Annotated in this window: 53 protein-coding genes, 1 tRNA gene and 1 pseudogene (1 of these 55 only partly in view); 25 read left to right on the top strand and 30 right to left on the bottom strand. The window is 70.8% G+C overall.

Annotated elements, in window-relative coordinates:
• The 3 genes in view from dnaJ to dnaK are tightly spaced (at most 39 nt apart) and all read right to left on the bottom strand, a layout consistent with a single transcriptional unit that may run on beyond the window.
• Window positions 1-63, bottom strand: the beginning of a protein-coding gene (gene dnaJ / locus ACFXGI_RS27360; RefSeq protein ID WP_384711895.1) for a molecular chaperone DnaJ. It extends 1,125 nt beyond the left edge of the window; only the first 63 of its 1,188 coding nucleotides appear in the window; it begins with the start codon at window positions 61-63; the stop codon falls past the left edge of the window.
• 39 nt (window positions 64-102) lie between these two features.
• Entirely contained in the window at window positions 103-792 is a 690-nt protein-coding gene (gene grpE / locus ACFXGI_RS27355) for a nucleotide exchange factor GrpE (RefSeq protein WP_384711892.1), read from the bottom strand.
• Window positions 792-2,639: a molecular chaperone DnaK gene (dnaK, locus tag ACFXGI_RS27350; protein WP_384711889.1), complete on the bottom strand. Its 1,848-nt coding sequence runs from the start codon at window positions 2,637-2,639 to the stop codon at window positions 792-794. The genes grpE and dnaK overlap by 1 nt, the downstream gene beginning before the upstream one ends.
• A gap of 205 nt (window positions 2,640-2,844) precedes the next feature.
• On the opposite strand from dnaK, the gene ACFXGI_RS27345 reads away from it, so the two are divergent.
• Both ACFXGI_RS27345 and ACFXGI_RS27340 read left to right on the top strand, forming a co-directional pair.
• Window positions 2,845-3,447, top strand: coding sequence for a sugar transferase (locus ACFXGI_RS27345; protein ID WP_384711886.1), 603 nt, complete (start codon window positions 2,845-2,847; stop codon window positions 3,445-3,447).
• Between the two features lie 121 nt (window positions 3,448-3,568).
• A pseudogene (locus ACFXGI_RS27340) lies at window positions 3,569-5,782 on the top strand ((Fe-S)-binding protein); the annotation flags it as partial.
• A gap of 524 nt (window positions 5,783-6,306) precedes the next feature.
• Here ACFXGI_RS27340 and ACFXGI_RS27335 read toward each other — a convergent pair.
• Complete coding sequence (locus ACFXGI_RS27335; RefSeq protein WP_384711884.1) at window positions 6,307-6,843, bottom strand: hypothetical protein; 537 nt, start codon at window positions 6,841-6,843, stop codon at window positions 6,307-6,309.
• Between the two features lie 611 nt (window positions 6,844-7,454).
• Between ACFXGI_RS27335 and ACFXGI_RS27330 the strand changes: the two genes are divergently transcribed.
• Entirely contained in the window at window positions 7,455-8,390 is a 936-nt protein-coding gene (locus tag ACFXGI_RS27330; protein ID WP_384711881.1) for a Yip1 family protein, read from the top strand.
• 91 nt (window positions 8,391-8,481) lie between these two features.
• Here ACFXGI_RS27330 and ACFXGI_RS27325 read toward each other — a convergent pair whose 3' ends face one another.
• Complete coding sequence (locus ACFXGI_RS27325) at window positions 8,482-8,982, bottom strand: phosphoribosyltransferase (protein WP_030870950.1); 501 nt, start codon at window positions 8,980-8,982, stop codon at window positions 8,482-8,484.
• Window positions 8,979-9,566, bottom strand: a complete 588-nt coding sequence (dcd, locus tag ACFXGI_RS27320) for a dCTP deaminase (RefSeq protein WP_384711878.1) — start codon at window positions 9,564-9,566, stop codon at window positions 8,979-8,981. The genes ACFXGI_RS27325 and dcd overlap by 4 nt, the downstream gene beginning before the upstream one ends.
• A gap of 484 nt (window positions 9,567-10,050) precedes the next feature.
• Here dcd and ACFXGI_RS27315 point away from each other — a divergent pair.
• Window positions 10,051-10,121, top strand: a tRNA-Gly gene (locus tag ACFXGI_RS27315).
• A 54-nt stretch (window positions 10,122-10,175) separates the two neighbouring features.
• Here ACFXGI_RS27315 and ACFXGI_RS27310 read toward each other — a convergent pair.
• The 14 genes from ACFXGI_RS27310 to ACFXGI_RS27245 all read right to left on the bottom strand — a co-directional run bounded on the left by ACFXGI_RS27310 (window position 10,176) and on the right by ACFXGI_RS27245 (window position 21,634).
• Window positions 10,176-11,357: a tyrosine-type recombinase/integrase gene (locus ACFXGI_RS27310; protein ID WP_384711875.1), complete on the bottom strand. Its 1,182-nt coding sequence runs from the start codon at window positions 11,355-11,357 to the stop codon at window positions 10,176-10,178.
• Window positions 11,357-11,629, bottom strand: a complete 273-nt coding sequence (locus tag ACFXGI_RS27305) for a helix-turn-helix domain-containing protein (protein WP_384711872.1) — start codon at window positions 11,627-11,629, stop codon at window positions 11,357-11,359. Before ACFXGI_RS27305 ends, ACFXGI_RS27310 begins: the two co-directional genes overlap by 1 nt.
• 170 nt (window positions 11,630-11,799) lie before the next feature.
• Window positions 11,800-13,035: a DUF3631 domain-containing protein gene (locus tag ACFXGI_RS27300; RefSeq protein ID WP_384711908.1), complete on the bottom strand. Its 1,236-nt coding sequence runs from the start codon at window positions 13,033-13,035 to the stop codon at window positions 11,800-11,802.
• Window positions 13,036-13,211: 176 nt separating this feature from the next.
• On the bottom strand, window positions 13,212-14,138 hold the full coding sequence (locus ACFXGI_RS27295) for a bifunctional DNA primase/polymerase (RefSeq protein ID WP_384711869.1): 927 nt from the start codon (window positions 14,136-14,138) through the stop codon (window positions 13,212-13,214).
• The gene (locus tag ACFXGI_RS27290) at window positions 14,135-14,818 is read right to left on the bottom strand and encodes an SAM-dependent methyltransferase (RefSeq protein ID WP_384711867.1); all 684 of its coding nucleotides are present in this window, start codon (window positions 14,816-14,818) and stop codon (window positions 14,135-14,137) included. The genes ACFXGI_RS27295 and ACFXGI_RS27290 overlap by 4 nt, the downstream gene beginning before the upstream one ends.
• A gap of 82 nt (window positions 14,819-14,900) precedes the next feature.
• Entirely contained in the window at window positions 14,901-15,059 is a 159-nt protein-coding gene (locus ACFXGI_RS27285; protein ID WP_384711864.1) for a hypothetical protein, read from the bottom strand.
• Window positions 15,060-15,104: 45 nt separating this feature from the next.
• On the bottom strand, window positions 15,105-15,434 hold the full coding sequence (locus ACFXGI_RS27280; protein ID WP_384711861.1) for a hypothetical protein: 330 nt from the start codon (window positions 15,432-15,434) through the stop codon (window positions 15,105-15,107).
• A gap of 6 nt (window positions 15,435-15,440) precedes the next feature.
• On the bottom strand, window positions 15,441-15,926 hold the full coding sequence (locus ACFXGI_RS27275; RefSeq protein WP_384711859.1) for a hypothetical protein: 486 nt from the start codon (window positions 15,924-15,926) through the stop codon (window positions 15,441-15,443).
• Between the two features lie 223 nt (window positions 15,927-16,149).
• Window positions 16,150-18,243, bottom strand: coding sequence for a hypothetical protein (locus ACFXGI_RS27270; protein WP_384711856.1), 2,094 nt, complete (start codon window positions 18,241-18,243; stop codon window positions 16,150-16,152).
• Window position 18,244: 1 nt separating this feature from the next.
• Window positions 18,245-19,225 (bottom strand): hypothetical protein, encoded by a 981-nt coding sequence (locus ACFXGI_RS27265; RefSeq protein WP_384711853.1) that lies wholly within the window; start codon window positions 19,223-19,225, stop codon window positions 18,245-18,247.
• A 669-nt stretch (window positions 19,226-19,894) separates the two neighbouring features.
• Window positions 19,895-20,233: an RRQRL motif-containing zinc-binding protein gene (locus ACFXGI_RS27260; protein ID WP_384711850.1), complete on the bottom strand. Its 339-nt coding sequence runs from the start codon at window positions 20,231-20,233 to the stop codon at window positions 19,895-19,897.
• On the bottom strand, window positions 20,230-21,093 hold the full coding sequence (locus ACFXGI_RS27255) for a hypothetical protein (protein ID WP_384711847.1): 864 nt from the start codon (window positions 21,091-21,093) through the stop codon (window positions 20,230-20,232). The genes ACFXGI_RS27260 and ACFXGI_RS27255 overlap by 4 nt, the downstream gene beginning before the upstream one ends.
• Window positions 21,090-21,371 carry a DUF6303 family protein gene (locus ACFXGI_RS27250; protein ID WP_384711845.1) on the bottom strand — a complete coding sequence of 94 codons (282 nt, stop codon included), beginning with the start codon at window positions 21,369-21,371 and terminating at the stop codon, window positions 21,090-21,092. The genes ACFXGI_RS27255 and ACFXGI_RS27250 overlap by 4 nt, the downstream gene beginning before the upstream one ends.
• Entirely contained in the window at window positions 21,368-21,634 is a 267-nt protein-coding gene (locus tag ACFXGI_RS27245; protein WP_384711842.1) for a DUF6284 family protein, read from the bottom strand. The genes ACFXGI_RS27250 and ACFXGI_RS27245 overlap by 4 nt, the downstream gene beginning before the upstream one ends.
• 473 nt (window positions 21,635-22,107) lie before the next feature.
• Here ACFXGI_RS27245 and ACFXGI_RS27240 point away from each other — a divergent pair, with 473 nt between their 5' ends.
• The 3 genes from ACFXGI_RS27240 (at window position 22,108) to ACFXGI_RS27230 (ending at window position 24,243) form a co-directional block, all read left to right on the top strand.
• Window positions 22,108-22,974, top strand: coding sequence for a winged helix-turn-helix domain-containing protein (locus tag ACFXGI_RS27240; protein ID WP_384711839.1), 867 nt, complete (start codon window positions 22,108-22,110; stop codon window positions 22,972-22,974).
• A complete protein-coding gene (locus ACFXGI_RS27235; RefSeq protein WP_384711836.1) occupies window positions 22,964-23,653 on the top strand; it encodes an HAD family hydrolase in 690 nt (229 codons plus the stop codon). The genes ACFXGI_RS27240 and ACFXGI_RS27235 overlap by 11 nt, the downstream gene beginning before the upstream one ends.
• Before the next feature lie 131 nt (window positions 23,654-23,784).
• On the top strand, window positions 23,785-24,243 hold the full coding sequence (locus ACFXGI_RS27230) for a hypothetical protein (RefSeq protein WP_384711833.1): 459 nt from the start codon (window positions 23,785-23,787) through the stop codon (window positions 24,241-24,243).
• Between the two features lie 562 nt (window positions 24,244-24,805).
• Here ACFXGI_RS27230 and ACFXGI_RS27225 read toward each other — a convergent pair.
• Window positions 24,806-25,525, bottom strand: coding sequence for a DUF4232 domain-containing protein (locus tag ACFXGI_RS27225; protein ID WP_384711830.1), 720 nt, complete (start codon window positions 25,523-25,525; stop codon window positions 24,806-24,808).
• Window positions 25,526-25,855: 330 nt separating this feature from the next.
• On the opposite strand from ACFXGI_RS27225, the gene ACFXGI_RS27220 reads away from it, so the two are divergent.
• Complete coding sequence (locus tag ACFXGI_RS27220; RefSeq protein ID WP_384711827.1) at window positions 25,856-27,400, top strand: helix-turn-helix domain-containing protein; 1,545 nt, start codon at window positions 25,856-25,858, stop codon at window positions 27,398-27,400.
• A gap of 709 nt (window positions 27,401-28,109) precedes the next feature.
• On the opposite strand, the gene ACFXGI_RS27215 is transcribed toward ACFXGI_RS27220, so the two are convergent.
• The 3 genes from ACFXGI_RS27215 to ACFXGI_RS27205 form a co-directional block, all read right to left on the bottom strand.
• A complete protein-coding gene (locus tag ACFXGI_RS27215; RefSeq protein WP_384711824.1) occupies window positions 28,110-29,378 on the bottom strand; it encodes an ATP-binding protein in 1,269 nt (422 codons plus the stop codon).
• Between the two features lie 379 nt (window positions 29,379-29,757).
• On the bottom strand, window positions 29,758-30,171 hold the full coding sequence (locus tag ACFXGI_RS27210; protein ID WP_384711821.1) for a GNAT family N-acetyltransferase: 414 nt from the start codon (window positions 30,169-30,171) through the stop codon (window positions 29,758-29,760).
• A gap of 177 nt (window positions 30,172-30,348) precedes the next feature.
• Window positions 30,349-30,984 (bottom strand): TetR/AcrR family transcriptional regulator, encoded by a 636-nt coding sequence (locus tag ACFXGI_RS27205; RefSeq protein WP_384711819.1) that lies wholly within the window; start codon window positions 30,982-30,984, stop codon window positions 30,349-30,351.
• Between the two features lie 127 nt (window positions 30,985-31,111).
• Here ACFXGI_RS27205 and ACFXGI_RS27200 point away from each other — a divergent pair, with 127 nt between their 5' ends.
• Complete coding sequence (locus ACFXGI_RS27200) at window positions 31,112-32,050, top strand: alpha/beta fold hydrolase (protein ID WP_384711816.1); 939 nt, start codon at window positions 31,112-31,114, stop codon at window positions 32,048-32,050.
• 91 nt (window positions 32,051-32,141) lie between these two features.
• Here ACFXGI_RS27200 and ACFXGI_RS27195 read toward each other — a convergent pair whose 3' ends face one another.
• On the bottom strand, window positions 32,142-33,683 hold the full coding sequence (locus ACFXGI_RS27195; RefSeq protein WP_384711813.1) for an MFS transporter: 1,542 nt from the start codon (window positions 33,681-33,683) through the stop codon (window positions 32,142-32,144).
• A 107-nt stretch (window positions 33,684-33,790) separates the two neighbouring features.
• On the opposite strand from ACFXGI_RS27195, the gene ACFXGI_RS27190 reads away from it, so the two are divergent.
• Both ACFXGI_RS27190 and ACFXGI_RS27185 read left to right on the top strand, forming a co-directional pair.
• Window positions 33,791-34,510 carry a TetR/AcrR family transcriptional regulator gene (locus ACFXGI_RS27190; protein WP_384711810.1) on the top strand — a complete coding sequence of 240 codons (720 nt, stop codon included), beginning with the start codon at window positions 33,791-33,793 and terminating at the stop codon, window positions 34,508-34,510.
• Window positions 34,503-34,838: a DUF6204 family protein gene (locus ACFXGI_RS27185; protein WP_384711807.1), complete on the top strand. Its 336-nt coding sequence runs from the start codon at window positions 34,503-34,505 to the stop codon at window positions 34,836-34,838. Before ACFXGI_RS27190 ends, ACFXGI_RS27185 begins: the two co-directional genes overlap by 8 nt.
• A gap of 67 nt (window positions 34,839-34,905) precedes the next feature.
• Here ACFXGI_RS27185 and ACFXGI_RS27180 read toward each other — a convergent pair whose 3' ends face one another.
• Together ACFXGI_RS27180 and ACFXGI_RS27175 are read right to left on the bottom strand one after the other, a co-directional pair.
• Window positions 34,906-35,550, bottom strand: a complete 645-nt coding sequence (locus ACFXGI_RS27180; RefSeq protein WP_384711804.1) for a response regulator — start codon at window positions 35,548-35,550, stop codon at window positions 34,906-34,908.
• Window positions 35,544-36,629: a sensor histidine kinase gene (locus ACFXGI_RS27175; RefSeq protein ID WP_384711801.1), complete on the bottom strand. Its 1,086-nt coding sequence runs from the start codon at window positions 36,627-36,629 to the stop codon at window positions 35,544-35,546. The genes ACFXGI_RS27180 and ACFXGI_RS27175 overlap by 7 nt, the downstream gene beginning before the upstream one ends.
• Window positions 36,630-36,840: 211 nt before the next feature.
• Here ACFXGI_RS27175 and ACFXGI_RS27170 point away from each other — a divergent pair, with 211 nt between their 5' ends.
• Window positions 36,841-38,130 (top strand): tannase/feruloyl esterase family alpha/beta hydrolase, encoded by a 1,290-nt coding sequence (locus ACFXGI_RS27170; RefSeq protein ID WP_384711798.1) that lies wholly within the window; start codon window positions 36,841-36,843, stop codon window positions 38,128-38,130.
• Between the two features lie 15 nt (window positions 38,131-38,145).
• On the opposite strand, the gene ACFXGI_RS27165 is transcribed toward ACFXGI_RS27170, so the two are convergent.
• On the bottom strand, window positions 38,146-39,516 hold the full coding sequence (locus ACFXGI_RS27165) for an FAD-binding oxidoreductase (RefSeq protein ID WP_384711796.1): 1,371 nt from the start codon (window positions 39,514-39,516) through the stop codon (window positions 38,146-38,148).
• A gap of 270 nt (window positions 39,517-39,786) precedes the next feature.
• On the opposite strand from ACFXGI_RS27165, the gene ACFXGI_RS27160 reads away from it, so the two are divergent.
• The 4 genes from ACFXGI_RS27160 to pucL all read left to right on the top strand — a co-directional run bounded on the left by ACFXGI_RS27160 (window position 39,787) and on the right by pucL (window position 45,309).
• The gene (locus tag ACFXGI_RS27160; protein ID WP_384711793.1) at window positions 39,787-40,779 is read left to right on the top strand and encodes a sigma-70 family RNA polymerase sigma factor; all 993 of its coding nucleotides are present in this window, start codon (window positions 39,787-39,789) and stop codon (window positions 40,777-40,779) included.
• Window positions 40,780-40,864: 85 nt separating this feature from the next.
• On the top strand, window positions 40,865-42,097 hold the full coding sequence (locus ACFXGI_RS27155) for an NAD(P)/FAD-dependent oxidoreductase (protein ID WP_384711790.1): 1,233 nt from the start codon (window positions 40,865-40,867) through the stop codon (window positions 42,095-42,097).
• A gap of 711 nt (window positions 42,098-42,808) precedes the next feature.
• Window positions 42,809-44,161, top strand: a complete 1,353-nt coding sequence (locus tag ACFXGI_RS27150; RefSeq protein WP_384711787.1) for an aspartate aminotransferase family protein — start codon at window positions 42,809-42,811, stop codon at window positions 44,159-44,161.
• Window positions 44,162-44,391: 230 nt separating this feature from the next.
• A complete protein-coding gene (gene pucL / locus ACFXGI_RS27145; RefSeq protein WP_030857495.1) occupies window positions 44,392-45,309 on the top strand; it encodes a factor-independent urate hydroxylase in 918 nt (305 codons plus the stop codon).
• Between the two features lie 28 nt (window positions 45,310-45,337).
• Here the strand turns inward: pucL and ACFXGI_RS27140 are convergent, their stop codons facing one another.
• Window positions 45,338-45,790: a histidine phosphatase family protein gene (locus ACFXGI_RS27140; RefSeq protein WP_384711784.1), complete on the bottom strand. Its 453-nt coding sequence runs from the start codon at window positions 45,788-45,790 to the stop codon at window positions 45,338-45,340.
• 189 nt (window positions 45,791-45,979) lie between these two features.
• Here ACFXGI_RS27140 and ACFXGI_RS27135 point away from each other — a divergent pair, with 189 nt between their 5' ends.
• The 5 genes from ACFXGI_RS27135 to ACFXGI_RS27115 all read left to right on the top strand — a co-directional run bounded on the left by ACFXGI_RS27135 (window position 45,980) and on the right by ACFXGI_RS27115 (window position 48,614).
• Complete coding sequence (locus tag ACFXGI_RS27135) at window positions 45,980-46,192, top strand: CbtB-domain containing protein (protein WP_030857499.1); 213 nt, start codon at window positions 45,980-45,982, stop codon at window positions 46,190-46,192.
• A 30-nt stretch (window positions 46,193-46,222) separates the two neighbouring features.
• Entirely contained in the window at window positions 46,223-46,978 is a 756-nt protein-coding gene (locus tag ACFXGI_RS27130) for a CbtA family protein (RefSeq protein ID WP_229337735.1), read from the top strand.
• A 279-nt stretch (window positions 46,979-47,257) separates the two neighbouring features.
• Window positions 47,258-47,839, top strand: coding sequence for a hypothetical protein (locus ACFXGI_RS27125; protein WP_384711781.1), 582 nt, complete (start codon window positions 47,258-47,260; stop codon window positions 47,837-47,839).
• Window positions 47,840-47,989: 150 nt separating this feature from the next.
• A complete protein-coding gene (locus tag ACFXGI_RS27120; RefSeq protein WP_384711778.1) occupies window positions 47,990-48,364 on the top strand; it encodes a hypothetical protein in 375 nt (124 codons plus the stop codon).
• Window positions 48,365-48,425: 61 nt separating this feature from the next.
• A complete protein-coding gene (locus ACFXGI_RS27115; protein ID WP_384711776.1) occupies window positions 48,426-48,614 on the top strand; it encodes a hypothetical protein in 189 nt (62 codons plus the stop codon).
• 63 nt (window positions 48,615-48,677) lie between these two features.
• On the opposite strand, the gene ACFXGI_RS27110 is transcribed toward ACFXGI_RS27115, so the two are convergent.
• Window positions 48,678-49,094 (bottom strand): hypothetical protein, encoded by a 417-nt coding sequence (locus tag ACFXGI_RS27110; protein WP_384711773.1) that lies wholly within the window; start codon window positions 49,092-49,094, stop codon window positions 48,678-48,680.
• 139 nt (window positions 49,095-49,233) lie between these two features.
• Here ACFXGI_RS27110 and ACFXGI_RS27105 point away from each other — a divergent pair, with 139 nt between their 5' ends.
• The 4 genes from ACFXGI_RS27105 (at window position 49,234) to ACFXGI_RS27090 (ending at window position 54,336) form a co-directional block, all read left to right on the top strand.
• On the top strand, window positions 49,234-50,061 hold the full coding sequence (locus ACFXGI_RS27105) for a hypothetical protein (RefSeq protein WP_384711770.1): 828 nt from the start codon (window positions 49,234-49,236) through the stop codon (window positions 50,059-50,061).
• 120 nt (window positions 50,062-50,181) lie between these two features.
• Window positions 50,182-52,179 carry an FUSC family protein gene (locus ACFXGI_RS27100; RefSeq protein WP_384711767.1) on the top strand — a complete coding sequence of 666 codons (1,998 nt, stop codon included), beginning with the start codon at window positions 50,182-50,184 and terminating at the stop codon, window positions 52,177-52,179.
• Between the two features lie 92 nt (window positions 52,180-52,271).
• A complete protein-coding gene (locus ACFXGI_RS27095) occupies window positions 52,272-52,994 on the top strand; it encodes a hypothetical protein (RefSeq protein ID WP_384711764.1) in 723 nt (240 codons plus the stop codon).
• A 16-nt stretch (window positions 52,995-53,010) separates the two neighbouring features.
• On the top strand, window positions 53,011-54,336 hold the full coding sequence (locus tag ACFXGI_RS27090; RefSeq protein WP_384711761.1) for a sensor histidine kinase: 1,326 nt from the start codon (window positions 53,011-53,013) through the stop codon (window positions 54,334-54,336).
• Window positions 54,337-54,421: the final 85 nt, after the last annotated feature.

Below are 54,421 nucleotides of genomic sequence, written 5' to 3'. Positions count from 1 at the left end.
TGCGTCCTTCGGGACACCGAGGACCTTGTAGTAGTCCTTCTCGACGAAGTCCTTCGTGCTCATCCCCGGTGTCCCTCCTCTCGTACCGCTACTGGTTCAACGTCAGCCCTTGTCGGGGGCATCCGTGTCCTTGTCCGAAGGCGCGTCGGCCTCGGCCGACTCGGACTTGGGGGCCGCGCCCGGCTGGGGCTCGGCCACCGCGACCCGCGCGGGGCGGATCGTACGCTCGCCGATCCGGTACCCCGGCTGCAGGATCGCCACGCAGGTGTCCTCGGTGACGTCCGGCGCGTACGAGTGCATCAGGGCCTCGTGGATCGTCGGGTCGAAGGGCTCGCCCTCCTTGCCGAACTGCTGCAGCCCCATCTTGGCCGCGGCGGTCTCCAGCGATTCGGCCACCGACTTGAAGCCGCCGACCAGCTCGCCATGGTCCCGCGCCCGGCCGATGTCGTCCAGGGTCGGGAGCAGCTCCGTCAGGAGGGACGCGACCGCGATCTCCTTGACGGCGATCCGGTCCCGCTCGACCCGGCGGCGGTAGTTCTGGTACTCCGCCTGGAGCCGCTGGAGGTCCGCGGTGCGCTCACCGAGCGCGGTGCGGGCCTGGTCCAGCTGCGCCAGCAGAGCCGTACCGCTGTCCTGGGCGGACTGGGCGGACTGTGCTGCTGCGGAGTCCCCGGCCGGGGCCGCGGCCTCCTCCTTGGAGGAAGCTGCGGCCTTCGGCTCGGCGGCGTCGTCAGGCGTGCCGTCGGCGGGGACTTCGGGCTTCTCCTCGAAGCCCGGGGTCTCCTCCGACATCAGGCAGCGCCGCCCTTCGGCTTGTCCTCGTCCACGATCTCGGCGTCGACGACGTCGTCGTCGGCCTTGGCCTGGCCCGCGTCACCCGCGCCGCCGGCAGCGCCCTGGGCGGCCTGCGCGTCGGCGTAGATGGCCTGGCCGAGCTTCTGGCTGACCGCGGCGAGCTTCTCGGTCGCGGTGCGGATCTCGGTGGTGTCCTCGCCCTTGAGCTTTTCCTTCAGCTCGGCGACGGCGGCCTCGACCTCGGTCTTGACCTCGGCCGGGACCTTGTCCTCGTTGTCCTTGACGAACTTCTCCGTCTGGTAGACGAGCTGCTCGCCCTGGTTGCGGGACTCGGCCGCCTCCTTGCGGCGCAGGTCCTCGTCCGCGTACTGCTCCGCCTCCTGGCGCATGCGGTCGACCTCGTCCTTGCCGAGCGAGGAGCCGCCGGTGACGGTCATCTTCTGCTCCTTGCCCGTGCCGAGGTCCTTGGCCGTGACGTGCATGATGCCGTTCGCGTCGATGTCGAAGGAGACCTCGATCTGCGGGACGCCGCGCGGGGCCGGGGGCAGGCCCGTCAGCTCGAACATGCCGAGCTTCTTGTTGTACGCCGCGATCTCGCGCTCGCCCTGGTAGACCTGGATCTGCACGGACGGCTGGTTGTCCTCGGCCGTCGTGAAGATCTCGGAGCGCTTGGTCGGGATCGTGGTGTTGCGCTCGATCAGCTTGGTCATGATGCCGCCCTTGGTCTCGATGCCGAGGGACAGCGGGGTCACGTCGAGGAGCAGGACGTCCTTGACCTCACCCTTGAGGACACCGGCCTGGAGGGTGGCGCCGATGGCGACGACCTCGTCCGGGTTGACGCCCTTGTTGGCGTCCTGACCGCCGGTGAGCTCCTTGACGAGCTCGGCGACGGCCGGCATGCGGGTGGAGCCGCCGACCAGGACCACGTGGTCGATCTCGGACAGCGCGATGCCGGCGTCCTTGATGACGTTGTGGAACGGGGTCTTGCAGCGGTCCAGCAGGTCCGCGGTCAGCTGCTGGAACTGGGCGCGCGTGAGCTTCTCGTCCAGGTGCAGCGGGCCCTCGGCGGAAGCCGTGATGTAGGGCAGGTTGATCGTGGTCTCCGTGGAGGAGGACAGCTCGATCTTCGCCTTCTCGGCGGCCTCGCGCAGGCGCTGGAGCGCCATCTTGTCCTTGGAGAGGTCCACGCCGTGGCCGTTGGCGAACTGCTTCACCAGGTAGTCGACGACGCGCTGGTCCCAGTCGTCACCACCGAGGTGGTTGTCACCGTTGGTCGCCTTGACCTCGACGACGCCGTCGCCGATCTCGAGGAGCGACACGTCGAAGGTGCCGCCACCGAGGTCGAAGACGAGAATGGTCTGGTCGTCCTTGTCGAGGCCGTAGGCCAGGGCGGCGGCAGTCGGCTCGTTGACAATACGCAGGACGTTCAGGCCCGCGATCTCGCCGGCCTCCTTCGTCGCCTGGCGCTCGGAGTCGTTGAAGTAGGCCGGGACGGTGATGACCGCGTCCGTGACCTTCTCACCCAGGTACGCCTCGGCGTCGCGCTTCAGCTTCTGCAGGATGAAGGCGCTCATCTGCTGCGGGTTGAAGTCCTTGCCATCCAGGTTGATCTTCCAGTCAGTGCCCATGTGGCGCTTGACGGAGCGGATGGTGCGGTCCACGTTCGTGACCGCCTGGCGCTTGGCGACCTCGCCGACGAGGACCTCGCCGTTCTTGGCGAAGGCGACGACGGACGGCGTGGTCCTGGCGCCCTCGGCGTTGGTGATGACGGTGGGCTCGCCGCCTTCGAGAACGCTGACGACGGAGTTAGTGGTGCCCAGGTCGATGCCGACCGCACGTGCCATTTTGATTTCCTCCAGCTGACTTGAGTGGAACAGACTCAACCATGCCCCACCACCGCGCGAACGTCAACAGAGATGAGTGGAGGCGGCTCAACTTTTATCGCGGCCTTACGCTCACAGAAGCCTCCCGAGGGCCGAGCGGGCGATGCTGCGGCGGCCCACTGCGCGGCACCGCCGAAACCGCCGGAGGCGCATGCAGGGTGCCCCCATGCCGCTGCCGCCGCTCACGCTCCCCCCGATCCGGCACCTCGTACGACGGCGCCCCGCGAGCCCGCACCCCCTCGCGCGCCGGCGGAACCTGCCGGACCTGCCCGACCTGCCGGACCTGTCCGCCAAGCGGGTGGTCGACCTCCTCGGGGCCGCCGCGCTGACCGGGCTGCTCGCGCTGCCACTGCTGGCCGTCGCCGCCCTGCTGTACGCGGCCCAGGGCGGGCGGGCCTTCGTACGGGAACCGGCGGCGGGGCTCGCCGGGCGGCCTTTCCTGACCTGGCGGCTGCGCACGGACGGGGCGGGGCGGCTGGGGGCGGCACTGCGGCGGGGCGCCCTGGACGGGGTGCCGCAGCTGCTGAACGTGCTGCGCGGCGAGATGTCGCTGGTCGGGCCGCGCCCCGAACCGCGTACGGACCGGGCCGACCGGCTCCTCGTACGCCCTGGAATGACCGGTTTGTGGCAGGTCAGTGCGCGATCCGACCTCCCCTGGGAAGAGATGGCCCTGCTGGACCGGCACTATGTGGAGAGCCATTGGCTGGGGATGGATCTCGCGATCCTGGCTCAGACCCCTCGGGCGGCCTGTCGGCACAGGCGCTCCTGAGGCATGCCTGAGCGACACAGATCACCGCCCGCCCACCTACATTGCGGCGCGGGGAATGGGTACCCTCAAGCCTTGACTTCATAAGTTACCGCTTAGTAAGTGCCGCCCGAGGAGCCCTTCCATGCAACTCGCCGCGATCATCGTGTCGCTGGTCATCACGGTGGTGGCCGTCGCGCTGTTCGGCCGTGCCACCGTGCAGATCTACCGCTTCGTGCGGCTCGGCCAGCCAGTGCCCGCGGGCACCCGCACCGGCGATCCGACGCAGCGCACCATCACCCTGGTCAAGGAGTTCCTCGGCCACACCCGCATGAACCGCTGGGGCATCGTCGGCTTCGCGCACTGGTTCGTGGCGGTGGGCTTCTTCTCGCTGCTGCTGACGATCGTGAACGCCTTCGGTCAGCTCTTCCAGGCCGACTGGCTGATCCCGATCATCGGCGACTGGCTGCCGTACGAGATCTTCACCGAGTTCCTCGGCCTGATGACCGTCCTCGGCATCGTGACCCTGATCGTGATCCGGCAGCTGAGCCGGCCGGGCGCGGCGGGCCGCAAGTCCCGCTTCGCGGGTTCCAAGACCGGCCAGGCGTACTTCGTCGAGGCCGTCATCCTGATCGTCGGCGTCTGCATCATGACGCTGCGCGCGCTGGAGGGCGTCCAGCACGGCGTCGACGGCTGGGAGCCGGGCTTCTTCGCCTCGTACCCGATGATCGCCGCGTTCGACGGGCTGAGCCTGAGCACGATCCAGTACCTGACGTACTTCTTCGCCGCGCTCAAGATCGTCACCTCCTTCACCTGGATGATCACGGTCTCGCTCAACACGAACATGGGCGTCGCCTGGCACCGCTTCCTCGGCTTCCCGAACATCTGGTTCAAGCGGAACGCGGACGGTTCGACGGCTCTGGGCGCGCTGCAGCCCATGGCGAGCGGCGGCAAGGAGATCGACTTCGAGGAGCCGGGCGAGGACGACGTCTTCGGCGTCTCCCAGGTCGAACAGTTCTCCTGGAAGGGCATCCTCGACTTCTCCACGTGCACGGAGTGCGGCCGCTGCCAGTCGCAGTGCCCGGCGTGGAACACGGGCAAGCCGCTGTCCCCGAAGCTCCTGATCATGTCGCTGCGCGACCACGCCCACGCCAAGGCGCCGTACCTGCTCGCGGGTGGCGGCAAGACCATGGAGGGCGAGGAGAAGGCGACCGCGGAGCAGCTGAAGGACGTTCCGGCGGCGGCGCTGGCGGAGGCCGAGCGCCCGCTGATCGGCACCGCCGAGGAGAACGGCGTCATCGACCCGGACGTGCTGTGGTCCTGCACGACCTGCGGTGCGTGCGTCGAGCAGTGCCCGGTCGACATCGAGCACATCGACCACATCGTCGACATGCGCCGCTACCAGGTGATGATCGAGAGCGCGTTCCCGTCGGAGGCGGGCACGATGCTCAAGAACCTGGAGAAGAAGGGCAACCCCTGGGGTCTGGCCAAGAAGCAGCGCGTGGAGTGGACCAAGGAGGTCGACTTCGAGGTCCCGATCGTCGGCAAGGACGCCGAGGACCTCTCGGAGTACGACTACCTGTACTGGGTCGGCTGCGCGGGCGCTCTGGAAGACCGCGCGAAGAAGACCACGAAGGCCTTCGCCGAGCTGCTGAACATCGCGGGCGTCAAGTTCGCGATCATGGGCGGCGACGAGAAGTGCACCGGTGACTCCCCGCGCCGCCTGGGCAACGAGCCGCTGTTCCAGCAGCTGGCCCAGGAGAACGTGGCCATGCTGAACATGGCGTTCGGCGAGGACGACGACGACCCGGAGACGAAGAAGCCGAAGTCGGCGAAGCGGATCGTCTCCACCTGCCCGCACTGCTTCAACACCATCGCGAACGAGTACCCGCAGCTGGGCGGCGAGTACGAGGTCATCCACCACACGCAGCTGCTGCAGCACCTGATCGACGAGGGCCGGCTGCTGCCGGTGACGCCGGTGGACGGCCTGATCACGTACCACGACCCGTGCTACCTGGGCCGGCACAACAAGGTCTACACGCCGCCGCGCGAGATCATGTCGGCCGTGCCGGGCCTGCGGCAGCAGGAGATGCACCGCCACAAGGAGCGGGGCTTCTGCTGTGGCGCCGGTGGCGCGCGGATGTGGATGGAAGAGCGCATCGGCAAGCGCATCAACAACGAGCGCGTGGACGAGGCGCTGTCCCTGAACCCGGACATCGTCTCGACGGCCTGCCCGTTCTGCCTGGTCATGCTGACGGACTCGGTGAACGGCAAGAAGAACGACGGCCAGGCGAAGGAATCCATCCAGGTCGTGGACGTGGCCCAGCTCCTCCTGGAGTCGGTGAAGGCCCCGGCCCCGACGGAAGCCGAACTGGCGGCGGAGGCCTTGGCGGCGGAGGAGGCTGCGGCCGCCGAGGCCGAGGCGGCAGCGGCGGCGGCGGAAGCCGAGGCCAAGGCGAAGGCCGAGGCGGAAGCCGAGGCCAAGGCCGAGGCCGAAGCGGAGGCCGAGACCGAGGTCGAGCCCGCCGCAGAGGCGGAGGCGGAGACCGAGGCGGCCACGGACGCGGACACCAAGGTGGCCGCCGAGGCCGAGGCCGAGACTGCCGCCACGGCGGAAGCTGCGACCGAGGCGAAGGCGGAGCCCGAGGCCGCTGCCGAAGCCGAGGCCACGGCCACGGCCGAGCCGGAGGCCGCCTCGGCCGAGCCGGAGGCGGCGGCCGAGCCGGCCGTCGAGGCCGCGCCGGAGGCCGGGTCCGAGGCGAAGCCGGAGGCCAAGGCGTAGGTCTGCGGGCCCGGGCGGCAGCCCGACGAAACGCCGGTACGGCCGGTCCCCTCCTCAGGGGGCCGGCCGTACCGGCGTTTCGGGGACCCGCCCGTCAGGGCTCAGGACTGGTCGGCGCGCCCCTGCTTCAGCAGGGCGAAGCCCAGCCCCGCCGCCCCCACCGCAGCCGTGCCCCCGCCGGCCGCAACCAGCATCGGCGTGTCACCCTTCGAACTTCCGGTCGCGGTCCCGGCGCCCTCCGCCCCGGCCTTCACGCCGCCCTTCGGCACCACCTGCTCCACCCGGTCCCCCGCGGGCTTCGCGGGCTTCGCAGCCTTCGACCGTTCGGCCACGTACTTCTCGATCAGCTTCCCGTCGAACCCGTACACCCAGCTGCTTCCGCCGCCCTTCCCGTCGATGACGACGAACTTCACGCGCTTGCCGTCCTGGACGATCCGGTACGTCCAGCCGTTGTTCTGCCCGCCGGGGTGCTTCAGGTCGATCGTCCCGAGCCGGTTCCCGTTCGGCATGGAGATCTCGACGCGCTTGCCGTTCGGGCCGTCGACCAGCTTCGCGATCCGCCCGTCCGGCATGGCGATCCGGACCGAGCTCTCCTTCTTGCCTTCCCTGACCTCGTGCTTCGGCTTGGGCTTCGGCATCTGCTCGCCTCCACCCACGAGGTCACGGTCCCGTTCGGCCGGAGGACGACGCGCAGCCCGTTGTTCTGCCCGTACGCCGGCTTGCCGCCCTTGCCGACCAGCGTGTCCAGCTTCGTCGACCCGGAGAAGATCACGGCTTCGAAGTGGTCGTCACCGATCCTGTAGACCTTGGCGGTCGAGCCGTCGGCGAGCTTGACCGTGGTCACGAAGGCCCGCTTGACCGGCGGCGCGGTCGGGCCGACCTGCGGCACCGTCAGATCGACGGCCGGCTCCGTGACGGGCCTGTCCCCGCCCGGCTCCTCCCCAACAGGCTTGTCCTCCACCGGCTTCTCCCCGACCGGCTGCTCGACCCCCGGCCTCGTGGCTCATGGCTCATGGCTCGTAGTCGGTGGCGTCGGCGCCTCGGCGGCGACGCATACGAAGCTACGGACCCGATATCTACGTATTCCGTCGATGATGTAATGAACCACCGCAGACTCCCCACCAGCCAGATAAACCACCCAAAACCGCCTATTGGGGATCCCCTAGGGGATGTCACAGCTCAGCCGCAAAGGGCCCCTATTCCGGCAGCCCGCCCACCACGACTCCCGGGACCAGGTACGTTCGATCACGTGGCTGGATTCAGGATCGGACGCGGCCGGGACAACAACCGCGCTCCCCAACAACCCCCGCGGCAGCAGCCGTACGGTCAGCAGCAGCAGCAACCGCCGCAGGCACCGTACGGCCAGCAGCCCTACCCTCCGCAGCAGCAGTGGCCTCAGCAGCCCGCCGCCGGAGGCCACGGCGAGCCCGAGTACTTCGACCCGCACGAGCAGCAGCCGTACGGCCAGCAGCCCGGGCAGTCGTACGACCGGCAGCAGCAGCCCCCGCACGGCAACGGAGGCCGGGGCGGCGGCTCCTACGCGAACGACAACCCGGGGCACACCCAGGTCTTCGCGTACGGCGAGGACCCGTACAACCAGGGCGCGACGTACCACGCGGGCGCCGCGGCGGCCGCGCCGACAGGCCCTCGCCTGCCGTGGAAGGAACTCCTGCGCGGCATCGTGATGCAGCCGGGGCCGACGTTCCTGCAGATGCGCGACTATGCCGTCTGGGGCCCGGCGCTGATCGTGACCTTCCTGTACGGCCTGCTCGCGGTCTTCGGCCTCGACGACGCCCGCGAGGACGTCATGAAGGCCACCCTCCCCAACGCCGTCCCGATCGTCCTCAGCGCCGGCGTGGCCTTCGTCGTCTGCGGCCTGATCCTGGGCGGCGTCACGCACACCCTGGCCCGCCAGCTGGGCGGCGACGGCGCGTGGCAGCCGACCGTGGGCCTGTCGATGCTGGTCATGTCCATCACGGACGCACCGCGCCTGCTCTTCGCCGTGTTCCTGGGCGGGGACAACATGTTCGTGCAGGTGCTGGGCTGGGCCACCTGGGTGGCGGCCGGAGCCCTCTTCACGTCGCTCGTCAGCAAGTCGCACGACCTGCCGTGGCCGAAGGCACTGGGCGCGTCCGCGATCCAGCTGGTCGCGCTGCTGTCGATCATCAAGCTGGGCACGCTGTAGAGCACGCCGTAAAAGCCGGCGAGAACGAGGAAGGGCCCCGACGCGGAATGCGTCGGGGCCCTTCTCACAGAAACCGATGGGTTCCGGGCGATCAGGCGTCGAGGACCTGGCCCTCGCGCCTCACCACGGGCGGCTCGACCGACCAGGGGAAGTTGATCCACTCGTCGGTCTTCTTCCACACGTACTCGCACTTCACGAGCGAGTGGGACTTCTCGTAGATCACGGCGGAGCGGACCTCGGCGACGTGCCCCAGGCAGAAGTCGTGGACGAGCTTCAGCGTCTTCCCGGTGTCGGCCACGTCATCGGCGATGAGGACCTTCTTGTCGGTGAAGTCGATCGCCTCGGGCACGGGCGCCAGCATGACCGGCATCTCCAGCGTGGTCCCGACACCCGTGTAGAACTCGACATTCACCAGGTGGATGTTCTTGCAGTCGAGCGCGTACGCCAGACCGCCGGCGACGAAGACGCCGCCCCGGGCGATGCTCAGGATGATGTCGGGCTCGTAGCCGTCATCGGCGATGGTCTGCGCGAGCTCGCGCACAGCCCGCCCGAATCCCTCGTAGTTCAGGTTCTCTCGTACGACGTCGCTCATGCCTCGTGCCTCACCTGGGTGCGGTGGAAGCTCTGGAAGGAGCGCGAGGCCGTCGGGCCGCGCTGGCCCTGGTACCGCGACCCGTAGCGCTCGCTCCCGTACGGGAACTCGGCGGGCGAGCTGAGCCGGAACATGCACAGCTGCCCGATCTTCATCCCGGGCCACAGCTTGATGGGGAGGGTGGCGAGGTTCGACAGCTCGAGCGTGACGTGGCCCGAGAACCCGGGGTCGATGAACCCGGCGGTCGAATGCGTCACCAGCCCCAGGCGGCCCAGGCTGGACTTCCCCTCCAGTCTGGAGGCGATGTCGTCGGGCAGCGAGATGACCTCGTAGGTCGAGGCGAGGACGAACTCACCCGGGTGGAGGATGAAGGCCTCGTCACCCTCCGGCTCGACCATGCGGGTCAGGTCGGGCTGCTCGACGGCGGGGTCGATGTGGGCGTAGCGGTGGTTCTCGAACACCCGGAAAAACCGGTCGAGACGTACATCGATGCTGGAGGGCTGCACCATCGACTCCTCGAACGGGTCAATGCGAACCCGTCCGCTGTCGATCTCGGCCCGGATGTCTTTGTCTGAGAGAAGCACGTCCCGAGGATACGCAGTGCGCGCGGGCCACCCCCAATCGAGAGCGGCGCCGCGCGCCCCGGACCGTCTATCGCTTGACGGCCGCCGCGCCGACGGGGACGGCATGCCTCAGCCGCGCACACCGCGGGCACCGCAAGAGCCGCCCGGGCCCGATCCGGCCGGCACCGAGGTGCTGCAGCGGAAACGAAGCGGTACTGAAAACGTGCCCTTCGGCACAACGGACGACGGTGTTCTCCATCGAGTCCCTTTCCCCAACCTGCTGTACTGCGACGAATCGCCACATTAGGGGATGATCGCGACCTGCTCCAGCCGCCACTCCAACACCGCTCCGGAGCCACCGCGCACGGGTACGTTACGCCCCAACTCCCGCCCCCACGACCCTCGGTGCACCCCACAAACAACGACGACCCCGCGGCTGATTCACCGGGGGTCGATCATGGGGTAGAGTGTCCGAAGATACCGATCCAGAAAACTGGAACGCTATGCGGATGTAGTTTAATGGTAGAACATGAGCTTCCCAAGCTTATAGCGCGGGTTCGATTCCCGTCATCCGCTCTTGAACGAAGGCCCAGGTCACAGACCTGGGCCTTCGTCATTGTCTAGACCGGTTCAGGAGCCCCGCACCACTTGCGCACCACTTGACCCCTGGCGGGCCTGCTCCGCGGCCTTCTCCCGGGCGGCGCGCACCATCCCGTCCAGCCCGCCGGCCACCTCCTTCTGCCGCTCGTGATCAGAGTGTTGGTAGATCAACGCGGCCTTCTCCGAGGACTGGCCGGCCCGCACCATCGTGTCCTTCAGCGTGGCACCGGAGCGCGTCGCCAGGGTGTGGCCGGTGTGACGAAGGTCGTAGAACCTGAAGGACGCGGGCATGCCGACCTTCACTCGTGCCTTGCGCCATTTCCGCCCGAACGTCGTACGCCGGAACGGCGCCCCCTTCTCCCCCACGAAGAGGAGTCCCCCGGGCCCCTTCTCGGCGTACCACTCGACGTGGCGGCGCAGATCCTCGCGGAGGAACTCCGGCAGAACGATGATCCGCTTTCCTGCACCCGACTTGGTCGGGCCCTCGGCACGCTTGCCGGTGTTCAGCTCGGGCGCAGCGATCCTGACCCGGATCGTCATGGCGTCGACGTCCACGTCTTCCCGCCGCAGCCCGGCCTGCTCCTCCGGCCGCATCGGTCCGTACGCGCCGAGGTAGACCATCAACCGCCACCGAATCCCGATCGCTTCGGCGAGCGCGTCCACCTGCGCCACCGTCGCGATCTCCCGCTCGGCAGCAACTTCCCTGCCCGCCCCGCGGATCCGGCACGGGTTGCGGCGGATCAGCTCGTCGTCCTCGGCGGTCCCCATGATGGCGCTCAGCAGCCGGTACGACTTGGCGACGGTCGTCGCTCCGGTCACCGTGAGGCGATCGGCCCGCCAGGCGCGGACCCGGGGTGGGGTGATCTCGTCGAGGTCCATGTCCTCGAAGGCAGGCAGGATATGCAGGCGCAAGAGCCGCTGGTACAGCTCGTAAGTTAGGGCGCCGAGGCCCCGCTCCGCCACCCACGTCCGGGCGTACTCCTCGAAGTTGACCGCCCCGGCGTCGGGGTCCCGCCAAGCGCCGCGGGTGAGGTCGGCCTCTACCTGGGAGAGCCAGACCTCGGCGTCGGTCTCCGTCTCGAAGGTTTCGGGGGACCGCCGCCGTACTCCCGTCAGATCGAGGTAGGAGGCGGTCCAGGCCCCGGAACGGTACTGGCGGACCGCTCCGAACCTCCGCTTGCCCTTGCCCTTCTTGGTGCGCTTCGCTGCCACTACGCCGCCCTCCGCATCCGCCGGCGGACGGGAACGGCCGGCACTTCGCTGGCTCGCATGTACTCGTCCAGCACGCTCGCCTTGATGCGTACGTGCGTGCCGAACTTGCTGTAAGTGATCCGCCGTTCGGCAACGAGCCTCCGAACGAACCGCTCGTCCTTCATGCCCAGGTGCTTGGCCGCCTGCTTCACGTCCAGGAACTGCTCATCGAGGGGGGATGTCTGCACACTCGGTGCGGACGCCAAGTGCCGCATGCGGGCGGTGCTGCTCACGCTTCATGCCTCCTGGTAGAGCGGGGGCTTCTCGCCCCCTTCTGGGGAATCCGCAACAGCCGCCACGCCGCAACATCGCTGGTCAGCGACTTGGATCTGTGGCGGATCGGGATTTTGTGGCGGATCGGTGCCGCCACGCACAGGGGTGGCGGCACCGGGTGGTCGCGGGGCTATCCGGCGACGGGGAAGAGCGTTGTGGCGGTTTCCGCGTGCATGTGGCGGATGGCTGTGGCGGCTTCCGCCACAGATTCACCCCCGCTGACCTGCGGTGTGGCGGATGTGGCGGCTGTTGCGGACTTCTGGGGGTGCAGGGGGCAGTAGCGGGCCCAGGCGTCGGCGAGGTCCTCGGCGTAGTAGCCCTTAGGCGTGGTGGAGCCGACCCGGATCCCGCGGGGCTTGATGGGCTTGTTGGCCGCGGTGACGTACTGGCCGAGCATCTGGGAGAGCGTGCGGGAGGTGAGGGGCTTGCCGTCCATGTCGGCCCACGGGGCGTCGTCCATGCGCAGGAGGCATTCGAGGATGGCCGCGGTCGGCATCCGCTCCTCCCCGCGGAAGACCTGATCCCGCAGATCCGTCAGCAGGCGGATACCAAGGGAGGAAGCATCGTTCTCCTTCGCGGCGGAGACCAGCTCCAGGCACGCGGCGCGGGCCCGCTCGGGCCAGGTGCCCCCTGCGGCTTCAGCGACAGCGAGGAGGGGCTCCCACACATCGGCGGGCCGGTCGGTGATCCCGTCGGGCATGGTGGGCCAGGACTCGGTGACCTGCTTGCGTACGGAGTTGGCCCAGGCGGTGAGGCGGTCGCGCAGTGCGTGGCCCTGCTTCTTGTGGATGCGCTCGCGCCAGGGCTGGCACGTCTCGTTGGGGGCCTTCTTGCGCATGCGGATGATGACGGAGCGGGTGAAGACCGTGTCGGGCAGGGAGCCGAGGCCGGCGAGGGCGATGGCGCAGTAGGCGGGGAAGCCTTCGACGGTCTGGTTGGCGCCGTCCCCGACGCACCGGTACATCTTCCTGCCGCGGGTGTGTCCGGCGTTGAGGAACTTGCGCAGGTTTTCATCGCCTGCGGCCTTGGGTCCGAAGATGGTGTCGATCTCGTCGAAGAGGATCGTGGGCCTCTCCCCTTCAACGCCTGCGACGGACCGGAACAGCGCGGACTGCGAGGCGTCCACCGCCGCCATGGAGTTGGGCACCAGCGTCTCGATCACGTCCAGGGCCCGGGACTTGCCGGAGCCGGGCTCCGGGGAAAGGAACGCGATCCGCGGGGTGGCGTCGAAGGCGTCGAGCAGGTGCGCGTGCGCGTCCCACAAGACCACGGCGACGTACGCGGCTTCGAGCGGGAAGATGTTGAACCTGCGGTGGAAGGCTTCCACCTCGTCGAGCAGGGCGGCGCCGTCGATGGGCTCGGGCATGGGTGTTTCCCTCCGGGCGGGAACGGACGGGGTGGCCGGGTGCGGGTCAGAGCCGGAAGTGACGCCTTCGGCGACGCCCTCCGGGGGGCCCACCACCACCTGCCGGGGCGGCTGCTCGGCGTCCTCGGCGGCGCGGTGGCCGAGAGGGCTCTTAGAGGGAGCGGGGAGGTGATCGTTCATGCCGCGCTCCGGCCGCCGGCGGGGTTGTTGGCGATCGACCAGTTCAGACCCCGGGCGATGACGTCGTCGTAGTAGCGCTCCGACTCGGTGGCGTTGCCGGCTGCCGCGCTACTAAGAGCCTGCTCAACCTCCATGCGGGTCAGGTCGCCCGACGCGACGAACCGCCCCAGAGCCCTCGCGGCCCTGAGCAGGGTGTCGTTGCGGGTTCCATCCCCGGCATGAGCAACGTTGCGTACTTCGTTGTCCAGAGCCGCCGACGCGTACCGGGAGCCCTTCCCGGTCATCGGCATCGGCACTTCCCTGACCTGCCTGGGCCGGGCAGTGAGAGCGTCGGCGAGCCATCCAGGCAGTGGGATGGGGCTGATGTCGCCCAGCACCGTGTAGGCGCCGTCCGGGGTGCTGCTGCCTGGGGCGACGACGTACCCGCCCCAGCCCCGGGTGTCGATGTGCTTCCCCAGACGTCCAGCGGTGTTGCCGAGCCGGGTCCCGGCGGGCTGGGTGAAGTACAGGTGCATCCCGCCGCGCGCGGTCCGCACGCGGTAGGTGGTGGGGACGGCCTGTCCGGCGCGCTCGCAGAGCGCCTCAAAAGCAGTTACGCCGTCAGGCGTTCCTTCTACGTCTGTCGGCTTGAGCATGTCGAGATCGACGACCAGCAGCCCGGAGGGGCCGGTCGCGATCCCGATGTTGTACGGGCCGTGGGTCCACGCGGCCGCGATCAGATCCGGGTCGGTGGTTGCCCGCTGCTCCGGGGTGCGGTGGCCGTTCGCGCACCGGCCGGTGCGCGGGCAGTGGGCCTGTGCGTGGCCGGCGGGCCGCTTGTCGCGGGGCCGGAGAGGGAAGACGTACCAGCCGCGTTCTGCCGCCGTGACGGCGTGGGCGAGCAGGTCAAGACCGGAAAGGCCGATGCCGGGCAGGGCGCTCATGCTGCCACCGCCGGGGCGCCGAGCTGTGCGAGGGCCTGGTGGCCGATCCACTGGGTGTATGCCGGGGGGATGCATTCGCGGATGCCGTCGCGGTTCATCCACGGCACATCCATGACCTGCCGGGCCTGGTCGACGCCAGAGAAGTTGCCGACGTACTGCCCGTACGAGCCTTCTGGCACGGGACGGCCCATCTTGGCCTGCGGGGCGGTGTGGGCGGGGTGTTCCGGCTGGGTGAGAGTGAAGCCGCCGCCGGTCTCGAAGTACCGGTGCCGGTAGGTCTTCAGCCCGAACATAGACCCGCAGAGCATCACCGGGCGGTGGAGCTTGCGGGCGGCGCCGCGGACGTTCTCCATCACCCACGGGCGGCCCGTGGCGTTCAGCGCGTCGCGGGTGGGGCCGATCAGGTCGGGGTGGGTGTTGCCCTGGATGCGCTGACAGTCGGTGTCGTGCTGGCAGGGCGGGGAGGCGTGGATGAAGTCGAAGCCGGCGCCGAACTCGTGGGTGAAGTCGATGGCGTCGCCCTGGTGGAAGGCGAGCGGGTAGCGGGGCTGGGGATCCTTGTCGACGCCGGTTACGGCGAAGCCGGCGTAGTGGTAGCCCATGCCGGCGCCGCCCTGGCAGCAGAACGCATCCAGTAAGCGAGGCTGGTGCTCTCGCGGGATGTCGGTGGGTTGGGTCATGCTGGTGCTCTCCAGTTCTTGAGAGTGCTGGGAGACGAGGGCGGCCCCGCTTCATTGGCGTGAGGGGGCCGCCTTCGGCTTGTCAGTGGCGGGAGTGGTCGGTGGCCAGGTCCGTCAGGCGCTTGGCCTCGTCGGGGGTGACGTGGCGGTAGCGGACGCTCACGCCGCATCCGGGGTACGGGCAGCGGACGGTGCGCTTGCCCGCCAGCAGCGCGGCAGCGTCGGTGATTCGCTCACTCATGGGCAGAATCGCGCGGGTCATCGGGTCTCCTCAGTGGGATTCAGGTCATGCGGCGAAGAGGTCGAGGGGCCCCTCATCGGGGCCAAGGGGCCGCAGTTCGGTGACCGCGGTCCGGTGCTGGCTGGGGGTGTTGGGGCCGTCGTTGTGGAAGCGCCAGGTGCCGACGTCGTGCTGCGGCTTGTCCTTGGCCGGGAGGGTGTAGCGGCGGGGCTGGTCCGGGTTGCCCGCGTTCCAGTCCTCGGCGCACACCTTGTGGACGGCCTCGTCCGCGTGGGAGCGGAGCGGGGTAGGCCTGCCGCAGAGCACGCAGGGCAGGTCCCGGGTTCGGTCGTAGTGGCTGGCGTCGCCCCAGTTCAGGTACTGGTACGCGGCCATGCCCGGCTACCGCTGGTGGATGGTGCCGTTGGCGCGGCCGAACATCCCGGACGCGGTGATGTTCTGGGTGACGTGCTGCACCGGGACCGTGTGCCGGCCGTTGGTCCCCCGAGTGGCCTTGAGGGCGAGCGGGGCGAGGGCGCCGGTGGCGATGAGGGCGATGGCGACCCAAAGGGCGTCGGTCATGGCGATCAGTCCCGGGGCTGCGTAGGCGATCCCGTACCCGGCCGCGGCGATCCCGCCGCCGACGGTCGGGGCGAGGAGTGCGGTGGTCTTGGCCCATGCCGGGATCGGCTGGACGGGGGCCGGTACGGGCTCGGTCGGGTGGGTGTAGGCGAGGGTTCGGATGCCGCCCGGGAGGGTGACGAGCTGGACCCCGGGCGGGAGTTCGGCGGGCAGCATGACGGGCTGCTGGACGGTGGTGGGGTAGAGAATCGGGTCGCCGTAGCGGGCGGGCGGGGTGGTGCTCGCGATCGTGGGTTCATAGGGCATTGCAGGCTCCTGGACGCGGTCCGGGCGGCCCCTCGTGGTGGGGGCAGCCCGCGGTGGGTGGTCGCTCTGCGTGCGCGTGCTTACTGCCTACTGCCTACTGCCAACCCGGTACTGCCTACTGCCAAAACCCCTGATAGAGGCGCCTGGTGGGCAGTAGCGGGCCGTTCTACTGCCTACTGCCAAGTTGGCGGTAGGCAGTAGGCAGTAGCCGTGTGTGGCGCTCTCAGGCGTGGTCGGGGTGAACGTAGACGGAGTGCGGCCCGCGGTCGCGGTAGACCAGTTCGCCGCGCTCAGCGGCAGCCTTGAGGGCCTTGCGGACGGCTTCGCGGCTGCGGCCCACGAGGTCGGCCACGGCGGCCGGCTTCATGCCGTCGCCCCCTGCCGCGTGGATTGCGGTGACCGCGTCGGCCAGCCACCCGGGCCCGGTCTCCCTGTCGTCGCGGAGCGCGGACAGGTTCAGCGCCGTTCCCGCCTGCTGCGCGGGCTCGGGCCCGGCCGCGGGTTCGGGGGTGGTGCCGAACTGGGCGTCGATCTGTGCCATGAACTCCGCGGCCATCGCGTCCTCGTCCTGCGCAGCGGGCGCGGGTGCGGGCGGGTTGTCACGGAGCGCCGACAGGCTCAGCCCGCCGACGGCCGGGGCAGTGCCGGCCGTAGGGGATTCGGTGGGCGCGCTACTGGTCTCCTGGTGGCTGTTGATCCATGCGGTGCGGGCGTGGTCCCAGCGGCGGGCGTAGTCGGGTCCGGCGGCTTTGGCGGAGATGTCGTCGAGGCGGGGGTGACGGTCGGACGTGGCGTGGACGATGTCGCGGATCTGGTTGGGCAGGATCCGCCACGTTCCGAACAGGGCGACCGGGGATTCGGGGGTGCCCATGAAGCCGGTGCCCTTGTGGGGTGCCTGCTCGACCCGCAGTCCGCGGCCGCCGGGGAAGAGCTTGGACAGGTCCATGCCCTCGGTCTCACCGCCGGTCAGGGCGACGCGGACCTTGGCTTCGCGGCGGATCATCAGGTTGCCCAGGACGGATCCGGTGGCTCCGAGGGCGGTGAGGACGGTGCGGATGCCCATGGCGCGGAGCATGCGGATCACTTCGAGGATCTTCTTGGCGAGCTTGCGCATCTCCGGATCCCCGCTGGTCAGGATCTCCGCTCCCTCGTCGATCACGATCATGATCTGCGGGATCTGGGCGGTGACCGGGAGGAGGTCGGTGTTCGCCTTGGACATGAGGTCCTGGTAGGCGCGCTTGCGGTAGAGGCCGATCCGCAGGGCCGCATCGAGCATGAGCATGGCCTCGTCGTGGGTGGAGGCGAGCCAGTCGACACCGGGCCGTACCGGCTGTCCCTGCCCGCCTTCCATGGCGGGGCGTACCCAGGGCAGGCCGGCCGATCCGGCGTTCAGGTCGATGACCCAGGTCAGCATGTCCGTGGCGCGGGCGAATCCGGCGAGGATGACGTGCACCATGTTCGTCTTGCCGGAGCCGGTCGGGCCGACGACCAGCGCGCACTGCTCGCGCAGGTAGGCGCGGATCTCGTCCGCGTTGGTCCGGTACCCCCAGGGGACGCCGGTGTGGATGGACAGGGCGCTGTAGTCGGAGGGGTACTGGACTTCCTCCGCCAGTACGTTGGCGGTAGTCACGTCGATGAGCACGCGCCCCTGGTCGACGCCGGGGGTGGCGGCGGCGGTGCAGCCGTGGGGCAGACGGGCGTCCGCGGAGAGTTTGGCGTTCTCGCGGGCGATCCGGTCGTAGGTGGTTCCGCCGGCGGGGAGTTCGGCGTCGATGGTGAAGCCGGTCCCGGTGGGCCAGATCTCCACCGCCAGCACGCGGACGGTGATCCCGCAGACGCGCTGGATGCGGTCGACCCACTCCGCGGCGATCCCGCGCCGTTCCGCGGACAGTTCGCGGGCGACGTGGCGTTCGGCTGCTTCGAGTGCTTCGAGTTCGCGGGCTTCTTCGTAGAGGCCGGTGGCGCGGGCGGAGGCGCCGATGGCGACGCCGAGGGTGGCCAGCGATCCGAGGGCGGTCCAGGTCAGGGGGCCTGTGGCGAGGGCCCAGGTGGTCCAGCCGCCGCCGAGGAGCCAGGAGGTAGCGCGGGCGCCGATGGTGCGTCCGGCGAGTTTCTGGCGCAGTCCGGTGGCGGTGTGGCCGATCGCTCCGGCCGTGCCGATGGCGAGGGCCCAGCTGGGGGGCATGTGGGCGAGGGTGCCGACGGTGGCGACGGCGAAGGCTCCGGTGGTGGCGGACAGGGCGCCGGTCACGGGTCCGTGACCGGCCGCCCAGTCCAGGGCCACCCCGCCGTTGTTCTTGACGGTGTGGGCGCTCATCTCAGACGTTCCAGCCCTTCTCGGCGTCCAGGCCGTTGCGGGGGTCCTCGTGACGGGCGATGTCGGCCTCGTGGACCTGCCGGAACACCGGGCCCATCTCCTCCGCCAGCGACACCGACGCCATCACGGCGCCGAAGCAGTCGCGGAACGTCTCCGCGACGGCCTTGTGCAGCGGGAACTCCTCGTCGGCCCGCTCGCTGAGGATCTTCATGACGTTGGCGACCGAACCGAGAGCGTGCGGGAGCCCCTCGATCATGGCGAGGATCTCCATCGCGTTGTCGGGCTCGTAGGACTGGGCGGCGGCCTCCATCTCGGCCGCGTGCTCCTCGAAGCGGAAACCGGAAGCGGTGCTCACCTGGGGTGCTCCTTCACTGGCGGGAGGTGCCGGGATGTGGCTTGCGGGCCGCTCGACGCGGTCCCCGATCTGCTGCTCGTCCTCGCTCTGCTCGGCTACTGCCTGCTGCTCGGCGGCCTGCTCGTCCTGCTCCAGCCGTGCGCTGATCTCCGCGTCCCGGGCCTCGCGGGCCGAGCTGGCCCGGCCTACCAGGGCTCGGTACAGGCGCCGACCGGGGTGCATCAGCGACGGCATCCGCAGCCTGCGGCCGAGCGGCGTGCTCACCATGCCGAGCACTCCGGCCGCAGCCCCGAGCAGCCCGGCCAGTGCCCGGCGGCCGTGGAAGCGGGCCGCGGAGCGGCGCAGTGCCTTCCGTGCCGTCTTGCGGGCGGGAGCGCTGAGCTGGGCGACCCGCTTGCGGAGCGCGGCCTGCCGGATCCCCTCACGACCGGAGGCGACAGCCCGGCCGGCAGCGCGGTCCCGCACCTGACGGGCCGCGCCAACGGCCTTGTCGCGGACCGCGGCGGCCTTGGACATGCCCTTGGAGAGTGTCCGCGCGGCCGGACCACGAGCGGTTTTGGTGCTGGTGGCGCGTTCGGCGGCCTTGGCGGCCCGCCGGTTGTCGGCGACCTGCCGCCGCGCCTGCACACCCGCAGAACGAGCCGCCGCCCGGCTCGGGGACTGGGTACGGGCCGCTGTACGCAATTCGCGTACCTGTCCCGCCCTGCCCCCGGCCAGACGACCGGCTGCCTGAGCGGCACGCTGCCGGGCCGATTGCACCCGGCCCTTACTCGAGCGAGAGCCACTCTTTCCGCCGCCTGCTGGACTACCCGCCCGGTGGCTCGCCTTCCCGGCGCCCTTGCGGGACGTGGTGGCCCCGGAACGAGCGGACGGGCGCTGTGCGGGAACGCGGCCCGTACCGGCGGAACGGGCGGCCGGAGCTGCGGACTTCGAAGTGGTCTTGGCTTCGCCGGGCTTGCTGCGCTTGCGGGCGGCTGCTCCGAGGGCGACGGCGCCGGTCATCGCCACCGCAGCGGCGACCGGGCCACCAACGATGGCGGCCGTGGCGAGCAGGCCGGCCGTGGCGTTCGCCCCAGAGAGGGCGAGCGGCACCACGGGGAATCCACCCGTCGTGTGCTCGACCTTGGCGGCCATGGCCGTCTCGCCGCCAGTCGGGGCGGACGGATCAGGACCGGCATCCGTGGGTGGTGCTACCGGTTGGGTGATGGTGTCGGTCATGCTGAACGTGCTCCTTCACGGGAGAAGGGGGCCCGGCTGTTGCTGTAGGAGGCTGGCGGCCGGGCCCTGCTGAGGTGTTCAGGCGACGTGCTGCTCTTCGGGGTAGGCGCACGGGACGCACATGCCGAGCGCGGCCGGGATCACATACCCGGCGTCCGTGCGGCACTCGGGGCAGATGCGGCGGGCCGTGTTCGCCTTCGCCAGAGCGGCAGTCTTGGCCTCGGTCATGGGACGGACCGGCAGGGCCAGTTCGATCCGGTAGAGGAAGGCGACCAGTGGGCCGCGCCGGTAGCGCGGGCGCTCCACCTGAGCGACGACATCCTGCCCACCGGGGCGAAGGCCGGCGGCGCGGAGCTGCCGACGGGTGGCCAGCCCCTCCGGGGCCAGGCGCCACGAGTAGACGGGCAGCGTGCTCATCCGTCGGACCCGATCGCGACGGTGACCAAGTCCCGGGCCTGACGCTCTTCGTTGAGACGCTGGTAGAGCTTGTGTACGTAGGAGGTGGAACGGGTGGAAAGCCTGGCCGCCTCAGGGAGGCTCTTGCCTTGCACCCAGCACGCTCGGATGACGTTCGCGGCCTCTCCGGCAGACAGACGTTCGGGCTCCAGCTCGGCCTGGTGGGCCGGGGTGGACGTGTGGGGGATAGCCGGGTGGAACACCTGGCGGTCACCGCAGATGACCAGCGGCGCCAGATACGGCAACCCGGCCTCAGGCTCCGTCGGGGCGTCCGCCCCGGCCGGGCCCGGTGCCACGGTGGAGCGGGCTGGGGCAGGGGTGGCGTCCACCTCGCCCACCTCGGCGTCCACCAGGGACCGCAGAGCGGTGGTTTTCGCGAGGATCTGGTGCCGGTAGTGGTTGATCGCCTCAGCAAGGACGATCAGGAGGACCGGGGGGACGGAGTGGAGGACGAGCCCGGCCGGGTCCACCTCCCGGGGGATGCCGAAGGAGGAACCGGCGGGCCACAGGGAGGTCCAGCAGTTCATCACCCACGTGCCCAGGCCGGTGAACCAGCGCAGTCCCGCGGCCCATCCGGACGGGTAGAGCCCGTACTCGGAGAGACGGCCGTCGAAAATGAGGACCGTGCCGAGCGCGACCGCGACCATCGGGTCGAGGAGCCAGGCGATCCACGGGGAGACATGGTGGTCGATGGCGAACATCGTCACGTTGGAGGCGGTGAAGACCAGCGCCACGAACGCGACGACCACCAGGACCCGCGTCAGCTTCGACAGCATCCCCTCAAGGACTGCGATCTGCTCCAGCGGAGGCCGCGCCGTCACCGGGCTGCCCCCGAGGCGATCCGGTGGACGGTGACCGACGCGACCAGGCGAACCGGTCCGGTGTCGTCGTCGTCCAGCTCGTCCCACCTCCACCTCTGGCCCGACACGACCTCGTAGCCGAGGCCAGCCAGAGCCGCGGAGCGCTCCGCGACGGTGGGCACCGGCACGGTGCGGGCGAACAGGTGCTCCGGCCACTCCCTCGGAGAGGGAGCGTCGATCGCGACGTAGACCTCCCACTCACCGAGGCAGGAGTTGACGAGGCGGGCCGTGTGCGTCATGCGGCACCGCCCGGCAGGGAAGCGGCGGCCTGGTTGGTCAGCGACGTACGGGCTGCGAGGACCCGGTTACGGGCCCGGCGGATCCGGCGGGCGTCGAACTCCGACGCCGGCCGGTCCAGCTGGGAGATCAGCGCGTCGAGCAGCTCGACCTCCGCCAGGATCAGCGGCATCTCGGTCTCGATCGCATCCAGCTCCGCATCCGACGGCTCCAGACCGTCGGACCACGGGGTAACGGTGCTCTGAAGTGCAACGATGGACTTCATGGGTCTTGCTCCTTCTACAGAGGAACGGGACTCAGCAGCCCTCGGCGCGGGAACGCCGGGGGCTGCACTGCATTGCAGGTGAAGCAGGAAGGACTCCGGCTTCGCTCGATCCGCCCGTACGAGACGGGCGGAGGACAACCGGCCGCAGTCCTGGACAGGACTGCGGAAGGGTTGAATGCGCGAACCTCAGCCGCGCTGACCGCCTTTTCAGCTACAGGAGGCGGTGACCACTCTGTTGAGTTCTCAATGACCGGCAGCGACTCGATGAGCGCGGTAACCCTGGATCGGGCTCCCGTCGAGACGGGACTACCGAGTGCTGATGGGCGTACTTCCTGGCAGAGCTCTCCGTCTAGACCTGCCCAACTTGGCTAGCCCGGTTCAGATGAGAACAACGTAGCCATCCTGGCTAGCCACGTCAACACCTGACTGTCTTGGCTGTCCTAATCGGCGGAAGAGGTCGTAGCATCGACGGCATGACGTTCACGCCTGAACCCCTGGACCCGGACGACGACCGGCCGCCGTACGAGCAGGTGGCGAGCAGTCTCAGCGCAGCCATTCGGACCCGGAAGCTCGGGCCTGGCGACAAGATCCCCTCGCAGAAGGAACTGACAGAGGCGTACGGATTCGCCCGAGCCACGATCCAACGCGCCCTCCGTGAACTGGAGGACGAGGGACTGATCGTCTCCCGCAAGGGCAGCGGTGTGTACGTCCGGAACCGCACCGAACGGCCGGCGGGTCTCCGCCCGTACGTGGAGCAGGCTTTCGCCAGTCAGACTGTGTCGATCGACTTCGCAGGGTTCTCCAGCGAAACGTTGCACGGAGCACTTCAGGAACCGATCGACAAGATCCGTATCGGGCGTCTGACCCCTTCGAGCATCAACATCCGCATCCTGGTGCCAGACATGTCAGTGCCCCAGGCGGCGCCTGTCAGGCGCGAGGATGGCGCCGACGACCCGCGTCTACGCGCCCGCATGCACGCCATGATGGTCAGCTTCACCCGAAGCATTGCCAACACGATGCATGAGCTCAGCGTGCTCGGGCTGGTCAACGAAGCGAAGGTCAGCGTTCGCGTGCACAGCGGGACGCAGTTCTTCAAGCTCTACGTGATCAACCAGGAAGACGCCTTCTTCGGGTACTACCCGATCCGGCCGAACAAGGTCGTCACCCAGGGCGAAGCCATAGAGATCTACGACCTGGTGGGGGCCGACGCCACCCTGTTCCACTACTCGCTGAACGAGGGTGAATCGTCCAGTGGTGCCCAGCAGGTGAATCAGGCGCGCATGTGGTTCGACAGCGTCTGGGAGACCATCGGAAGGGACTTTGACCCGGATGGGAAGTAGCACCCTCGCGGAGATTCTCGGAGGGACCCGAGCGGTCCTGTTCGACTTTGACGGGCCTATCTGCGACGTGTTCGCGGGGAGCCCGGCCCCGGATGTAGCGCGCCATCTCGCCGAGACCCTGGCGAGGTACGACACGGGTCTGGGCAGCAAGGCTCACGAGACCGACGACCCGATGGAGATCCTCCGCCTTTCCCCTCAGGGTGGAGAATCCGCCCTGAGGGCGATCGAGGAGGAGCTGACCAAGGCCGAAGTGACAGCCGTCAAGCTGGCCGGACCGCCCATCCCAGGAGCCGTGGCCGCTCTCGAAGCAGCCCACGCCTCGGGCCGCAAGGTCGCCATCGTCAGCAACAACTCAAGTGCATGCGTACGCACCTTCCTGAGATTGCACCGACTCCGTCATCTCGTGGAAGCGGTCGTGGGGCGCGCTCCGTACTGGCCGGACGCAATGAAGCCCGACCCCCACTCATTGCTGTTGGCCGCCAGCCAGCTGCAAACACACCCCCACCACTGCACCCTCATTGGCGATTCAGTGACGGACGTGGAAGCCACGAAGGCCATCGGAGGCTCCTCTATCGGCTTTGCCAACAAGGTCGGCAAGGCGCGCGCCTTGAGCGATGCGGGCGCGGATGTGATCATCGCCAAGATGAGCGCGGTGGCCGACGCGCTGACTCCCTTGTAAGCCCGTCTTGGCGCTGGAAGAGAACGAGCTCTTGAGTACGCGCGAGTAGTGAGTCACGGTTCCGTGTGACCTCTAATTGGTGGGCCGATTGGCCGAAGTTCGTCCCTGGGTGGCTCGCGTTCATTGCGACGATGCTCTCGTTCGGGCGCTCGTGGTGGATGCGTCGAAAACGATTGGCCCTGGGCCCTGATGGCACCGCCGCTAGAGAAGCACTAGCCACGACCCGAGTCCTTTTTGAGGAGGTTACGTCCCGTGGTGGGTGCACCGCAGAGTGGTTCCTGGAGAAGGAGCGGCGGGAAGCGTTCCGAACCGTTCGCGATCTCGCCGAACGGCGCGGCGACGTCAAGTTGAGGACCGCGATGCGCCACGTCGCAGCTTCAGGAGACGATGCGTTCGCCGCTGCTCCGCCAACCAGGATGTACATCGGGTCGAGCGATCAGGCAGAAGCCCTCCAGGAGCGGGCTCAGGAGGCAGAGGACCAGCAGCGATTCCAAAGGCAGGTCGACTCCTGCAACATGGGGCTCAAGTCAATCGAAGAAGCGCTCACCCGCCTGAACGACTTGGAACGACGCGCAACTGGCCACTCGTGACGCTGCACCCCCGGCCGCGTCTACAGCTGACTGCGAGACCGATCTAGCTGATGACACTGGTAGAGGTTGGTTTCTCACCGCACCACTTGCGCACCACTTGGGGCGGGCATCCGCGGTACACGGCGGTCAATCTCGCGGCATCACCCGAAGGATCTGCCGCTGCTAACGCCCAGCTCAGTGGCATGGTCAGCAAACATGGGTCGGGGATTCCCAAGCTTATAGCGCGGGTTCGATTCCCGTCATCCGCTCCATAGCAAAGCCCCAGGTCAGCGACCTGGGGCTTTCGCGTTGCCTAGACCTTTCTAATGGCCCCGTGCCAGATCCGTGCCAGATGCGGACCCGGAAGCCTTGGCCCTCATGAAGCGCACTCGCGCATCGATCCCCGCTGCAACTTCCTGCTGCCGTTCCAGATTGGAACCTTCTTCCGAGCCTTCTTCCCCTGAGGGCCTTGAGCTCGTCTCGGACTGCCCTGGGTACGGCGAGGCAGTTGCCCAGGACAGTTGAGCCCGCCGGGCGACGCACCCCGTGGGACGGCCGCGGCCGCGGCCCCCCGGAACTCCGTTCAGAAGGCGCTCAGCGCGTCGCGGGTGTTGGTGCGGTACAGGCCGACCTTCGGGTTGGCGACGCTGCCCGGCTTGGCCAGCGGGAGGCTGACGCCGTCCGCGTTCGGCATGTGCTCCTTGTCGGCCAGGACGTTGACCTCGTCGGCCACGGGGCCGTTGCCACCCGACGGGTTGAGGTCCACGGCCGCATACGCGGTGGCGCCGGGGTGCACCGGGTACGCCGGGGCTCCGCCCAGTCCGCCGGGGGCAGTGGCCTGGAGACCGAGCGGGGCGCCCTTGGCGCTGAAGGCGACGGTGGGGAAGTAGTCCAGACCGCAGGAGGTGGAACCGTTGTTGGTCACGGTGATGACGCGGACGGTGGCCGGAGTGCCCTTCGGGGAAGTGACCTTGACGGTCAGGTCGCGTGCCGAGCAGGGGTGGGTGTAGGCATAGGAGTCACCGGTGGTGTCCCCCGTGCCCTTGCCGCCCGAACCGGCCCTCGCCGGGGTGACGGTGACCGTGCCGGTTCCGGTGACCTTGCCTGCGGACGGGGCGGCGGAGGCGCCCTCCCCGGACGACGTCACGGTCCCGCTCGAGACCGGCTTGTCCGCGCTCTTGGTCGCGGCGGGGTTCGCGGTCGGCCCGCCGGCGCTGTCCGATCCGCCGCAGGCGGTCAGGGCCAGAGCGAGGCCGGCGGTGGCGGTGGCCAGGGCAGCGGTGCGGAGTCGGTAGGTGCGCATGGGGAACTCTCCGTGTCGGTGCGGTCGTCAGACGGAGGCTTGCGCTTCCCGCCTGACGAGACGTTGGGTGAGGCTGCTGTTCCGGTCGGCTGCTGACGCAGGCGGCCGAGGGCGGTCGGTGGGGCGGGTGGGGGCCCTCCCGTTGCGACCGCCTAATCCGCCCGCCGATCCGATCGGCGGACCGACGGGCTGATGACGCAACTGTGGGGCGGGTTTTGTCCCAGTGGCGTCTGGACCGGGATAGTAGAAACCCTGGAACGCTCCCGACCCCTCTCACCTGGGCGATCGGGTGAGCCTGGAACGTGCTTCCGGGACAAGGGGGAGGGTGGAATGGCCACGGAGACCGAGCGGTTCGCGGCGCTGATGCGCGGATTCAAAGAGCGCTCGGGGCGCAGCTACGGCACGCTCGCGAAGCGTCTGCACTCCAGCAACTCGACGCTGCACCGCTATTGCAGCGGCGCGGCGGTGCCCACGGACTACGCCCCGGTGGAGCGGTTCGCCCGAGTCTGCGGTGCCTCGGCCGACGAACTGCTCGCGCTGCACCGGCAGTGGCTGCTGGCGCTGGTGGAGCGGCGGCGGGGGGTGACGGAGGGGCAGGCCTCGGCGCCGGGGGCGGCGAACTCCGCGGTGCCGCGGGGCGGTGACGCCGCGCCGGAGGTGCCGCCTGCATCGGCGGTGGTGGTGGCCAGGGAGGCTTCGGAGGTCCGGCCGCGGGCGGAGACCGACCCCGCACCGGCTCCGGCGTCCGCAGCCGGGCCCGCCCCGGCGCCCGGGACTGCCGCTGCGGAAGCACCCGCCCCGGCGCCTACCTCCGCTCCCGCGCCGGCACCGGCGGAGGCCCCCGCCCCTGCACCGGCACCGGCACCGGCACCGGCACCGGCACCGGCACCGGAGGCACCCGCACACGCCCACGCCGCCCTTGTCCAGCCGGGCCCCGCCCGGGCCTCCGTACCGCGGGCCCGGCGTCCTCGGCTACTGCTCGCCGTTGCGGCCGCCCTGGCCACCGCCGCGGTGGCGGGGACCGCCGCCGCCGTCTCCGCCATGGGAGACACGGGTCACGGGGACACGCGCCACGGCGCCGTCCAACCGTCCTCGCGCGAGCGGGCGGAGGCGGGCCCGGCCTTGCCGTCCGGCGGGTCGTCGTCACCCACGGCCACAGCCGATTCCGCACCCCCGTCCAGCCCCGGACCGTCGTCCCCCTCGACAACGTCCACGTCCGCCTCGCCGGCCACCGCCAAGGAGGGAACCTCCCCCACCGCCCCGTTCACCGTCAACGTCCTGCCCGACAACTGGGACAGCCCCTGCGACCAGTGGTTCGCCCTGGACAAGGCACCCGGCACCGTCCCACCGCCCCCTGCCGGGCAGGCGACCGAAGGGTGGGCCCGGGCCCTGGACGCCGCCCCGGCGGGGCACCTGCGCATGCAGCTGACCGTCCAGGGCACCGAGGGCAAGCCCGCGGTCCTGCACGCGCTGTACGTCCATGTCGTGAGCGGCCGCAAGGCTCCCGGCTGGAACGCGTACACCATGGGCGCCGGTTGCGGCGGCGCGCTGGTGCCGGCGTCCTTCGCCGTGGACCTGGACGACGCCTCCCCGAGGGCCAGGCCGGTACCTGGCAAGGAGGGCGAGCGACCGACGGCCTCGACCGACTTCCCGTACAAGGTCTCCGCCACCGACCCCCAAGTGCTGAACATCGACGCCGCCACACTCGGTCAGGACGTCAGCTGGTACCTGGAGCTGGCCTGGAGCAGTGGCGACCGCCAGGGCACCACCCGGATCGACGACCACGGCCGCCCGTTCCGCACGGTCGCCCTGAACGCCGGCCACAGCTACTGGTACAACGCGAACAACAACGCCTGGCTGCCGTACACAGAATGAAAGCCCCATCGTGCGAATAGCCCGGGTTCCCGGTGAGGAAGGCACAGACGAAGCACGGACCGCTCCGTGTGCGCTCCCCGTATGCAGCAAGATCCATCGGCCGTCGGTCCGTCGACACCGTTGCCCCTCTCCGCAGGGTGCACCGGCCTCCCGCAGCCCTGGGCCGCGCACCGGAATCATCGTGGCCTCGCCGACTTCGGGCGGCGGTGAGGCTGTGGTCACGAGTAGCAAGTCCGGCAGGGCTTCATTCCCGCCAGCCGGGCCTCGTACAGGGAAGTCCGATGGGGGGTTCCGGGCAGGCACCTTCGGTACGGATTCGCGGGGTCGTCGCGGTGGTATGCGGTGCCCCGTTTCCCGGGGCCGCTGGGCGCCGTCCACCAGCGGGAGACGATGACGGCGCAATCAAGTCTCGCGAGAGCACGATCAATGTCCTCGAGCTCGGTGAGCAGCTCGAGTCGGCGTGCGGTGATCCGCTCGCGTTCGAGCTCGACGCTTTCCATGTGACCCTGCCCTTCTCGCGACATCCTCAACGAAGACCGGAGCCGGCGGTGACGCCCGCCTCGCGCCGGGCACGGGGCGTGCCGGCTCGGTGGCCGTGCCACAACGTGCCGGTAGCGGCGGTGAGTAGCGGTCAACAGGAGAGCTCCGGCGACCCGTCGCCCGCCCGCCCGCAGAGCGCCGCAGGCGCAACAGATGAGGAAGGGGCGGTCTAGATGCGGGCGAACTCCTCTGTCTGGTGGGCGAATTCCTGGGCCATGCCCGCGCTGACCGTGGGCCTGGTCTCGCCGATGGTGCCCAGGTAGTCATCGGTGGTGGGGCGGGCCCGGGTTCCGGTGTCGATGGTGCGCTCGAACTGGATCTGCGAGACGGTGCGCGCCACATGGGCGATGTCGGCAGGAGTGAACCCCTCGCTGGCGGACGCCAGCGCCGTACTGTCGGCCTCCGCTCCCGCTCGGGTCAGGTAGCTCTCCCACAGCGCGGCCCTCGCGCGGTCGTCGGGCGGGCCGATCGGCAGCACGTAGTCGAAACGGCCGTGCCGCAGGAACGCGGGGTCGAGGGTGGTCACGTCGTTCGTGGCGCAGACGAGCAGCCGCCCGTCCTGGCCACGGAACCGGACGATCGCCTTGAGCAGTTCGTTGACGACACCGACCGCGGTCGCGTCCGCGCCGCTCCGGGTCCCCGCGATCTCCTCGACCTCGTCGATGAAGACCAGGACGTGATCGAGCCGGGCGATCTCGTCGAAGCGTCGGTTCAGCCCGCTGGCCAGCCCGTACTCGGCGGCCAGCCGGGCGGGGAACAGTTCGAGGAACGGCCACCCCAGACGGCTGGCGATCGCGTGCGCGAACGTGCTCTTGCCCGTCCCCGGCGGACCGAACAGCATCACCGCCCGCGGCAGCTCCACTCCGTGCTGGGCGGCCATTTCGGGACGGGCCAGCGGCAGGACCAGGCGCCGCTCGATGAGCTCCTTCTCCCGCTGCATGCCCGCGACCTTCTGCCACAGTCCCCCGGGCGGCAGCTCCGCTCCCAGCGACGCGAGCATGCCGACCGCCTGCGGGGTCACCCGCCCGCGCTTCTCGAAGAAGACCAGACCCGGACGGGCGTCGAAGCCGCAGTTGTGCAGGGCGGTTGCGCCGGTTTCGCCCTCGGGCAGGACCGCGTGCACCGTTCGGACTCCACCGGCGAACAGCCGGTGCTCCAGTGCCGTGATCAGGTCGCTGCCCAGCCCCCGGTGCCGCCAGGCGGGCGCCATGCAGATGCGCAGGATCCACGACCGGTCGCCCTCCACCCTGCTCACCGCGGCGCCGACCACCACCTCGTCGGCCGTGGCCACCACCGCCGGGTGGAGGGCCAGGAGGGCCGCCACGGCGTCCGAGAGCGGAAAGAGCGGTGATTCTTCCGTCGTGCCGCTCTCCGCGTCGACCCGGATCACCGCTTCGAGATCGTCCGGGGTGTAGTCCCTGACACGCCAACCGGTCATGGTCAGCTCCGTGTGCTCGGCCGTACTCCCATCATCGGCCGATGTGAGCCGGGGCGCGCACGGAAGCCGTGTGGGTGCCCGGTCGGCGGGGAGCATCCTGAAGGCCACGCCGCCCGTACAGCCCCTACAGCCCGTAGAGCCCGGACGCCGGCCCGCCGCCCGGTTGGAGGCAACAGGACGACCGTCGGAGGGCGCGGGGACCCGGACCGCTCCGTAACCGCCCAGATGATGTGCCTGGACACGGACACGGGGTGCCTCAAGTGGGTCAATGCGGGACATCCCGCGCCGATGCCGATCCGCGCGCACCGCGTCATAATCCGTCTGGAACGCAGTTGCTGCTCCGCGGGCGTGGGGGGCGGGGGATCCGTGTCGGATCCGGTCAGGACGCCGTACTGCGCAGGTCGGGGCGGTTCCTGGGCAGCCCGAAGCCGGCCATCTCCTTCTCCTCGTAGGACAGGAAACCCAGGCTTCGGTAGAACGCGTGGTTGCGCTTGCCCTCCGGTGACGACTCGTGGTCCGTGGAGAGGAGGAAGAAGCGGCAGTGCGAATACCGCCGCATGAGGTGCTCGACGAGGGACCGGCCGACGCCCTGCCGGTGATACGCGGGGTTGACCACCACATCCTGGACGTAGCAGATGTGTTCGTCGTCGGAGATCGTCCGGGCCAGACCAAGGAGTGTTCCCGAAGCGTCTCGTGCCGTGATGACCAAGTGGGAGTTCGCCAGGCCCCGGCACAGCCTCTCGACGTCGCGGGTGTAGCCCTCCCACCCGACCGAGTCGTAGAGGCTCAGCATTTCACCCGGATCGAATGCATCCTCTTCACTTACGAACACGCCGAAACCTCCCATGCGGCAGTGCCGTTGCTCACCCCCGGCTCACCCCCGGCTCGGCCCCCGCCCGACTCCGCTTCCGCCGCGGCCGGCCAAGATCAACACCATATCCGGCGCCGCATGCCGGTGCTTCGCGACGCATCAGGTCGATCCCGCTCCCCCCTCGGACGTCTCGGCAGTCGTGAAGATCCGGTCCAGGTGGTGACGGAGCACCGCGATCGCCGACTCCGGACTCCGCTGGCCCACGAGGATGCTGGTGCCCATGGTCGCCGCCATCGCGAGCAGGCTGATCGCCTCCGTGCGCGCGTCGATGTCCGGGTCGGCCACGCCTGACGCCTGCGCCTGTTCCAGGAGTCCGGTCAGGGCGTGCTCCGCGGCGTCGGGGTTGTCGATGAAGGGCTGGGCGGCGAGCGCCTCGTCGGTCACCGACAGGATCGCGTACGAGCTGTACAGCAGGTGGAACGTGCGACTCTCCTCGTCGGTCGGCAGCGAGGCCAGCAGCAATGCCTCCACCGTGGCGCGCGGGCCCGGGTCCGGGCCCGCGGCGGCCAGTCGGGCGCCCACCCTCGCGGTGAAGCGGTCGGTCAGGTGCCGGAGGCCGTAGAAGAGCAGCTTCTCCTTGGTCTCGAAGTAGTACTGCACGAGCCGGAGCGAGACGCCCGCCTCCGCGGCCACGTCGCGCATGCCGACGGCGTGCAGCCCGCGCCGCCCCGCGACCTGGATGAGCGCTTCGGCGATCTGGGCGCGCCGCTCCTCGTGATCCACCCGCTTCGGCATGTTCCCGTGTCTCCGCCTGTCGATGGTGGGTTCGCACTCCGCTACCCGAACCCTTTCATGATACCGATGTACCACATTGATGGTACGGTCGTACCACGAAGAACGGATCTTCACAGGAGGTGCCGCCGTGCCCGAGAACACCGCCCGCGTACGCCGCGATGTGGGCCGCTACGTCAACGACACTTTGCGCGACCGCTACTTCGCCGCCGAGGACGTGCTCCGCGCGATGGGGGCGCCCGTCCGCTCCGAGACGGACGTGGAGACGAGCTTCGGCACCACGCACGTCTACCGGTACGGGCCCGCGGATCCCGCCGCCGAGTCCCGGACGCCGATCGTCCTGATCCACGGCGCGGCCTACTCCTCCGCCATGTGGTTCCCCAACACCCCCGGGCTCAGCCTCGACCGCCCCGTCTACGCCCTCGACACCCCGGGCGACGCGAACCGCAGTGTCCACCGCGAGCCCATGTGGCAGCCCGAGCGCGCCGCGCAGTGGATGGACGAGGCCCTCGACGCGCTCGGCCTCGACCGGGTGCACCTCGTCGGCTCCTCCTACGGCGGCTGGCTCGTCCTCAACCAGGCGCACCGGCGGCCCGGACGGCTCGCCTCCGTCACCGCCCTCGACCCCGGCGGCCTGGAGAAGGTCGGCCTGCGATTCTTCGTCTGGATCTTCGTGAGCCTGTTCGCCACCTTCGCCCCGAAGGCGCTGCGCCCCCGGCTCGCCAAGTGGCTGGACCAGCCGGTCCTCGCCATCCCCGAGATGCGCAAGTGGATCCAGCTGGGCGCCCGCGCGTACCGGATCCGCCGCCCCGCGCCCCTGCCCCTGGGCGAGGACGCGCTGCGGTCCATCCGGACCCCGCTGTACGTGATCATGGGCAAGCACAGCCTGCTCGTGCACCCGAAGCGCCAGCTGGAACGCGTGCCGCGCCTCGTCCCCGGAGCCCGCGCCGAGATCATCACCGCGACCGGTCACGGCCCGCAGATCGACCACCCGGAGGTGGTCAACGCCCGGATGCTGTCCTTCATGGAGGACGTCGACTCCCTCGACCCTGCTGCGGTCGACGCATAGGGCTACGGCAGGGAGAAACGGCGCAGGTGGTAGAAGCGGAGCCGTAGGCGGTGGTGACGGTGTCGGCGCGGTGTGCGGGGAGTTCCGGTTCCTATCGATGTGCCGCCTGCGGATGTGGGGCCGGGCGGGTGTCGGTGGGTGGCGAGGTGACGCCTCGTGGGCGGCGCAGGAGCAGTGCGACGGCGAGCGCCGCGACTGCCAGGGCGGCGCTGCCGCAGCGCAGCGCCACGTGCAGGGCGTCGATGAAGGCGGCGTTCACGGCGTCGTGGACCGGGACGGGCAGGACGGCGGCGCCGTCCCGGGCGGCGCCTGGGAAGGGGTGGTCGAGTTCGGCGGGGGCGCCGAGCCGGTGCAGCGCTTCGGCCAGGGTCGCGGTGAGCCGGCTGCTGAGTACGGCTCCCAGGACGGCGACGCCGATGACGCCCCCGATCTCGCGCAGGGTGTTGAGGGTTGCGGAGGCCATGCCGGCCCGCGCCGGGTCGACGCGCTGCATGACCGTGATGGACACGGGGGTGAACGTCATGCCCATGCCGAGACCCATGGTGAGCAGCACCCAGACGTACTGCGGGTAGCGGGCATGTGCGCCGTAGAGCGAAAGGGCGCCGAGGGCCGTGGCGCACAGGGCCAGGCCGGTGACCAGCGGGAGGCGGGGGCCGAGGCGTGAGGTGAGCGCGCTCGACAGCGGCGCGGCGACGACGATCATCGCGGTCATCGGCAGGCCCGCCAGGCCGGCGTCCGACGGGGACCAGCCCATCACGTCCTGCATGAGGAGGGGCAGGAAGAAGGCGGCTCCGAACATGCCGAAGCTGATCATGAACCCGCTCACCGCGGCGCCGCTGAGCACCCGGTCCCGGAAGAGGCGCAGGTCGAGCATGGGGTCGGCGCTGCGGGCCTCGACGACGACGAACGCGGGCAGGACCAGCGTCGCGACGGCGGCGAGCGTGAGCACCCGGGTGTCCGTCCAGCCCCGGCTGGGCCCCTCGATGAGCGCGTACACCAGCGCACCGAATCCCAGCGCGGAGAGCGCCTGGCCCGGAAGGTCCAGGCGCTTGGCTCGGGCCGCGAACTCGGGGAGCACCCGGGCCGCGAGCAGCAGGCCCGCCACCCCGATGGGAACGTTGATCCAGAAGACGGCGGCCCAGCCGAAGGCGTCCACGATCGGCCCGCCCAGGACCGGGCCGACGGCCAGGCCCAGTGCGGAAACGCCGGACCAGAGGCCGACGGCCCTGGCCCGCTCCTTCTCGTCCGTGAAGACGTGGCGCAGGATGGACAGACTGCCCGGTGTGAGGAGTGCCGCGCCGAGGCCCTGGAACATCCGGGCGGCGATCAGCGTGCCGGTCGTACCGGACAGCGCCGCGGCCGCCGAGCCCGCGGTGAAGACGGCCAGGCCGGTGAGGAAGATCCGCCTGCGGCCGTACCGGTCGCCGAGGGTGCCTCCGGTGAGCAGCAGGGCCGCGTAGACGAGGCTGTAGCCCTCGACCACCCACTGGAGTCCGCTGACGCCGGAGTGCAGCTGCTGTCCGATGCGGGGCAGGGCGTTGTTGACGATGACGTTGTCGAGCATCGCCATGAACATCGTGGCGCACAGCGTGGCGAGCACGAGCCCTTTGTGTCGGGCGGGCGGCTTCGTCATCACACTCCCTAACAGTGTTAGTCGACGGGTCGGTGCGCTTAGACTGCCCCTAACAGTGTTAGTTGGCAAGCGGGATTCCCTGCGGGACCCGCGTACGGAGGTGGCCGATGGCCGTGGAGAGCAAGAGCGACGACGCCCCGTCACAGCCGGGGCTGACCCGGCAGGCGCTCGTCCGGGCCGCCCTGCGGGTGCTGGAGCAAGAGGGCGTCAACGGCCTGTCGATGCGCAAGGTCGCCGCCGAGCTGGGAGTGAAGGCGGCCTCGCTGTACTGGCACGTGCGCAACAAGGAGGAACTGCTCGACCTGCTCACCGACGAGCTCATGGCCGACGCCGAGGCGCCGCCCCGGGAGGGCGGCTGGCGAGAGCAGTTGCGCGAGTACTGCGTGCGCTACCGCCGCCATCTGCTCGGCAAGCGCGACGCCGCCAAGGTCGTCGCGGGCCGGCTGGTCCCGGGCCCCCACCTGCTGCGCCTGATGGAGGACCAGCTCGGCCGCCTGCGGGAGGCCGGGTTCTCCGACGCCGACGCCGCCATGGTCAACTACGCGCTCGGCGCGTTCGTCCAGGGCTTCGTGCTCCAGGAGCAGGGGCCCCTCTCGGCTTCCGAGGCCATGGGCGCCGGCCGCCGGGAGGTCGCCACGGCTGCGGGGGAGCAGCTGCGCCGACTGCCGCAGGAGACCTTCCCCCACCTGGTCGCGCTCGCCGGCGCCCTGACCGACCCCTCCATGGAGGAGCGCTTCTCCTTCGCCCTCGAGCGCCTCCTGGACGGGCTGTCCACCCTGCTGGAGCAGGGCTCCGACGTACGGAAGGAAGGAACGCCCGATGAGTGAGCGCACCTACCGAGTCATCGTCCGCGGCGTGTTCGCCGACCTCGACGACGCCCTGCGCGCAGGTCTTCTCGCCGCCGCCGACGAACACGACATCCTCAGGGCCGCGTTCACCGACGTCGGCACCCTCATCTACGACCGGGAGCTGCGCGCCTTCTCCTTCCGCTGCGTGGTCCGCCAGGCGGCCGACCTCGACGACGAGGCGGCAGGCGGTGCCGGCTGCGACCGGGCGGCCTCGGCGCTCGCCGAACGCGGCATCGGCCACGGCGTGTTGCGCGCCCAGGTCACCAGCGTGGACGACATGAAGATCCGGCGGCCCCGCCGGGGCTGACCCGCTGTGGCTGACCCGCTGTGGCTGACCCGGCGGGGGTCAGCCACGGCGGGTACGCCCCCGGGGGTCAGATCAGCCCGTTGTCCCGGGCGTACAGCGCCGCCTGGGTCCGGTCGCGCAGGCCCAGCCGGCTCAGCACGCGGGAGATGTGGTTCTTGACGGTGCCCTCGCTCAGGTAGAGCCGGGCGGCGATCTCCCTGTTCGTGGCGCCCGCGGAGATGAGCCGGAGCACCTCCGTCTCCCGGGGCGTCAGCAGGTCGGGAGCGGGTGCGCCGGCGGCCAGCGCGGCGATGACGGTCTGATCGAACTGGGCGACACCCGCGTGCGCCAGACGGACCGCCTGGGCGAGTTCCGCCGCGGGCAGGTTCTTCAGCAGGTAGCCGACCGCCCCCGCCCTCAGCGCCCGGCCCACGTACTCGTCGTCGTTGAAGGTCGTCAGCATCACGATCCGGCAGCCGGGCAACCGCCGCCGCAGCAGTTCCGTGGCGGCCACCCCGTCCGTGCCGGGCATCCGGACGTCCATCAGCACCACGTCGGGATGGCACTCCTGGGCCGCCTCCACGGCCTCGGCGCCGTCCCGCGCGCTGCCCACCACCTCGATGCCGGGCTGGATGCCGAGCAGTGCGGCGATGCCCTCGCGGACGAGGTCCTGGTCGTCCACGACGAGGACGCGTACGGCCTCCCCCTCCTGCGCCACGGGCCCGCTCACCACGGCACCCCCACGGTGAGCGCGGTGCCCCGGTCCGAACTGGACAGCTCCACCGTCCCGTCGGCCAGGCGGACCCGTTCCCGCAGCCCGGCCAGGCCGAAGCCCTCCCCGGCTCCGCCCAGACCGCAGCCGTTGTCCGTGACGCACAGGCTCGCGCCGTGATCGTCGTAGCGGACCCTCACTCCGATCTCGGTCGCCCCCGAATGCCGGCAGGCGTTGGTGAGGCCCTCCTGCGCCGCCCGGTACAGCACCAGCAGCGGACGCCGCTCAACTCCCGACACTTCCAGCGAGATCCGGCGGGCGCCGCCGTCCAGGTGGTGGACGAGATCGGCCAGCGTCCGGGCGAGGCCCACCGGCTCCGACTCCTCCTCGGGGCCCAGCGTGCGCACAGAGGCCCGTACCTCGTCCAGGGCCCGGTTCGCGGACCAGCGGGCATGTGAGACGGCCTGCGCGGAGGCGGACGGATCGAGCGCGGCGAACGCCTCGGCCTTCTCCAACTGGATGCCGATCGCGGTCAGATGGTGCCCGAGGCTGTCGTGGATCTCACGGGCCAGCCGGTTGCGCTCACGCGCCGCCGACAGTTGCGCCACCTGCGCGAGGGTGTCCTCCAGACGTCCGCGCGCCTGCCGCTCCCGTACGGCGACCGCCGCCGTGGCCAGCGCCAGTACGACGCCCAGGGCGAACATCAGCAGGTCGGAGATGTACTCGGCGCGCACCTCCCAGCCCGGCACCCACAGCGTGAACGCGCCCGCCAGCAGGACCACGCAGCCCGCACCGAGCCACACGGCCGCGGCAGGCCCGAACGCGAAGAACCCCAGGAACGGCACCAGCACGAACAGCACCCGCGAGAGCCCCGAGGTGTCGAGGGCGGCCACCGCGGCGAGCAGCACGGCCCTGAGGGCGAACACGGCGCCCTCGGGGATCCGCCACGCCCTCCCGTCGAGGGCGGCCATCGCGCACAGCAGCGCCGCGAACCCGGCCGTGCGGGCGTCGAAGCCGGGACCGATCGCGGCGTAGTAGAGGCCCCCCGCGAGCACCGCCCCGTACAGGACGGCGGGTATCCAGGGCACGGGACGCGGCATCGGACCTCCTCGGAAATCCCGTGCGCACGCACGGTCCCCGCAGCGTACGCAGGCGTACGGGCCCGTCCGCACCATGCGGGCGGCGGGGTGCGGAGTGTGGCCGAAGGTCATGTGCCCTCCGGCCCCGCACACCCCTGTCGCCGTGCACTTACCCCTCATGACCTGCGGTTCCTAGATTTCTCGGCGTCACCACCGCACGAGATGAGGACTCATGCACCTGCGCTCCCTCGCCATCGCACCCCTGCTGATGGCAACCGTCCTGACAGCCCCGGCGGCCGCCCGGACCGGCCCCGCCGATACAAGGGTCCCCGGCGCCGAGTACACCGTCTCCGCCCGCCTCGCGGATCTGACCACCACGGGTACCAAGGTCACCGGGCACACGGACCCGGACGACTGGGCGGGCCTGGAGGCTCCCGGGACCACGACCCCGTCGGGCGTCCCCGGCGTCCAGATCGACGGCTACTTCCCCGACACCTCCACCACCAACACCGACCACCACTGGAACCACGACAGTCAGTTCGTCATCCGGCTGCCCGACCACTGGAACGGCGGGCTCGTCGTCGCGGGACCGCCGGGACTGCGGAAGCAGTACGCCAACGACCGGATCATCAGCGACCAGGTCCTCGCGAAGGGGTACGCCTACGCCGCCACCGACAAGGGGAACACCGGCCCCGAGATCTACAAGGACGGGGAGCGCCCCGGCGACGCCATCCTGGAATGGCACCACAGGGTCACCGAACTCACCGTCGCCGCCCAGCAGGTGGCCGACCGGCACTACGGCCGCAGCCCCCGCTTCACCTACGCCGCCGGCCTCTCCGCAGGCGGCTACCTCGTCCGCTGGCAACTCGAACACCGGCCCGACCTCTACACCGGCGGCCTCGACTGGAACGCCCTCACCTTCACTCCCGGCGGAGGCCTGCTCGCCACCCTCCCGCCCGCCCTGCGCGCCTACCCCCGCTATGACAAGGGCGACCGGACCGCCCAGGCCGCCATCCTCGCCGCCGGCTACCCCAAGGGCTCAGAGCCCCAGTGGGGCTGGCACTACGACAAGCAATGGGACCTCCTCCAGCGGGTGATCCGCGAGGAACTCGACCCCGACTACGACGGACCCGCCCAGGCGGGCACCCCGTTCTGTCCCGCGGGCACCGGAGCAGGCTGCGACACCGACTACGACTTCGCGTCCCGCCCGCGCGCGGTGCACGAGGCCGTGGAGCGCGTCTCGCTCACCGGAAACATCCGCCGCCCGCTCATCAGCATCCAGGGCAGCCTCGACGCCCTCACCCCGCCGGCCGCCTTCGGCGACGCCTACCACCGCATGGTCACCGACGCCGGACGCGCCGGCCTGCACCGCTACATCACGGTGCCGGGCGGCGCACACACCGACGGCCTCGTCCCGCTCGACAAGGAACACCTGCGCCCGATGCTCGGCTCGTTCACCAAGGCCCTGAGCGACCTCGAGTGCTGGACGCGCCCCACCTCCGGCCCCACCTCCGCCCCCTGATCCACAAAGCACCTTCTAGGGCGCGATGTTCTGGTTCAGGTGGAACAGGTTGCCCGGGTCGTACTTCCGCTTGACCTCGACGAGGCGGTCGTAGTTGCCCTTGTAGTTGGCCCGGATCCTGTCCTGGTCGTCGGCGGCCATGAAGTTGATGTATCCGCCTTCCTCCGCGTGCGGGGCGGTCGCCTCGTAGTAGTCGCGCACCCACGCGATGTTCGCCTCGTTGGCGGACGGGTCGGGCCACATGCCGGCGATGACGGGGGCGAACGAGCAGTCCCGGTAGGCGAAGGCCGTCGCCTCCGGCGCGACTCGGTGGCAGGCACCGTTGATGGGGTAGATGTGGACCGTCGAGTTCACGGCCGGCAGCCGCGGTCCGTACTTCACGTGCGCCGCGATCGCGGCGTCGCTGAGCTCGGTCACGAAGTTGGCCTTCCAGTAGTGCTGGAGGCCGGGCGGTACCAGCGCGTCGAAGGCGCTGTTGAGCGCGGGATACGGCATGGGCCCGACGTGCTCGGCGACCACCGGCGCGAAGTCGTGGAAGGCCTGGAGGGCGCGTTCGCCCTCCTCCAGCGGCCCCGCCCAGCACGCCACGACCAGGATGAAGGGGTCGCCGTGCCGGTCCTCGGGGATGAACGGGAGCGGCGGGGCCAGCTGGAAGGCCGGGAAGCCGCCGAGCTCCTCCGGCGCATCGGCGATGTACTCGCCGAAGGAGCGCAGTACGGTGGCGGCGTCTTCCAGTTCGTAGAGGATCGGGCCCCCGTAGATGTCCTTGACGGGGCTGAGCCGGAACTCCAACGAGGTCACCGCGCCGAAGTTGCCGCCGCCTCCGCGAAGGGCCCAGAAGAGGTCGTCGTTCTCCTCCTCGCTCGCGATGAGCAGCCCGCCGTCCGCCGTCACCACGTCGGCGGAGATCAGGTTGTCGCAGCTCAGGCCGAGTCCGCGGGCCAGATAGCCGATGCCCCCACCCAGGGTGAGCCCGCCGACGCCCGTGGTCGAGATGATCCCCCCGGTCGTCGCCAGACCGAAGGCGTACGTCGCCGCGTTGAAGTCGCCCCAGGTCGCGCCGCCTTCGGCACGCGCCGTCCGGCGCGCGGGATCGACCCGCACGCCGCGCATCCCCGACAGATCGGCCACGACGCCGCCGTCGCAGGTGCCGAAGCCGGGCACGCTGTGGCCGCCACCGCGCACCGCCAGGTCGAGCTCGTTCTCCCGCGCGAAGCCGACCGCGGCCATCACGTCGCCCGCGTTGGCGCAGTGCACCACGGCGGCCGGCCTCTTGTCGATCATGGCGTTGTGGACCGTGCGCGCCTGGTCGTAGCCGTCGTCGTCAGGGGTGGTGACCGCCCCGCGGACGCCTTCACGCAACTGCTCGATCGAGAGCTTGCCCATAGCGATCGCTCCTCGTGCCTCTGCCCTCGCCGGCTCGGCCGTAAAGGGGGGCGCGACGCCTGCGGAAACGGGCGTCGCGACTCCTGCGAGATGTCGCATCCCGCGACGCACCCCGCCTCGCGCCCTGTCCCCGACCCCGGCTCTCTCCACGCTACGCCGATGGCGCGCCGCCTCAACTCGAGATCCGCGGCGGCCCTCCCGGCCGGCTCCGCGGGTCCCCGTCCACGGCGTGGGTGGACGGGGATCGCGGGCGTGGCCGATCATGGCGTGATGTCGCTCCGTACGTACGAGGCCGATCTGTTCGAGTGCTCCAGGGGCCGTCTGGAGGCGATCGCCTATCGGCTGCTGGGGTCGGCCGGTGACGCCGAGGACGCGGTGCAGGAGACGTACCTGCGGTGGCACGCCGCGGACCGGGAGCGGATCGGGACGCCCGAGGCGTGGCTGACGAAGGTCCTCACCAACCTCTGCCTCAACCAGCTCACCTCGGCCCGCGTCAGGCGGGAGACCTACGTGGGGCAGTGGCTCCCGGAGCCGGTGCTGGCCGGAGACCGGATGCTCGGTCCGGCCGACACCGCCGAGCAGCGCGAGTCCGTGTCCCTCGCGATGCTCACCCTCATGGAGCGCCTGTCGCCCAATGAGCGCGCGGTGTACGTGCTGCGCGAGGCGTTCGGGTACGCGCACCGCGAGATCGGGGAGATCCTCGACCTCACCGAGGCGAACTGCCAGCAGATCCACCGGCGTGCCGGGCAGCACCTCGCCACCGACCGGACCCGGACCGAGATCGACGCGACCGCCGCGCGGAAGGTCGTCGAGGAGTTCCTCGCCGCGGCCCTCAGCGGCGACACCGAGCCGCTGATCCGGCTGCTCACCGGTGACGCGGTCAGCGTGGCCGACGGCGGTGCCCGGGTTCCGGCGCGCAGGACCCCGGTCGTCGGCGCGCTCCACATCGCACGCTACCTGCGTGGTCTGTTCCGGCCGGGCGATGCCAAGCGAGCCCGCGCCGGTGGAAATCCCGCCCTCCATGCCGGCGTCGTCAACGGCGGTCCTGCCGTGCTGGTCTCGGTCGGGGAGCGGATCATCGGCGTGATCTGCCTCGACGCGACCGCCGGCGCGGCCCCCGACGGCGTCGAGGCGGTCGGGGCGGTCGGGGCGGTCGGGGCGGTCCACGCGGTCCGGATCCAGGTCAACCCCGACAAGCTGGAGCGCATCACGCGCCGGTGGGCGGCCTCCGGCCCCCACCACCCCCTCGCCGAGATGTGGTGACCCGCGTCACATCCGATTCCTGTCAGGGATCGCGGGGCTGTCCGGTTCAGGAGGTGAGTCCAACCGGATAGGGAGCGAGCCAGCCATGAAGCACCGCATTGTCGTCCTCGGGGCCGGGTACGCCGGAGCCATCACCGCCGGTCGTCTCGCCAGGCGGCTGCACCACGACGACGTCGAGATCACCCTGGTCAACGGCGACGCCGAGTTCGTCGAACGGATCCGTCTGCACCAGCTCGCGAGCGGCCAGGACCTGCCGCGGCGCCCGCTGGCCGGCATCTACGCGGGCACCGGCGTGCTGTTCCGGACGGCGCGGGTCACCTCGGTCGACGTGGACCGCAAGACCGTCGCTCTCGCCGACGAACACGCCGGCGAGCACGGCGGCGAGCACGGCGCACACCGCGGCGAGACCACCGTCGGCTACGACACCCTCGTGTACGCCCTCGGGAGCACCGCCGCCGACCACGGCGTCCCCGGTGTCGCCGAGTACGCCCACAACGTCTCCGGCAAGCAGGGCGCGCTGCGCCTGCGGGCACGGCTCGGCGAGTTGGAAGCGGGTGGGACCGTACTGGTCGTGGGCGGCGGCCTGACCGGCATCGAGGCGGCCACCGAGATCGCCGAGGCGCACCCGGGACTGAAGGTCGCCATCGCCGCACGCGGCGGTGTCGGCGACTGGCTGAGCGACAAGGCCCGGCGGCACCTGGGCGGTGCCTTCGACCGGCTCGGCATCACGGTCCACGAGCACGCCGACATCACGCGCGTCGGAGCGGACGGCGTGGTCACCGCCACGGCCGGGGCGATTCCGGCCCAGGTGACCGTGTGGACGGCGGGCTTCACCGTGCACCCGATAGCGGCAGCCACCGCCCTGGAGGTGTCCGACACCGGCCGGATCGTCGTCGACGGCACCATGCGGTCGGCCTCCCACCCCGATGTGTACGCCGTCGGCGACGCCGCGTTCGCCGAAGGAGTGGGCGGCCGGCCGCTGCGGATGTCGTGCGCCACGGCAACCCCGATGGCGTGGCAGGCCGCCGACGCCCTCGCCGCGCGCCTGACCGGTCGCAAGGCTTCCGAGACCAGGATCGGCTACGCCAGCCAGTGCATCAGCCTCGGACGCCGCGACGGAATCGTCCAGCGCGTGACCCCCGACGACCAGCCCACGTCCACCGTCATCACGGGCCGGACCGGCGCCCGCATCAAGGAACTCATCTGCTCGGCCACGGCCTGGAGCATCGCCCACCCGACCATGATGGTGCCGAGCCGCCGCCGCCGTCTCGCGGCGACCGCCGAAGCCGGTGGAGCGCCGCTCCGCGTCACCCTGTGAACCCGACCCGGAGTCCTCTCCGGCAAGCCGGCCCTCCCCGGTGCCGTTGCCGGTTCCGATCCGGGTTGCGAGGTCAGTCGGCCGGGGTGCGGCCGAGGTTGATCCGGGCCAGGCGGTGGGGGTCGGTGAGGATGTCCAGGGCGACGATCTTGCCGTTCCGGACGGTGAACGCCATCAGGGACAGGGGCTTGCCGTCCGCCGTCGCGAGTGCGCCGGGGATGCCGTTGACCAGGACCGGGACGGCGGCCGCGGCGAAGCGGGCGAACGTGATCGCGTCGAGGCCACGTCGGTCGCACCGCGCCGGACCGCGCTCGGGCGCAGCGCGCCGCCGTCGGAGCGGGCCACGACATCCGGGTCGAGGAGGTCGACGAGCGCGTCGAGGTCTCCGCCTCGGGCGGCGGTGAGGAAGGCATCCACGACCTCGCGGGTGCGCACCAGGTCGCGGTCGGGGGTGGGTGCGGCGCCCTCGACCCGGCGTCGGGCCCGGCTGGCGAGCCCAGCAGGCGGTAGGCCACGGCCCGCAGGTGGGGGCGGTGCTCCTCGAAGCGCCGGGCCAGGCTGTCCTGCTCGCTCACCTGTCACTTCCTCGCATCCTGATCGTCGATGCACACCAGGACGCCAACCGGATGCCGCCTCGCCGGGGCGGTGTTTCACGTGAAACATCGTCCTACCCTCCCGGGGGTCCACATCATGGACAACTACGCTCGGGACATGAACGCAGAAGCCGCCGACGCGCTCGCCGCCGTGAAAGACGCCGACCGGAAGCACGTTTTCCATTCCTGGTCGGCGCAGGAGCTCATCGACCCGCTCGCCGTGGCCGGGGCCGAGGGCTCGTACTTCTGGGACTACCAGGGCAACCGCTTCCTCGACTTCTCCAGCGCCCTCGTCTACACGAACATCGGCTACCAGCACCCCAAGGTGACCGCTGCCATCCAGGAGCAGGCGGCCAAGCTCTGCACCGTCGCGCCCGGCTTCGCCGTCGACGTCCGCTCGGAGGCGGCCCGGCTGATCGCCGAGCGCACGCCCGGCGACCTCGACAAGATCTTCTTCACCAACGCGGGCGCCGAGGCCGTCGAGAACGCCGTACGGATGGCGCGGCTGCACACCGGTCGGCCCAAGGTGCTGTCCGCGTACCGCTCGTACCACGGGGCCACCTCCACCGCGATCAATCTGACCGGTGACGCCCGCCGCTTCGGCAACGACAGCGCGACCGCCGGCGTCGTGCACTTCTGGGGGCCGTTCACCTACCGCTCGCCGTTCTACTCGGCCACCGAGGCCGAGGAGTGCGAGCGCGCGCTGCGCCACCTCGAGGACACGATCGTCTTCGAGGGTCCGCAGTCCATCGCCGCGATCATCCTGGAGACCGTCGGCGGCGCACCCGGCGTGCTCGTCCACCCGGACGGATACCTCGCCGGGGTCCGCGAGCTCTGCGACCGCTTCGGCATCGTCTTCATCCTCGACGAGATCATGGTCGGCTTCGGCCGTACCGGAAAGTGGTTCGCCTCCGAGCACTGGGGCGTCACCCCCGACCTGATCTGCTTCGCCAAGGGCGTGACCAGCGGATACGTCCCGCTGGGCGGGGTCGCCATCTCGGCCGCCATCGCCGAGACCTTCGCCCGCCGGCCCTACCCGGGCGGGCTGACGTACTCCGGGCACATCCTGGCCTGCGGGGCCGCCGTGGCGACGATCAACGTCATGGCGGAGGAGGGCATCGTCGAGCAGTCCGCCCGCACCGGCGCGGAGCTGCTGGGTCCGGGTCTGCGCGCCCTCGCCGAGAAGCACCCGTCGGTCGGGGAGGTCCGCGGGCTGGGCACGTTCTGGGCGCTGGAGCTCGTACGGGACCCGCAGACGCGCGAGCCGCTCGTCCCGTACAACGCCTCGGGAGCGGACAACGCTCCGATGGCCGAGTTCGGGGCCGCCTGCAAGAAGGGCGGGCTGTGGCCGCTGATCGCCGGCAACCGCATCCACGTCGCCCCGCCCTGCAACATCGCTCCAGAGGACGTGGCCAAGGGGCTGGCGATCCTCGACGAGGCCCTGTCCGTCGCGGACGCGCACATGGCCTGACCTGTACGGATGCACGGTCGCCCAATCCGTGGGTGCCTGTCTTGGACGTTCCGCGCCGTTCCGAACACCACGTGAACGTGCTGGAATCCGGGAGAGCACCTACGGACCGGGATGCACGTCAGTCCCGGGGCGGTCCTCCGTGACCGAACGGCGGGGAGCGGGCCGACCGCTGGACGCCGGGCGTACGGGATCCAGTCGGTCGGACTCCGTGTACCCGAAGGAATACAGCCATGAGCAAGCACGTCCTCGCGCAGAACCAGTACGGCAAGGCCGAGAACCGCATCGTCAAGGTCACCCGCAAGGGATCCGACGGGTCGTGGCACGAGATCCGCGACCTCAATGTGTCGGTCGCGCTCCGCGGTGAGTTCCGCGATGTCCACCTGACCGGCGACAACGCCAACTGCCTGCCGACCGACACCACCAAGAACACGGTGTACGCCTTCGGCAAGGAGCACGGCATCGCCTCGCCCGAGGCCTTCGGCATCCTGCTCGCCAAGCACTTCGTCTCCTCCCAGTCGCCGATCCGCGAGGCGCAGATCCGGATCGAGGAGTACGCCTGGGAGCGGATCCCGGTCCCGACGCGCAAGGAGCAGCACTCCTTCGTCCGCAAGGGCCAGGAGGTGCGCACGGCGCAGATCACGTACAGCGAGACGACCGGCCTCCAGGTCATCTCGGGTCTGAAGGACCTGACGGTGATGAACTCGACGAACTCCGAGTTCCACGGCTACATCAAGGACAAGTACACGACGCTGAAGGAGGCGTACGACCGGATCCTGGCGACCAAGGTCACCGCGCGCTGGGCGCACTCGGCGCTGGCCGCCGACGACGCCGCGTTCGACTGGGACCAGTCGTACAAGAAGGTCCGCAAGAACATGCTCGAGGCCTTCGCGGAGACCTACTCGTACTCGCTCCAGCAGACCCTGAACCAGATGGCCGAGCGGGTGCTCGACAACTGCCCGCGGGTCAACGAGGTGCGTCTCAACCTCCCCAACAAGCACCACTTCCTGGTCGACCTGGAGCCCTTCGGCCTCAAGAACGACAACGAGGTCTACTTCGCGGCGGACCGGATGTACGGCCTGATCGAGGGCACCATCCATCGCGACGGCGTGCAGCCGGTGATCGCGACGAGCGACTGGATCGTCGCGTAGCGGCCAGAGCCTGTGCGGCGGATCGGGCCTAGGTGTCGAGCGGCCGGCCGAGCTGGAGGTTCCACCGGCCGAGCCGCCCGCTGAGGGTGGTCACCGTGTCCGGCCGTACGTCGAGGCGCCAGAAGGCGGCGGCCGGGAGCTCCAGCGCGTGCACCACGCCCGCCCGTACGACGGCCTGGTCGACCACGGCGCGATGCGTTCCGGGGGCCAGGCCGGCGAGCGCGGCCCCTACGCGGGCGATCAGCGCGGTGACGGACTCCCCGCCGGGCGGTGCGTAGTCGGGATCGGTCAGCCATCGCTGTACGGCGGCCGGATCCGCGGCGGAGACCTCGTCCAGAGTCCGGCCCGCCCATTCGCCCGTGTCCGGGCCGCTCAGGCCCGCGTGGCCGGGGCAGGATGCTCCGTGGCCGAAACGAATCTGCCGCGAAACGGTGTCGAACGGACGTGTGACGAACTGAACTCGTACCACGGCACTCTTCATAAGGGGAGCGTAAACGCGGTACGGTCTCGGACGACAACCTAAAAAAGACGACGGTATGACGGAAGTACCGGTGAAAATCCGGCACGGTCGCGCCACTGTGAATCCTCCCGGAGGGGGAGGAAAGTCAGACCCGCCATGTCGTCGCGAGCACCACTGACCGGGACGCGTGTTCCCTCTGGAGGTACTGCCATGGCTCACTCCGCCGTGCCCACGACGGCCCCTGCCGTCGCCCCGATCTCGCTCTCCGCGCTCGCCCCCTGGGCCGTGTTCGTCGGCGTCCTGATGCTGGTCCTGCTCTACCTCGTCGGTGCCGAGCAGGGCGCCACCGCGCTCTTCGAAGGCGACACCGTCCACGAGTGGATGCACGACGGTCGCCACCTCCTCGGCTTCCCCTGCCACTGATCTCCACCTCAGCAAGGGAAGAACCGAACCATGAACCCCATTTCCCCCCGCGTCCTGCTGATCCGGGGCATGCTGGCCGGTCTGCTCGCGGGCCTGGCCGCCTTCCTCGTCGCCTACGTCCTCGGTGAATCCAAGGTCGACGCGGCCATCGCCATCGAAGAGGCGGGGCACGCCGCCCACGACCACGGCGAGGAGGCGGCCCCGGTCAGCCGGGCCCTGCAGGCCACGGCCGGTCTCGGCACCGGCACGCTGCTGTACGGGATCGCGCTCGGCGGCATCGCCGCGCTCGTCTTCTGCTACGCCCTGGGCCGCATCGGCCGCTTCGGCCCGCGGGTCACGGCCCTGCTGGTCTCGGGCGGCCTGTTCGTCGCCCTCAACCTCGTGCCGTTCCTCAAGTACCCCTCCAACCCGCCGGCCGTCGGAGACCCCGACACCGTCGTCCGGAGGACCACCCTCTACGTCCTGATGATCGCGTTGAGCGTGCTGCTGTCCTCGGCGGCGCTCATCCTGGGCCGGCGCCTGGCGCCCAAGCTCGGGAACTGGAACGCGTCGATCGTCGCCTCGGTGGCCTTCGTCGCGGCGGTCGCCATCGCCTACGCCTCCCTGCCCGGCATCAACGAGGTCCCGGCGGACTTCCCGGCCGCCCTCATCTGGCAGTTCCGCCTCGCCACCCTGGCCATCCAGGCCGTGATGTGGACGACCTTCGGCCTGGCCTTCGGTGTCCTGGCCGAACGCTCCCTCACCCCGGCCACCGCCCCCCTGGAGACGGCGCAGCCCGCGAGCTGACGCCGCGCCCGGCATCCCCACGGCCCTGACCGCCCACCGGCGGCCGGGGCCGCGGTCGTTTCCGCGGTCCACTCATTCGGTCGTATCTTGCGCAATCCACGGAATGGCGGTGGCTCACCCGTCGCCAGCTGGGAAGACGTCCGTGGTGGGGTGGCGACACGCCTGTGACGCGACGTCACTCTTCGGCGTTGTAAGCGGTACTGACGGGCAGCGAGGGGGTCCACTGCTCTCAGAAGACCCGGCCGCCGGAGCCGGGGCATCGCACCGGGAGGGAATTCCATGCCCCACGCCAAGTGGGTGGCCGGCGTGCTGACAGTGGCTCTGCTGGGAGCCGGCGTAGGCATGCTGCGGAGCACCGAGGGCGCCAGGCCCACGGCGGCCACCGCCGCCGACGCACTGCCCTCGCGCGCGCTGGGTCTGTCCGGCCACCGTCGGCTCGTCGAGCAGCTGGAGCATGCCGGGCAGCACGCACCGGGCAAGGGGTCCCGGCCCTCTCGGGCCCTCGCCATCACACCGCTGCGGATCTCGCGGCCACTGCGGCTGCACATCCCGAGCCTGGGTGTCGACCTGCCGCTGGGCGGGGACGCCGAGGAGGCCGCGTGGGACCGCGACAGCCCGGCCCCGGGCTCGGCCGGCACCGCCGTGGTCACCGCCGCCGATCTGCGCCTCGCCGAGCTGCGGCGGGGGCTGACCATCGAGATCGCGCGCGCTGACCGTCGTACCGCCGTGTTCACCGTGGACCGGGTCTCGCCCGCCGGGGTCAGCGGTCGCGGCCAGCGGCCCGGGCGCGCACAACTGCGGCTGGTCAGCGGTGAGACCACCGTCGTGGCCCGGCTGACCGGGCAGCGCCGCACCAGCTGACCGGGCTGGGCCGACCGGGCAGCGCCGCCCTGGCCGATCCGGCAACCGGCGGGGCCCGCTGTCAGCCGAGGGGGGTGTCTTCGTCCCCCGGTCGGGGGCTTCTGAGGTCCGGTCGGGGTGTTGCCCGGCGTGTCGGGGCAGACCCCTCGCATGAGCGGGACTCGCTACGCACGCACGGCACTGGCCAGGGCCCTTTCGGCGGCCTGTGTCGTGCTGCTGTGCCTGTTCGCGTCCGGTCCCGCCGTCACGACGGCCGCAGCGGCGGCCGCAGCGGTCGAACGCACCGCCTCCGGAGCGCCGAGCGAGCCGGGCACCCCCGCCGAGGGGGAGTCCGATCCGGCCGCGGAACCCGAAGTGCGGGTCACCGTACGGCTCGTCGTGCGCGGGCTGCCGGGAGTACGGCAGCTGCCGCGGCCGGTGTTTCACGTGAAACACCCCGGCCGGGCCGTACGGGCCGACGGGTACGGGACGGACGGGCCGATCCTGTCCGCGTGGACGGAGCGGAGTGTGGTCCTGCGCTGCTGAGTGGGTCGAGCAGCAGCGCACACCCCGACACACACCCCCTCGAACACCGTGAGGTTCCGGCATGCCCATCGACCCGTACGCCGCCCTGAACGCCATGCTCCGCGCCGAGGCCACCCGCTGCACCCCGCCGGCGCCGAAGCCTCCACGCCGCGGGACCGACGGCGAGGACGCCTCAGCCGTCCCCGCCCCCACCTCCGCGGTGGCCGCGACGGGGGCGGTGAACGGCTCCGAGACCCCGTCCGAGGGCTGAGCCCGCGGACACGTGCAGGCGCCGGTCTCCCGTCGGGGACCGGCGCCTGCCGAGGCTTCCGGATCAGGGCTCGCGTTGGTAGTAGCGGTAGAACGCCGCCAGCCCGATGCCGATGCCGACGATGAAGCCGACCCAGCACGAGCGGAGGATGGAGTGGTCGGCCAGGCTGTACAGATAGCCCACCGCGATACCGCCGAACGCGCCGTACGCCGCGGCGTGCACCTCCCGCATCAACCGCGGGCCGACGCGGGCGAGGGTGTACATGATGCCGGCGAAGACGACGCCGCACAGGATCCCGTAGAAGACGTTGCCCGCGTCGACCGGTCCCATCTGGCGCTTCATGAAGGCCGCCCAGACGCCGTAGACCAGTCCGAGGAGCAGCGCCCGCACCAGCGGGCCCTTGCTCACGTTCTCCGTGCCGGTCCTCGTGCCGGTCGCCCGCAGGTGCCGCCTGGGGGCGGTGGGTGCCGCATGTGCCATGACAGGGCTCCTCTCTCCCATCATCCAGGGCACACCCGCCACCCCGGACCGGCAAGTGGATCAGCGGATCGGACCGCGCGGCCACCCGCCCGCAGCAGCACCGCTCGCGCCGCCCGCCGCCGCGGCTTTCCCTGGTGACGTGCGCACCTTCCTCTCGGCGGTACTCATCGTGCTGGTGGCCCTCCTGGTGCCCGCCGGCGCCGTCGCGTACTGGGCGGACCACGAGTTGGGCGACGCCGACCGGTACACCGCCGCGATGTCCCCGCTGGCCGAGAACCCGGCCGTGCAGGGCGTCGTCGTCACGCAGGCGAGCCGCGCCCTCGCCGGGCAGATCGACGCCGGGCCCTTCCAGGGCGGGGTCGACGCCCTGCTCGGCGAGGCCCTGCACTCCTTCGCCGGCACACCGGCCTACCGCACCGCCTGGGACGCGGCCAACCGAGCCGCGCACGCCGCGTTCCTCAAGGCGCTGACCACCGGCGACGGCGACGCCGTCACCATCGACCTCGCCCCCGTGATCGAGCAGGTCAAAGGGGATCTCGTCGCCGACGGCGTGCCGTTCGCCGACCGCATCCCGGTGACCCACGTATCGGTGAAGGTCATGGAGTACGACAACCTCGGCGCGCTCCGGAAGGGCTTCCGCATGCTGCAGATCGCCGGCATCTGGCTCCCCGTGCTGACCGTGGTGCTCGCCGCGACGGCGATCGCCGTCGCCGTCCACCGGCGCCGCGCCGTGATCGCCACCGGGCTGGGGGTCGCCGTCGGTGCCGTACTGCTGTGGATCGCGGTGGCCGTCTGCCGCCGGCTCACCCTCGACGACCTGCCGGCCGACATCGACCGGGCGGCCGCCGCGGCGGTGTACGACGCGCTCACCGTATTCCTGCGCACCACCGCCTGGGTGGTGCTGGCGATCGGGCTGGCCGCCGCGCTCGCCGCCTGGCTGACGGGCCGACTGCGCCGCACCCCATAAGCTCGGAAGGTACCGGCACGTGCAGAAAGCCCCAGAAGAGGCCGAGAAGAACCCAAGAAGAACGCAAGACCCCGGAACAGCGCAGAAGAACCGATTCACGAGCGGCCGCACGGAAGCGGAATGAGCACCGAACGCACCGAACAGATACCCTCCGGGCGCCCCCGGCACCGTCCGCTGACTCCACCCGCCTGGCTGCTCAAGGGGCTGCGGCCGAGCACCGCCCCCATCCCCTGGGCCGCCGCCGCGCGCGCCGGCGTCGCGATGGCCGCCCCGCTCGCCGTCGGCTTCGCCCTGAACGAGCCCGAGTACGGGGCCCTCGTCTCGATGGGCGCCCTGTCCGGGGTCATCGGCGACACCGCCGACGCCTACCGGATGCGGGTCCTGAACATCGCCGTGCCGCAGCTCTTCGGCGCGGTCGGAGTGGCCCTGGGCACCCTGGTCTTCGGCCACGGCTGGCTCGCCGTCGGCGCCCTCACCCTGATCGCCCTCGTCTCCGGGATGATCTCCTCGATCGGCACGGTCGCGTCCGTGTCCGGTCTGCTGCTCCTCCTCAACGCCGTGGTCGGCGCCGGCCTGCCCCTCCCCCAGCCCTGGTGGACGGCCCCGCTGCTGCTCAGCGCGGGCGGGCTCTTCGTCCTCCTGCTGTCCCTGCTGGGCTGGCCGCTGCGCGGGCGGCAGCCGGAGCGCGCCGCCGTGGCGGCCACCTACCGGGCGCTCGCCGACGCACTGGAAGCCGCGGGCGGACCGGACTACGACGAGCGGCGCCGACAGGTCACCCACGCCCTCAACCAGGCCTACGACCTGATCCTGGGCCGCCGCGCCCGGGTGCACGGCCGCAGTCCCGCGCTCGTACGGATGCTGGCCCAGCTGAACGTGGTGATCCCGCTGGTGGAGGCGGCCCCCGCCATGCACCTGCGGGGCAAGGCGCTGCCGCCCGAGATCCCGGCGGCCGTACGGGACCTGGCGCAGGCCGTGGAAGAAGGCCGCACCGGGAAGCCCGTACTGGAGCTGCCCGCTCCGCACACTCCCGCCGAACGGGCCCTCGACGCGGCCCTGCGCCACGCCGCGGCCATCGTGCACGTGCCGGAGCCGGACCTGCACAACGTCGACGACCGGCTCGGCCGCCCCGCCGCGCTGACGGTCCGCGCCCGGCGGGCGGTGCGCGACATGATGATGTCCAGCGCCTCCTGGCGGTACGGGCTGCGCCTCGCCCTGTGCATCGGGCTCGCCCAGACACTGGTCTCCGTGGTGCAGGTCGAGCGGTCCTACTGGGTCGCGCTGACCGTCACCTTCGTCCTCAAGCCCGACTTCGGATCGGTGTTCTCCCGGGCGGTGCTCCGCGCCCTGGGCACGGCGGCGGGGCTGGTCATCGCCGCCGCCGTGCTCGCCGAAGTACCGCGCGGCTGGTGGGACGTGCCGGTGATGGTGGTGCTCGGCGCCCTGATCCCCGCGTTCTCCACCAAGGGGTACGCCTTCCAGACCGCCGCGATCACCCCGGTGATCCTGCTGCTCTCGGACCTCCTCAACCACCAGGGCTTCGACCTGATCCGGCCGCGGCTGCTGGACAGCCTGATCGGCTGCGCCATCACCCTGGTCGCCGGCTACCTGCTGTGGCCCGAGAGCTGGCACACCCGGATCGGCGACCGGCTCGCCGACACCGTGGACGACGCCGCCAGGTACGTGGAGCGGGCCTTCGGGGCCCATCCCGACACGGAAGCCGGGCAGCGGGCGGCGCGGACCGCGCGGCTCCAGGCCCGGCGGCGGATCTACCGCGAGATGTCGGGCGTACGCAACGAGTTCCAGCGGGCGCTGACCGAGCCGCCGCCGACGGGGGCGCGTGCCGCCGCCTGGTGGCCGCTGGTCGTCGCCGTCGAACGCATCGTGGACGCGACCACCGCCGCCCGGGTCCGGGTCAACCACGGCGCCGAAGCCCCCAGAGCCGAGGAAGTGGCGACCGTCATCGCCGACCTGCGCGCCCTCGCCGAGGGGGTGCGCAAGGCCAGGACCCCCACCCAGCTGCACCCCTCGGCGCTGCCGCCCGGGGACGAGGGCTCCGTCCTGGCCCCGGTGCGCCACGAGCTCGCCGCGGCCCGCGCGATCGCCGCCGACGAGCACTGACGCGGGACCGCCCTCCCGTGGCCCGGGCGCGCGCGTCGCCCGTATGGCTCCGGGACCGGGCCCGTACGGCCCCGCCGGGAGAGCATCGGTGCATGAAGCCCCTCCCCCGGCGCGGCCGCGCGGCGGCCCCGGTCCTCGCCGCCGTCCTCGCGGCGGCGGCCGGATGCGCCGACGTGGACGGGCTGCGCGACGACGGCAACCTGGGCACGGTCCACGCCCCGCAGACCCTCTGGGCGGACATCCACCCGGACCCGCCCGGCCCGGGCCAGAATCCCGGTACGGCCGCCGTGGTCCCGGGACTGCCCAAGGTCGCGGGCCTCAGCATGCGGGGCGTGAACGCGCTGGAGGTCGTACGGGCCGACATCACCGCCGACACCGCCCAGGACCAGGGAACCGGGCGCCTCGTCGACCCCCGGGCGGTGCGGCGGCTCGCGCTGTGCACACAGGCCGTGGACGGAGGTCCGGACTGCCCGGTGCGGCCCGCGGTGCTGCACGACGTGACGGGCAACGGCCGCGACGAGCTGATCACCGCCCTCGACATCGACGGCCGGGTCAGCGAACTGCGCGTCTACACCGTTCGGAACGACGGGTCGATCGCCCGGATCCTGTCCCGGCGCGGGGTGCTTGAGGGCGTGGAGGTGGCCGCCGAACACCTGGCGGTCCGCGAACCGACCGCGAACCCGGAGAAGGTCTCCGTCTCCGACTACGTGTGGGACCCCAAGGCCGGGATCATGAACCTGTCGCAGCTCACCCTCGACGAGTGCCCGGGCACGAAGGACAGCCCCACCCCGTGCTCCTCCGCGAGCCGGGGCTGAGCGGGGCCGGGGCGCCATGCGGGTGACGAGCAGTCTGCGCTGGAAGATCGCCCTGACCACCACGGCCGTGTGCTGCGCCGTCGCCGCGGTCCTCGGGATCCTCGTGCACAACGTGGTCGCCCGGCAGATCGTCGGGGAAGTCCGCAAGGACGTGGACCGGGACCTGGACCACGCCCTCGCCCTCGCCCAATACCAGTACGGCACCTCCCACGGCGATGTGAACGTCGCCCTGGACCCGTCCGGGCTCCCCGAGCCGCTGCGCAGACTCGTGGCCCGCGGACGCACCGGCAGCATGGTCGGCGAGCGCGCCGGCAAGCCCGTCATGTGGGCCGCCGGACCTGCCGACGACAAGGTCCTCGCCGTCTGGCTCCCGTACGAGAGCACCCGCCACCGGCTGCGGGACATCGACACCGCGATCCTCGCCTCCGCCGCGCTCGCCGCGGGCGTCGTGGCGCTGGCCGGCCTCTTCCTCGCCAACCGGATCAGCCGCCGGCTGACCACCACGGCCGCCGTGGCCCGCCGGATCAGCGCCGGAGACCTGGACGCGCGCGTGGGGTTCCCCACCGAACAGGACGGCGGGGACGGGACGGAGGGCACGACCGGAGCCGGCAGCCGGCGACGGCCACGCCACCACGACGAGGTCCGCGACGTCGCGCAGGCACTCGACTCGATGGCCCGCTCGCTCCAGGAGCGGATCGAGGCGGAGAAGCGCTTCACCGCGGACGTCGCGCACGAGCTGCGCACCCCGCTCACCGGCTCGCTGGCCGCGGCCGCACTGCTGCCGGAGGGGCGCCCCAAGGAGATGATCAACGACCGGCTCAAGGCCCTGCACCTGCTCACCGAGGACCTGCTGGAGATCTCCCGGCTGGAATCGGGCGTCGAGCACGCCGACCTGACCCGGATGGAACTCGGCGAGGCGGTACGGCGGGCCGTCGCGGGTGCCCGCCTGGAGGCCTCCGTACGGATCATCCGGGACGCGGTGGTGTTCACCGACCGGAGGCGGCTGGACCGGATCCTGGCCAACCTCCTGGTCAACGCCGACAAGCACGGGGAACCGCCGGTCGAGGTGACCGTGGAGGGCCCGGTGGTGGTCGTACGCGACCACGGGCCCGGCTACCCGCCGGAGCTGATCGAGCAGGGCCCGCAGCGGTTCCGCACCGGAGACCCGGGCCGCGGCCGGGGACACGGGCTGGGCCTGGCCATCGTGGTCGGCCAGGCGTCGGTCCTGGACATCGCCCTGGGCTTCGCCAACGCACCCGACGGCGGGGCGATGACCACGCTCAGGCTCCCTGTGGGACGTCTGACCGACGAACGATTCACCGGGGGCACCTCCCAGCGGTAGCTGGGGGAGAAACGCCCATGGGCGGTGGGTGTTTCACGTGAAACACCCACCGCCCAGGGGGGAGTCGGCCGGGGAGGCGACCGCG

The organism is Streptomyces sp. NPDC059355 (genome assembly GCF_042752335.1).
GTDB lineage: Bacteria > Actinomycetota > Actinomycetes > Streptomycetales > Streptomycetaceae > Streptomyces.
Note: the sequence above shows the minus strand (reverse complement) of the source record. Positions and strands in the feature narration are given on the sequence as shown.

What these genes read in the sequence shown, in the direction of transcription:
- grpE (WP_384711892.1), bottom strand. Translation starts at nt 792, where the DNA reads ATGTCGGAGGAGACCCCGGGCTTCGAGGAGAAGCCCGAAGTCCCCGCC.
- dnaK (WP_384711889.1), bottom strand. Translation starts at nt 2,639, where the DNA reads ATGGCACGTGCGGTCGGCATCGACCTGGGCACCACTAACTCCGTCGTC.
- ACFXGI_RS27345 (WP_384711886.1), top strand. Translation starts at nt 2,845, where the DNA reads ATGCCGCTGCCGCCGCTCACGCTCCCCCCGATCCGGCACCTCGTACGA.
- ACFXGI_RS27335 (WP_384711884.1), bottom strand. Translation starts at nt 6,843, where the DNA reads ATGCCGAAGCCCAAGCCGAAGCACGAGGTCAGGGAAGGCAAGAAGGAG.
- ACFXGI_RS27325 (WP_030870950.1), bottom strand. Translation starts at nt 8,982, where the DNA reads ATGAGCGACGTCGTACGAGAGAACCTGAACTACGAGGGATTCGGGCGG.
- ACFXGI_RS27300 (WP_384711908.1), bottom strand. Translation starts at nt 13,035, where the DNA reads ATGCCCGAGCCCATCGACGGCGCCGCCCTGCTCGACGAGGTGGAAGCC.
- ACFXGI_RS27295 (WP_384711869.1), bottom strand. Translation starts at nt 14,138, where the DNA reads ATGAGCGCCCTGCCCGGCATCGGCCTTTCCGGTCTTGACCTGCTCGCC.
- ACFXGI_RS27290 (WP_384711867.1), bottom strand. Translation starts at nt 14,818, where the DNA reads ATGACCCAACCCACCGACATCCCGCGAGAGCACCAGCCTCGCTTACTG.
- ACFXGI_RS27285 (WP_384711864.1), bottom strand. Translation starts at nt 15,059, where the DNA reads ATGAGTGAGCGAATCACCGACGCTGCCGCGCTGCTGGCGGGCAAGCGC.
- ACFXGI_RS27280 (WP_384711861.1), bottom strand. Translation starts at nt 15,434, where the DNA reads ATGGCCGCGTACCAGTACCTGAACTGGGGCGACGCCAGCCACTACGAC.
- ACFXGI_RS27275 (WP_384711859.1), bottom strand. Translation starts at nt 15,926, where the DNA reads ATGCCCTATGAACCCACGATCGCGAGCACCACCCCGCCCGCCCGCTAC.
- ACFXGI_RS27270 (WP_384711856.1), bottom strand. Translation starts at nt 18,243, where the DNA reads ATGAGCGCCCACACCGTCAAGAACAACGGCGGGGTGGCCCTGGACTGG.
- ACFXGI_RS27260 (WP_384711850.1), bottom strand. Translation starts at nt 20,233, where the DNA reads ATGAGCACGCTGCCCGTCTACTCGTGGCGCCTGGCCCCGGAGGGGCTG.
- ACFXGI_RS27250 (WP_384711845.1), bottom strand. Translation starts at nt 21,371, where the DNA reads ATGACGCACACGGCCCGCCTCGTCAACTCCTGCCTCGGTGAGTGGGAG.
- ACFXGI_RS27245 (WP_384711842.1), bottom strand. Translation starts at nt 21,634, where the DNA reads ATGAAGTCCATCGTTGCACTTCAGAGCACCGTTACCCCGTGGTCCGAC.
- ACFXGI_RS27240 (WP_384711839.1), top strand. Translation starts at nt 22,108, where the DNA reads ATGACGTTCACGCCTGAACCCCTGGACCCGGACGACGACCGGCCGCCG.
- ACFXGI_RS27235 (WP_384711836.1), top strand. Translation starts at nt 22,964, where the DNA reads ATGGGAAGTAGCACCCTCGCGGAGATTCTCGGAGGGACCCGAGCGGTC.
- ACFXGI_RS27230 (WP_384711833.1), top strand. Translation starts at nt 23,785, where the DNA reads ATGCTCTCGTTCGGGCGCTCGTGGTGGATGCGTCGAAAACGATTGGCC.
- ACFXGI_RS27225 (WP_384711830.1), bottom strand. Translation starts at nt 25,525, where the DNA reads ATGCGCACCTACCGACTCCGCACCGCTGCCCTGGCCACCGCCACCGCC.
- ACFXGI_RS27220 (WP_384711827.1), top strand. Translation starts at nt 25,856, where the DNA reads ATGGCCACGGAGACCGAGCGGTTCGCGGCGCTGATGCGCGGATTCAAA.
- ACFXGI_RS27215 (WP_384711824.1), bottom strand. Translation starts at nt 29,378, where the DNA reads ATGACCGGTTGGCGTGTCAGGGACTACACCCCGGACGATCTCGAAGCG.
- ACFXGI_RS27210 (WP_384711821.1), bottom strand. Translation starts at nt 30,171, where the DNA reads ATGCTGAGCCTCTACGACTCGGTCGGGTGGGAGGGCTACACCCGCGAC.
- ACFXGI_RS27205 (WP_384711819.1), bottom strand. Translation starts at nt 30,984, where the DNA reads ATGCCGAAGCGGGTGGATCACGAGGAGCGGCGCGCCCAGATCGCCGAA.
- ACFXGI_RS27195 (WP_384711813.1), bottom strand. Translation starts at nt 33,683, where the DNA reads ATGACGAAGCCGCCCGCCCGACACAAAGGGCTCGTGCTCGCCACGCTG.
- ACFXGI_RS27190 (WP_384711810.1), top strand. Translation starts at nt 33,791, where the DNA reads ATGGCCGTGGAGAGCAAGAGCGACGACGCCCCGTCACAGCCGGGGCTG.
- ACFXGI_RS27185 (WP_384711807.1), top strand. Translation starts at nt 34,503, where the DNA reads ATGAGTGAGCGCACCTACCGAGTCATCGTCCGCGGCGTGTTCGCCGAC.
- ACFXGI_RS27175 (WP_384711801.1), bottom strand. Translation starts at nt 36,629, where the DNA reads ATGCCGCGTCCCGTGCCCTGGATACCCGCCGTCCTGTACGGGGCGGTG.
- ACFXGI_RS27170 (WP_384711798.1), top strand. Translation starts at nt 36,841, where the DNA reads ATGCACCTGCGCTCCCTCGCCATCGCACCCCTGCTGATGGCAACCGTC.
- ACFXGI_RS27165 (WP_384711796.1), bottom strand. Translation starts at nt 39,516, where the DNA reads ATGGGCAAGCTCTCGATCGAGCAGTTGCGTGAAGGCGTCCGCGGGGCG.
- ACFXGI_RS27160 (WP_384711793.1), top strand. Translation starts at nt 39,787, where the DNA reads ATGTCGCTCCGTACGTACGAGGCCGATCTGTTCGAGTGCTCCAGGGGC.
- ACFXGI_RS27155 (WP_384711790.1), top strand. Translation starts at nt 40,865, where the DNA reads ATGAAGCACCGCATTGTCGTCCTCGGGGCCGGGTACGCCGGAGCCATC.
- ACFXGI_RS27150 (WP_384711787.1), top strand. Translation starts at nt 42,809, where the DNA reads ATGAACGCAGAAGCCGCCGACGCGCTCGCCGCCGTGAAAGACGCCGAC.
- pucL (WP_030857495.1), top strand. Translation starts at nt 44,392, where the DNA reads ATGAGCAAGCACGTCCTCGCGCAGAACCAGTACGGCAAGGCCGAGAAC.
- ACFXGI_RS27140 (WP_384711784.1), bottom strand. Translation starts at nt 45,790, where the DNA reads ATGAAGAGTGCCGTGGTACGAGTTCAGTTCGTCACACGTCCGTTCGAC.
- ACFXGI_RS27135 (WP_030857499.1), top strand. Translation starts at nt 45,980, where the DNA reads ATGGCTCACTCCGCCGTGCCCACGACGGCCCCTGCCGTCGCCCCGATC.
- ACFXGI_RS27130 (WP_229337735.1), top strand. Translation starts at nt 46,223, where the DNA reads ATGAACCCCATTTCCCCCCGCGTCCTGCTGATCCGGGGCATGCTGGCC.
- ACFXGI_RS27125 (WP_384711781.1), top strand. Translation starts at nt 47,258, where the DNA reads ATGCCCCACGCCAAGTGGGTGGCCGGCGTGCTGACAGTGGCTCTGCTG.
- ACFXGI_RS27120 (WP_384711778.1), top strand. Translation starts at nt 47,990, where the DNA reads ATGAGCGGGACTCGCTACGCACGCACGGCACTGGCCAGGGCCCTTTCG.
- ACFXGI_RS27115 (WP_384711776.1), top strand. Translation starts at nt 48,426, where the DNA reads ATGCCCATCGACCCGTACGCCGCCCTGAACGCCATGCTCCGCGCCGAG.
- ACFXGI_RS27110 (WP_384711773.1), bottom strand. Translation starts at nt 49,094, where the DNA reads ATGGCACATGCGGCACCCACCGCCCCCAGGCGGCACCTGCGGGCGACC.
- ACFXGI_RS27100 (WP_384711767.1), top strand. Translation starts at nt 50,182, where the DNA reads ATGAGCACCGAACGCACCGAACAGATACCCTCCGGGCGCCCCCGGCAC.
- ACFXGI_RS27095 (WP_384711764.1), top strand. Translation starts at nt 52,272, where the DNA reads ATGAAGCCCCTCCCCCGGCGCGGCCGCGCGGCGGCCCCGGTCCTCGCC.
- ACFXGI_RS27090 (WP_384711761.1), top strand. Translation starts at nt 53,011, where the DNA reads ATGCGGGTGACGAGCAGTCTGCGCTGGAAGATCGCCCTGACCACCACG.